This window comes from Pseudomonas tehranensis (assembly GCF_014268615.1).
Classification (GTDB): domain Bacteria; phylum Pseudomonadota; class Gammaproteobacteria; order Pseudomonadales; family Pseudomonadaceae; genus Aquipseudomonas; species Aquipseudomonas tehranensis.
In genome coordinates this window covers 1-57671 of record NZ_JABWQV010000005.1, presented here as the reverse complement: position 1 = coordinate 57671, position 57671 = coordinate 1, and the positions used below count along the sequence as shown (strand labels likewise).

The 57671-nt window shown below is 59.4% G+C and carries 52 protein-coding genes and 5 pseudogenes (1 of these 57 running past the window's edge); 20 read left to right on the top strand and 37 right to left on the bottom strand.

Annotated elements, in window-relative coordinates; all coding sequences use genetic code 11:
- The 8 genes and pseudogenes from HU811_RS02905 to HU811_RS02880 form a co-directional block, all read right to left on the bottom strand.
- A protein-coding gene (locus tag HU811_RS02905) for a hypothetical protein (RefSeq protein ID WP_186653829.1) crosses the window boundary here: on the bottom strand, positions 1-5 show its beginning. 460 nt of this gene lie to the left of the window's left edge; 5 of the gene's 465 nt are visible here — the first part of the coding sequence; the start codon lies at positions 3-5; its stop codon lies off the left edge, out of view.
- 171 nt (positions 6-176) lie between these two features.
- Positions 177-515: pseudogene (locus HU811_RS27715) on the bottom strand (ATP-binding protein); the annotation flags it as partial.
- A gap of 519 nt (positions 516-1034) precedes the next feature.
- A pseudogene (locus HU811_RS27710) lies at positions 1035-1370 on the bottom strand (response regulator transcription factor); the annotation flags it as partial.
- A gap of 213 nt (positions 1371-1583) precedes the next feature.
- Positions 1584-2633: pseudogene (locus tag HU811_RS27705) on the bottom strand (sensor histidine kinase); the annotation flags it as partial.
- Between the two features lie 1288 nt (positions 2634-3921).
- Positions 3922-5022 carry an ABC transporter substrate-binding protein gene (locus HU811_RS02895; protein ID WP_092396263.1) on the bottom strand — a complete coding sequence of 367 codons (1101 nt, stop codon included), beginning with the start codon at positions 5020-5022 and terminating at the stop codon, positions 3922-3924.
- 218 nt (positions 5023-5240) lie between these two features.
- A complete protein-coding gene (locus HU811_RS02890) occupies positions 5241-5615 on the bottom strand; it encodes a MerR family transcriptional regulator (RefSeq protein ID WP_186653827.1) in 375 nt (124 codons plus the stop codon).
- A 46-nt stretch (positions 5616-5661) separates the two neighbouring features.
- Complete coding sequence (locus tag HU811_RS02885; RefSeq protein WP_092396259.1) at positions 5662-6135, bottom strand: carboxymuconolactone decarboxylase family protein; 474 nt, start codon at positions 6133-6135, stop codon at positions 5662-5664.
- 272 nt (positions 6136-6407) lie between these two features.
- The gene (locus HU811_RS02880) at positions 6408-7574 is read right to left on the bottom strand and encodes an MFS transporter (RefSeq protein WP_092396257.1); all 1167 of its coding nucleotides are present in this window, start codon (positions 7572-7574) and stop codon (positions 6408-6410) included.
- A gap of 94 nt (positions 7575-7668) precedes the next feature.
- Between HU811_RS02880 and HU811_RS02875 the strand changes: the two genes are divergently transcribed.
- Complete coding sequence (locus HU811_RS02875; RefSeq protein ID WP_092396255.1) at positions 7669-8562, top strand: LysR family transcriptional regulator; 894 nt, start codon at positions 7669-7671, stop codon at positions 8560-8562.
- Here the strand turns inward: HU811_RS02875 and HU811_RS02870 are convergent, their stop codons facing one another.
- From HU811_RS02870 to HU811_RS02840, 7 genes are all read right to left on the bottom strand, one after another.
- Complete coding sequence (locus HU811_RS02870; protein WP_186653826.1) at positions 8563-8859, bottom strand: antibiotic biosynthesis monooxygenase family protein; 297 nt, start codon at positions 8857-8859, stop codon at positions 8563-8565.
- 37 nt (positions 8860-8896) lie between these two features.
- The gene (locus HU811_RS02865) at positions 8897-9871 is read right to left on the bottom strand and encodes a zinc-dependent alcohol dehydrogenase family protein (protein WP_186653825.1); all 975 of its coding nucleotides are present in this window, start codon (positions 9869-9871) and stop codon (positions 8897-8899) included.
- A 62-nt stretch (positions 9872-9933) separates the two neighbouring features.
- Positions 9934-10236 (bottom strand): ArsR/SmtB family transcription factor, encoded by a 303-nt coding sequence (locus tag HU811_RS02860; protein WP_092396249.1) that lies wholly within the window; start codon positions 10234-10236, stop codon positions 9934-9936.
- A 228-nt stretch (positions 10237-10464) separates the two neighbouring features.
- Positions 10465-12864: a TonB-dependent receptor gene (locus tag HU811_RS02855; RefSeq protein WP_186653823.1), complete on the bottom strand. Its 2400-nt coding sequence runs from the start codon at positions 12862-12864 to the stop codon at positions 10465-10467.
- 131 nt (positions 12865-12995) lie between these two features.
- Entirely contained in the window at positions 12996-13922 is a 927-nt protein-coding gene (locus tag HU811_RS02850; RefSeq protein ID WP_186653821.1) for a FecR family protein, read from the bottom strand.
- On the bottom strand, positions 13919-14425 hold the full coding sequence (locus tag HU811_RS02845) for an RNA polymerase sigma factor (RefSeq protein WP_092396243.1): 507 nt from the start codon (positions 14423-14425) through the stop codon (positions 13919-13921). Before HU811_RS02845 ends, HU811_RS02850 begins: the two co-directional genes overlap by 4 nt.
- An 84-nt stretch (positions 14426-14509) precedes the next feature.
- A complete protein-coding gene (locus HU811_RS02840; RefSeq protein WP_186653819.1) occupies positions 14510-15286 on the bottom strand; it encodes an SDR family oxidoreductase in 777 nt (258 codons plus the stop codon).
- A gap of 159 nt (positions 15287-15445) precedes the next feature.
- Between HU811_RS02840 and HU811_RS02835 the strand changes: the two genes are divergently transcribed.
- Positions 15446-16363 (top strand): LysR family transcriptional regulator, encoded by a 918-nt coding sequence (locus HU811_RS02835; protein WP_186653816.1) that lies wholly within the window; start codon positions 15446-15448, stop codon positions 16361-16363.
- 23 nt (positions 16364-16386) lie between these two features.
- Here HU811_RS02835 and HU811_RS02830 read toward each other — a convergent pair whose 3' ends face one another.
- A complete protein-coding gene (locus HU811_RS02830; protein ID WP_186653813.1) occupies positions 16387-17826 on the bottom strand; it encodes an HD domain-containing phosphohydrolase in 1440 nt (479 codons plus the stop codon).
- Between the two features lie 88 nt (positions 17827-17914).
- Between HU811_RS02830 and HU811_RS02825 the strand changes: the two genes are divergently transcribed.
- Both HU811_RS02825 and HU811_RS02820 read left to right on the top strand, forming a co-directional pair.
- On the top strand, positions 17915-18688 hold the full coding sequence (locus tag HU811_RS02825; RefSeq protein WP_186653811.1) for an alpha/beta hydrolase: 774 nt from the start codon (positions 17915-17917) through the stop codon (positions 18686-18688).
- 65 nt (positions 18689-18753) lie between these two features.
- Positions 18754-20331 carry a GMC family oxidoreductase gene (locus HU811_RS02820; RefSeq protein WP_186653808.1) on the top strand — a complete coding sequence of 526 codons (1578 nt, stop codon included), beginning with the start codon at positions 18754-18756 and terminating at the stop codon, positions 20329-20331.
- Position 20332: 1 nt separating this feature from the next.
- On the opposite strand, the gene HU811_RS02815 is transcribed toward HU811_RS02820, so the two are convergent.
- The gene (locus tag HU811_RS02815; protein WP_225248368.1) at positions 20333-21358 is read right to left on the bottom strand and encodes an AraC family transcriptional regulator; all 1026 of its coding nucleotides are present in this window, start codon (positions 21356-21358) and stop codon (positions 20333-20335) included.
- Positions 21359-21422: 64 nt separating this feature from the next.
- Here HU811_RS02815 and HU811_RS02810 point away from each other — a divergent pair, with 64 nt between their 5' ends.
- Both HU811_RS02810 and HU811_RS02805 read left to right on the top strand, forming a co-directional pair.
- The gene (locus HU811_RS02810) at positions 21423-22661 is read left to right on the top strand and encodes an MFS transporter (protein ID WP_186653801.1); all 1239 of its coding nucleotides are present in this window, start codon (positions 21423-21425) and stop codon (positions 22659-22661) included.
- A 194-nt stretch (positions 22662-22855) separates the two neighbouring features.
- Positions 22856-23665 (top strand): isocitrate lyase/PEP mutase family protein, encoded by an 810-nt coding sequence (locus HU811_RS02805; RefSeq protein WP_186653798.1) that lies wholly within the window; start codon positions 22856-22858, stop codon positions 23663-23665.
- A gap of 354 nt (positions 23666-24019) precedes the next feature.
- Here HU811_RS02805 and HU811_RS02800 read toward each other — a convergent pair whose 3' ends face one another.
- From HU811_RS02800 to HU811_RS02790, 3 genes are all read right to left on the bottom strand, one after another.
- A complete protein-coding gene (locus HU811_RS02800) occupies positions 24020-27217 on the bottom strand; it encodes a hypothetical protein (RefSeq protein WP_186653796.1) in 3198 nt (1065 codons plus the stop codon).
- A gap of 61 nt (positions 27218-27278) precedes the next feature.
- Complete coding sequence (locus tag HU811_RS02795) at positions 27279-29087, bottom strand: pentapeptide repeat-containing protein (protein ID WP_186653793.1); 1809 nt, start codon at positions 29085-29087, stop codon at positions 27279-27281.
- A 203-nt stretch (positions 29088-29290) separates the two neighbouring features.
- Positions 29291-30280, bottom strand: a complete 990-nt coding sequence (locus HU811_RS02790) for a lipase family protein (protein ID WP_186653790.1) — start codon at positions 30278-30280, stop codon at positions 29291-29293.
- A gap of 131 nt (positions 30281-30411) precedes the next feature.
- On the opposite strand from HU811_RS02790, the pseudogene HU811_RS02785 reads away from it, so the two are divergent.
- A pseudogene (locus tag HU811_RS02785) lies at positions 30412-30717 on the top strand (class I SAM-dependent methyltransferase); the annotation flags it as partial.
- A gap of 9 nt (positions 30718-30726) precedes the next feature.
- Here HU811_RS02785 and HU811_RS02780 read toward each other — a convergent pair.
- The 11 genes from HU811_RS02780 to HU811_RS02730 all read right to left on the bottom strand — a co-directional run bounded on the left by HU811_RS02780 (position 30727) and on the right by HU811_RS02730 (position 39603).
- Positions 30727-31425, bottom strand: a complete 699-nt coding sequence (locus HU811_RS02780; protein ID WP_092396220.1) for a lysophospholipid acyltransferase family protein — start codon at positions 31423-31425, stop codon at positions 30727-30729.
- Positions 31426-31428: 3 nt separating this feature from the next.
- On the bottom strand, positions 31429-32460 hold the full coding sequence (locus HU811_RS02775) for a beta-ketoacyl synthase N-terminal-like domain-containing protein (RefSeq protein WP_186653788.1): 1032 nt from the start codon (positions 32458-32460) through the stop codon (positions 31429-31431).
- On the bottom strand, positions 32457-33668 hold the full coding sequence (locus HU811_RS02770; protein WP_186653785.1) for a beta-ketoacyl-[acyl-carrier-protein] synthase family protein: 1212 nt from the start codon (positions 33666-33668) through the stop codon (positions 32457-32459). The genes HU811_RS02775 and HU811_RS02770 overlap by 4 nt, the downstream gene beginning before the upstream one ends.
- Positions 33665-33916 carry an acyl carrier protein gene (locus HU811_RS02765; RefSeq protein ID WP_092396214.1) on the bottom strand — a complete coding sequence of 84 codons (252 nt, stop codon included), beginning with the start codon at positions 33914-33916 and terminating at the stop codon, positions 33665-33667. Before HU811_RS02765 ends, HU811_RS02770 begins: the two co-directional genes overlap by 4 nt.
- Positions 33917-33938: 22 nt before the next feature.
- On the bottom strand, positions 33939-34445 hold the full coding sequence (locus HU811_RS02760) for a methyltransferase family protein (RefSeq protein WP_186653783.1): 507 nt from the start codon (positions 34443-34445) through the stop codon (positions 33939-33941).
- A gap of 88 nt (positions 34446-34533) precedes the next feature.
- Positions 34534-35439: an NAD-dependent epimerase/dehydratase family protein gene (locus HU811_RS02755; protein WP_092396210.1), complete on the bottom strand. Its 906-nt coding sequence runs from the start codon at positions 35437-35439 to the stop codon at positions 34534-34536.
- A 7-nt stretch (positions 35440-35446) separates the two neighbouring features.
- Positions 35447-36028 (bottom strand): histidine phosphatase family protein, encoded by a 582-nt coding sequence (locus HU811_RS02750; protein WP_092396208.1) that lies wholly within the window; start codon positions 36026-36028, stop codon positions 35447-35449.
- Positions 36025-36762 carry a diacylglycerol/polyprenol kinase family protein gene (locus HU811_RS02745; protein WP_143071617.1) on the bottom strand — a complete coding sequence of 246 codons (738 nt, stop codon included), beginning with the start codon at positions 36760-36762 and terminating at the stop codon, positions 36025-36027. Before HU811_RS02745 ends, HU811_RS02750 begins: the two co-directional genes overlap by 4 nt.
- Before the next feature lie 16 nt (positions 36763-36778).
- Positions 36779-37933 (bottom strand): aminotransferase class I/II-fold pyridoxal phosphate-dependent enzyme, encoded by a 1155-nt coding sequence (locus tag HU811_RS02740; RefSeq protein ID WP_177193315.1) that lies wholly within the window; start codon positions 37931-37933, stop codon positions 36779-36781.
- A 7-nt stretch (positions 37934-37940) separates the two neighbouring features.
- A complete protein-coding gene (locus tag HU811_RS02735) occupies positions 37941-38987 on the bottom strand; it encodes a GNAT family N-acetyltransferase (RefSeq protein ID WP_186653781.1) in 1047 nt (348 codons plus the stop codon).
- Between the two features lie 31 nt (positions 38988-39018).
- Positions 39019-39603, bottom strand: a complete 585-nt coding sequence (locus HU811_RS02730; protein ID WP_202883606.1) for an acyl-homoserine-lactone synthase — start codon at positions 39601-39603, stop codon at positions 39019-39021.
- Positions 39604-39989: 386 nt separating this feature from the next.
- Between HU811_RS02730 and HU811_RS02725 the strand changes: the two genes are divergently transcribed.
- The 3 genes from HU811_RS02725 to HU811_RS02715 are packed head-to-tail and all read left to right on the top strand — an operon-like array spanning position 39990 to position 41265.
- On the top strand, positions 39990-40703 hold the full coding sequence (locus tag HU811_RS02725) for a LuxR family transcriptional regulator (protein ID WP_186653779.1): 714 nt from the start codon (positions 39990-39992) through the stop codon (positions 40701-40703).
- A 23-nt stretch (positions 40704-40726) separates the two neighbouring features.
- Positions 40727-40960, top strand: a complete 234-nt coding sequence (locus tag HU811_RS02720) for a ribbon-helix-helix domain-containing protein (protein ID WP_186653777.1) — start codon at positions 40727-40729, stop codon at positions 40958-40960.
- Between the two features lie 2 nt (positions 40961-40962).
- On the top strand, positions 40963-41265 hold the full coding sequence (locus tag HU811_RS02715) for a type II toxin-antitoxin system RelE/ParE family toxin (RefSeq protein ID WP_186653775.1): 303 nt from the start codon (positions 40963-40965) through the stop codon (positions 41263-41265).
- Positions 41266-41650: 385 nt separating this feature from the next.
- On the opposite strand, the gene HU811_RS02710 is transcribed toward HU811_RS02715, so the two are convergent.
- The 4 genes from HU811_RS02710 to HU811_RS02695 are packed head-to-tail and all read right to left on the bottom strand — an operon-like array spanning position 41651 to position 45185.
- On the bottom strand, positions 41651-42487 hold the full coding sequence (locus HU811_RS02710; protein ID WP_186653773.1) for a sugar phosphate isomerase/epimerase family protein: 837 nt from the start codon (positions 42485-42487) through the stop codon (positions 41651-41653).
- Position 42488: 1 nt separating this feature from the next.
- Positions 42489-43730: an NAD(P)/FAD-dependent oxidoreductase gene (locus HU811_RS02705; protein ID WP_186653772.1), complete on the bottom strand. Its 1242-nt coding sequence runs from the start codon at positions 43728-43730 to the stop codon at positions 42489-42491.
- A 9-nt stretch (positions 43731-43739) separates the two neighbouring features.
- On the bottom strand, positions 43740-44060 hold the full coding sequence (locus HU811_RS02700; RefSeq protein WP_186653771.1) for a MocE family 2Fe-2S type ferredoxin: 321 nt from the start codon (positions 44058-44060) through the stop codon (positions 43740-43742).
- 36 nt (positions 44061-44096) lie between these two features.
- Entirely contained in the window at positions 44097-45185 is a 1089-nt protein-coding gene (locus HU811_RS02695) for a fatty acid desaturase family protein (protein ID WP_186653769.1), read from the bottom strand.
- A gap of 162 nt (positions 45186-45347) precedes the next feature.
- Between HU811_RS02695 and HU811_RS02690 the strand changes: the two genes are divergently transcribed.
- The 9 genes and pseudogenes from HU811_RS02690 to HU811_RS02650 all read left to right on the top strand — a co-directional run.
- Positions 45348-46397 carry a LacI family DNA-binding transcriptional regulator gene (locus HU811_RS02690; RefSeq protein WP_123413410.1) on the top strand — a complete coding sequence of 350 codons (1050 nt, stop codon included), beginning with the start codon at positions 45348-45350 and terminating at the stop codon, positions 46395-46397.
- Between the two features lie 505 nt (positions 46398-46902).
- Positions 46903-47640 carry a FadR/GntR family transcriptional regulator gene (locus HU811_RS02685; RefSeq protein ID WP_092396186.1) on the top strand — a complete coding sequence of 246 codons (738 nt, stop codon included), beginning with the start codon at positions 46903-46905 and terminating at the stop codon, positions 47638-47640.
- A complete protein-coding gene (locus HU811_RS02680) occupies positions 47637-48641 on the top strand; it encodes an ABC transporter ATP-binding protein (protein ID WP_186653767.1) in 1005 nt (334 codons plus the stop codon). Before HU811_RS02685 ends, HU811_RS02680 begins: the two co-directional genes overlap by 4 nt.
- A complete protein-coding gene (locus tag HU811_RS02675; RefSeq protein ID WP_367616224.1) occupies positions 48638-49756 on the top strand; it encodes an ABC transporter ATP-binding protein in 1119 nt (372 codons plus the stop codon). Before HU811_RS02680 ends, HU811_RS02675 begins: the two co-directional genes overlap by 4 nt.
- On the top strand, positions 49753-51255 hold the full coding sequence (locus HU811_RS02670; protein ID WP_092454904.1) for an ABC transporter substrate-binding protein: 1503 nt from the start codon (positions 49753-49755) through the stop codon (positions 51253-51255). Before HU811_RS02675 ends, HU811_RS02670 begins: the two co-directional genes overlap by 4 nt.
- 34 nt (positions 51256-51289) lie before the next feature.
- Complete coding sequence (locus HU811_RS02665) at positions 51290-52237, top strand: ABC transporter permease (RefSeq protein WP_186653766.1); 948 nt, start codon at positions 51290-51292, stop codon at positions 52235-52237.
- Positions 52234-53106, top strand: a complete 873-nt coding sequence (locus HU811_RS02660) for an ABC transporter permease (protein WP_092396176.1) — start codon at positions 52234-52236, stop codon at positions 53104-53106. The genes HU811_RS02665 and HU811_RS02660 overlap by 4 nt, the downstream gene beginning before the upstream one ends.
- A gap of 25 nt (positions 53107-53131) precedes the next feature.
- Positions 53132-54727 (top strand): gamma-glutamyltransferase family protein, encoded by a 1596-nt coding sequence (locus tag HU811_RS02655; RefSeq protein ID WP_177193314.1) that lies wholly within the window; start codon positions 53132-53134, stop codon positions 54725-54727.
- 315 nt (positions 54728-55042) lie between these two features.
- Positions 55043-55237 (top strand): annotated as a pseudogene (locus HU811_RS02650) (IS4 family transposase); the annotation flags it as partial.
- Positions 55238-55300: 63 nt separating this feature from the next.
- Here HU811_RS02650 and HU811_RS02645 read toward each other — a convergent pair.
- Positions 55301-56101, bottom strand: a complete 801-nt coding sequence (locus HU811_RS02645) for a hypothetical protein (protein ID WP_225248366.1) — start codon at positions 56099-56101, stop codon at positions 55301-55303.
- A 181-nt stretch (positions 56102-56282) separates the two neighbouring features.
- Between HU811_RS02645 and HU811_RS02640 the strand changes: the two genes are divergently transcribed.
- Entirely contained in the window at positions 56283-56459 is a 177-nt protein-coding gene (locus tag HU811_RS02640) for a hypothetical protein (RefSeq protein WP_225248365.1), read from the top strand.
- Between the two features lie 571 nt (positions 56460-57030).
- Here HU811_RS02640 and HU811_RS02635 read toward each other — a convergent pair.
- Positions 57031-57477, bottom strand: a complete 447-nt coding sequence (locus HU811_RS02635) for a hypothetical protein (RefSeq protein WP_186653765.1) — start codon at positions 57475-57477, stop codon at positions 57031-57033.
- Between the last annotated feature and the right edge of the window lie 194 nt (positions 57478-57671).

Genomic DNA, 57671 nt, shown 5'->3' with positions numbered 1-57671 from the left:
GTCATGGAAAGGCTCCTTGGCAGTGATTCAGGTATTCAATAGTTGCTTAATGCCATGACATTCATATTAACGGCTTGGAACAACATGCGACTTCAAGCCATCAGTCACCCAGGTCTTACGAAAGCCGTTAGCCAACCTCGGCCGCTCGGCCCTGACAAGAGCCGGTTCGGTATTCATCACTTAATCTGCGGACCATCGAGGGGAACATCGAGGATGAAGGTTGCCCCCTGTCCCGCCCCGTCGCTGTGCACGGTCAAGCTGCCCCCCATTTCCTGCGCGGCCAGCGCGCAGCTGTGCAGGCCGAAACCGTGACCGTCTTTGCGAGTAGTGAAGCCATGGGAAAAGAGCCGCGCCAGGTGCTCCGGCGCGATCCCATTGCCGTTGTCGGTCACCTTGATACGCAACGCTGGCCCGTCAGCCAGGAAGGCGCTGAACGTGATGCACGGGCGGCGATCGGTCACGCCGTTCATTGCTTGCTTGGCATTGCGGATCAGGTTCACCAGAATCAGCAGCACCCGATGCCGGTCCAGCGACAGCAAGGGCAAGTCGGCAATGTCCTTGACCACCGTCACCTCCTGACGCGCCAGTGATCCAGCACTCATGCGCAAGGCATCATCGATCAATTCCGGGACCGGTACTGTCTCGACGATACTGACGGCAACGGCATAGGATTGCTGGGCAGCGACAATAGTCTTGATGTGGTCAATGCCCTTGGTGAGTTGCCCGAGTTCTTCGATGATGCCTTGTTGCTCTGTCGCCACCACCTCCGCCAGCTTGAGCAGATAGCCGGGCAGCAACTTTCCTTTGTGGTCTGTGGTGAGGAAATCGCTCAAGTCATGGACGTGTTCGTTCATCATCTGAGCCACCTTGCCCAGCCCTTGGGCTTTGGAGGTGCGCATCAGGCTGCTGACCAGTTCTGCCGATACGTTCACGCTGTTGAGGACGTTGCCGACGTTGTGCAGCACAGTCGTAGCGATTTCGGCCATGCCCGCCTGACGGGATTTTGCATGCAGTTCGGTTTGCACTTGGCTCATGCGTAGCGCCGCGCGTACGCGAGCCATGAGTTCCAGCGGTGAGAAGGGTTTGGCGATATAGTCATCGGCGCCACTCTCCAGCCCGGAGACGCAGGCCTCGCTACCGCCACGGGCGGTCACCAGAATCACCGGTAAGTGGGCAAAACCGGCGCTGGCTTTGATTCTGGCGGTCAGGCCAAAGCCATCGAGTTTCGGCATCATTACATCCGAAACGACCACATCGATGGGGCGACGCTGCAGGAGTGCCCAGGCCTGCTCTCCATCAACTGCGGTGGCGACGATGTAATCGTTTTGCAAAAGTTCTCTGAGATAGCTGAGCATTTCCGGGCTGTCGTCGACCACCAGCACTCTGGATCGCAAGGCGTGTTCCGGGTGCTGCTCGTCGCCCGCGCCTTGCGTCGCGACTTGGTCGATGCGACTGCCTTGGTGGCCGTCGTCGAAACGCAGGAGGCGCTGCTCAATAGTGCTTGTTGTGCTCGATGACGATCGCTCCTGCATATTGCTGGCTTCGGTCAGCACGGTGTTTGGCTCGGCCCCCAGCGGAAGTCGAACAAAGAAGCACGAACCCCGTCCAGGCTCACTGTTGACGCCGACTTCGCCCCCCATCAGTTCGGCTAGATCCTTGACCAGGGCCAGACCGATGCCTGTACCGCTGTAGTGGCGCGTAGCGGAATTGTCGATCTGGGAAAAACGCTGGAACAGCAACGGCAGCTTGTCAGGCGCAATGCCGATCCCCGAGTCTTGCACCGCGAGTTCAAAACGCTCGCCATCAATCAGCGTCACTGCCAGGTGCACGGTGCCGCCAGCGGGCGTGAACTTGATGGCATTGCTCACCAGGTTGAGAAGAATTTTCTCGAAGTGTCGGGGGTCCAGGAACACCGTGCCGAGCGCAGGATCGATGCTGCTGGTTAAGGTGCAGCCTTTGCCCTCGGCCACCATGGCGGCATCCTCGGCCAGCACTCCCACCATCTTGTTCAAATCAACTGGCGAGGCACACAACTCGAACTTGCCCGCCTCGGCCTTGGAAAAATCGAGGATGTCGTTCACCCGGTTCATCAAGCGCAGCGCATTGCGTTGGGCGCGGTCGATTTGCACATGCCAGTCCGCCGGCGGGATGGTCGCTGCCGAGAGCTGCTCCAGGGGGGCGAGAATGAGGGTCAGGGGGGTGCGCAGTTCGTGGCTGACCGTGGCGACGAAATCGCTCTTTGCCTGGTTAGCCGTCTCGGCCTGGTTGCGCGCCAGAATGAGCTCGACGGCCTGTGCCTCCAGCACCTCGGTCTGTTGGTGCAGTGTGTCGGTCCGTTCGGCGACCATTCTCTCCAAGGACGCCTGGACTTGCTGTCGTTCGGCTTCGGCCTCAGCCTCCAGCACCCGGATGCGCAGGGCATTCTCCTGGAACACCCGTACGGCGCGGGTCATGATTCCAATCTCGTCACCGCGTCCGGCGCTGGCGATCTCGGCGTTCAGGTCGCCGGCCGCAAGCCTGCGCATGACCGAGGCCAGGGCCACGATGGGCTGTGCGACAAATCGCGACGTGCTCCAGGCGATGGCGCCGGCTAGCAGGATGGCGATGGTACCGGCAACTATCGTTGCAAGCATGCCGCGATCATTGTGGACCAAGGCGTCGGAACGCGCTTGACCCGCGAAGCGCGCAACCAACTGGCCGGCGCTGCGTGCCTCGTCGCGAACCTGGTCGCGCGCGTCGCTCAAGGCGTTGCTCGCCAGATGGAACCTGGCGAATGCCGCCCGGTAGCCGGCAATCTGTTCGCTGACCGTCAGGGGCGTAGCCTTGGCTTGTAGCCCCACGGACGAAGGGAGAACGCGCGCGAGACGGGAGAGTTCATCAAGGATGTGGCCGACAGAGCTGGCGACCTCGGCTGACGGTGAGAGGCGAAACGACAAGGTCTGCGCCTCAAGGGTGGCTACACGCTCGGCGAAACGCTTGGACAACGCGGCGGCATTGTTCAGCAAACCGGTGGCTGCCTGAATGTCGCTTGCGTCATGAGCAACGCGTCCATCCACCTCACTCAACATTGCCTCGAGGTGCTCGACCACATCCCCGACGACGGCGAGCTGCCGCAACGCCTCGCCTTCCCGCACCTTGGGCGCCTCACCAAGGTGCTCCACCGTCACACAGGTAGCAACGACCGCCGTCGCCAACTGGTCCAGGGTCTCTCTTTCCTGCGGTTCCCCCATCACCTCGCGCAATTGCTCGACCACGGGCGGGAGTGCCGCGCAGGCGTTGCGCGCCGCGGCCGCCCCATCACCGGTCACCAGCATCTTGGCCACATTGGCGATGATGATCCGTTCGCCGTTGCGTAGGATATCCAGGATGCGATGGGCGCTTTCAATGTTGCTCACCTGCGCCTGGTGCTCAGCGGTGCGGGCGTCAAGCCCCTTCAGCCCATCGGCAATGCCCTGTTCGACCAGGATCGTCGCTTCTCGCATCCGGCCGTAGTGGGCTGTCATGTTCTCCGTTTCGCCATCCATGGTCAGGGTCGCCGCCCGCAAAGCGGCGATCGCCGCGGCGAGCCTGTCCAGTCCACCCTTGAGCGATTGCGCCTCTGCCACGGCAATGGCGGTAAGGCCAGCGATAGCCGTCGCCACCATGCCTTCGGCCTGGGAGAGGCTTTCCTGGTCGCGGGTGGCGATGAAGTTTTCCACCCGCTCGGTGGCCCCGTTGACCGAGGCCAGTATTTCTGCGGAATGGCTGGCCGAATCCACCGAACGAACCATGCCTCGCAGGCCATAAAGGTTCACTAGCGATACCGCCAGCATCAGAAACACCAGTGCGGCGACCGCCAGCCCGATCCTGACGGCAATAGGCCTGTCCGTGGTGGGCCTGAATGTCAGCACGTCGCCTCGCCTCCTCGCTCCCCGCCCACCACTACTGCTTCGTCACCTCCGGCAAAGGCGCCGGCGGCGCCGTATGGTTGACCGCCGCGTCGATCATCGCCGCAACGGAAGCCTGGCTGTAGAAAGGATTGGCGGCGCCGCCCACCGGCATAGTGGCGAGCCAGGCGTCCAGGTCTTTCGCATCGATGCGTACCAGCGGCACCTCGACGAACTTCGGCACCTGCTTGCCCGCCAGAATCTGCTGGGCCACCCAGAAGCCCACCTGGGAGACGCTTGGGGAGGCCGAGACCGAGACGGTCTCGTAGCCATTGGCATCGCGCTCCTGTTTCCACAGGGCAAGTTCGTCCTGACGGTTCCCCATCACAATGATCGGCAAAGGGCGCCCCGCCGCCTTGAACGCCATGGCCGCGCCATAACCGTCGCCCCCCTGAGTCGCGACGGCATCAATGTTGGGCAGCGACGGCAAGGCCAGCGCCACCTCTTTGCGTGCGACGGACGCTGTCCAGTTCCCGTACACGGTCTTGGCGAATTTCAGGCCCGGATAGTCGCTGGCGGCCTTGCGAATGCCGTCGCTGATGTTCTTGTCGGTGGCATCACCGGCAATGCCGCGGATCTCCAGCAGCGTGCCGTTCCCCTTGAGGCGCTCGGCGATGTAATCCATTTCCACGCGGCCCATGGCGGACCAGTCGTAATCCACGGTATAGACGCAGCCTTCGCTGACCAGGCTGGCCATGACGACCACCACGATGCCGGCGTTGCACGCATCGCGGATCACCCCGTTGAGTGCGGTGTCGGACGCGGCCAGGATGACGATGGCGTTCACGCCTTTGACGATCAGGTCCTGGATATGGGCCGCCTGTTCCGCCGCCGAGTTATTGGCGCTGACCACCGAAGCCTCGCGGATCAAGCCATCCTTTTGTGCTTGGGCCGCAACCTCCTGCCAGTTGCGCACCATCACTTTGCGGAAATCACTGCCAGCGTAGGAGTTACTGAAAGCAATGCTATAGCTTGAGGTAGGGCCGCCGGCGATGCCGCCGTCGGCAGCTTGGGCTGGATTGGCAGCAACCATCGCCAGCCCGGTCACGCAGCCGGCGAGTCGCCACAAGACTTTGTGGATCCGTTTAGTGCTCATACTGCTCTCCACGTCCTTGGGATGTACCAAAAGTCATCCACCTGCCCCGCCGACAGCCTGGATCGACTGTTCTATCTGATTGCAGAAACCGGTGTGCAGATTGGAGATCGTCGTCAGGCTTCCTCTAGCGGCCCAATCGAGTGTCTCGCGCAAATGCTAATGAAGTGGCTATCAGCATAGTCTCAACATGCCCGTTGCGCTCACACCATGGTGTTGGCTCAACTGTTCCCTGCCTCAAGCGCACGGTAATGGTCAATCTTGACTTGTAGTGCAGCAACGGCCTTTTGCATGGCAGCAACTTCGGCCTGTACATCCTGTAAATGGCTCTCCAGCATCTGGCGGCGTTCGGCGATCGTTGAATCCCCGGCGCTGCGCAGTTTGGCGAATGTTTGCATTTTGCCGATGGTCATGTGAGTGGTGCGTAAACGCAGCAGAAACTCCAGCCACGCCATATCAGTCGGCGCATAAAGCCGTTTCCCGCCGGCCGCACGGGCGACTGGTGCCAACAGGCCGATGCGTTCGTAGTAGCGCAGGGTATAGGCCGTGAGGCCAGTGCGCTTGGCGACTTGGTCAATCGTCTGGTAGGCGTTCATAAGCACAATCCTTGACCATCGGTGTTCGGTAATGCACCAGTCCCGCTCACTCAGGAGATGCGGCAACCATTTTGATGCCTCGTTTGGCAAACACTTCCCGCGCTGCGCTGATGCCATTCAACGCGCTTGGAAAACCAGCATACACCGCCATCTGGATGATGATTTCAACGATTTCCTCAGGTTTGCAACCCACATTCAGCGCCCCTTCTATATGCACTTTGAGTTGAGGTTGCGCATTCCCCAATGCGGTGAGGGCCGCGATGGTTGCCAGCTCGCGTGTGCACAGAGCAACACCAGGTCTGGAAAACACATCACCATAGGCGAAATCGACTATCCATTCACCCAACTCGGGCGAGATATCGCTAAGCGATTTGACCACGTTGTTGCCGGCGGTCCCGGTGATTCTTTCCAGGGTTTCGGCCCCTTTCACTCGTCGACTATCCGGTTCAGCTGCCGACGCCGGAATTGCGATTGCTGAAAGCACGAGCCCGGTTACAGCGCTCAGTTTTTTTAATGTCATGACCTGTCTCCTTGTTTAAGCCGCGCAACGGACCTGGCCGTTTTGGCGGTGCAACAAGGAGGCTATTGGTTAGAGCGCGCTCTAAGTCAAGCGCCAGTTGCTTTCAGCTAAAGGGGCCCGCAGTTAAAGGGGGACAAGCCTGTTTTCTGTACGCCAACCCCTGCTTCTGGCCGTTTCGCGGATTGGGGGAGCATGTTGAGCATTCGCGAATGGCTGCGATGGGCGCTAGCCGTCACTGATCAATGGACACTCACAGCCCCCTCACTTCATCGTCACACCACCGCAGTTGCAATCGTTCTGGAACGCCAGGCAAAAGCCAACACCATCAACAGCCCCAGACCCGCCATTGCCGCTCCAGCCAGGGAAATCGCCGGATAACCCAGCCCGGCATTGATCACCGCTCCGCCCAGCGCCGCACCAATGGCGTTGCCGAGGTTGAAGGCGCCGATATTCACCGCCGAGGCCAGATTGGGTGCGTCCTTGGCAGCTTCCATGACGCGCATCTGTAGCGGCGGCACCAGGGCGAAGCTGGCGATACCCCATATCAGGATGGCAACGGCGGCCGGCAGCGGCCAACGCATCAGTACGGTGAACGCCAGCAAGACGAGAATCAGCACGCTCAGCGAAACGATCAGGGTGCGATCTATCGAGCGGTCGGCGGCCTTGCCGCCCCACATGTTGCCCAGCGTCAACCCCACACCGAACAGCACCAGCATGGCGGTAATGTAGGCGGTGGACGCATGGGTCTCACTGCTGAGGATCGGCGCAATGTAGGTGAAGACGGTAAACATTGCACCCGAGCCGACTACGGTCAGGGCCAATGCCCCCAGCACCGGTCCACGACCCAGCACCCGAATTTCGGCCAGTACACCGACGCCTTTCGGCGCCTGCAGGTTGGGCAGGGCGAACCACAACGCGATCATGGTCGCCACGCCGAGGCCGGTGATCCCCCAGAATGCCGTGCGCCAGCCGAACAGTTCGCCAAACCAGGTGGCCAGCGGCACACCGCCGATGGTCGCCAGGGTCAGGCCCATGAACATGGCTGCAACCGCCCCGGCCCGCTTCTCTGGGGCGACCACGCTGGCGGCGACGATGGAGCCGACGCCAAAGAATGCACCGTGGTTCAGCGAGGTCACTACCCTGGCGACCATGAGGCTGTAGTAATCGGTGGCCAAGGCTGACATCAGATTACCCAGGGTGAAAATCGCCATGAGTCCGATCAGCAGGTAGCGCCGGGGAATCCTGCCGGTGGTCAGGGTCATCAGTGGCGCGCCGAGCAGTACGCCCAGGGCGTAGGCACTGACCAACAAACCGGCGGCGGGGATGGAAACGCCGAGATCCGCAGCGATGCCCGGCAACATGCCCATGGGGGCGAACTCGGTAACGCCGATGCCAAAGGCACCTATGGCGAGTGCGACAAGCGGTGGATTGATACGCATGGAAGGCTCCTTATCTATGCCGCCAATGCTACGATCCGGTCTTTTCAGGCGGTAGATAGTATTTTTGGCAATCACCTTTGCGTAAGAGGCACAAATGGATTTCAACGGCAGGTCGGGTGAAATGAGTGTGTTCGCCACCGTGGCGCAGGAAGGCAGCCTGTCAGCCGCCGCGCGTGCATTGGGGCTGACACCCTCGGCGGTCAGTCGGATCATCGCGCGTACCGAACAACGTCTTGGCACTCGCCTGTTGTTGCGCACCACCCGAGCGATCACCTTCACCGCCGAGGGCGAGGCTTTCCTGCGCGGCGCCCGGCGTATCCTGGCCGACATGGACGAGGTCGAAGAAGCCATCGCCGACCAGGGCGTGCCCAGGGGCCGCTTGCGGGTGAGCGCCGCCCTCGGCCATGGGCGGCAGACCATCGTTCCCTTGGTGGCAGCATTCAGCGCCCGCTACCCGAACATCGTCGTCGACCTCACCCTCGGCGACGAAGTGGTCGACATTCTCGGCGGCCAGGCCGACGTGGCGGTACGCTTTGGCCATCTGCCCGACAGCCCGCTGACCGCACGAAGGATCGGCGACACCGGCCAGGTCGTGGTGGCATCGCCCGAGTATCTGCAGCGCCACGGCATCCCCCAGGAACCGGAAGACCTGCTACGCCACAACTGCCTGCGCTTCAACTTCCGGCGTGCCGAACCCAACTGGCCGTTCATCCGCGACGCCAGGGAGTTTTCCCTGAAGGTCAGCGGCAACATCGAATGCAGCAGTGGTGAAGCATTGGCACAACTCGCGCGAGTCGGTGCCGGCATTGCGCGTATCGGCGAATTCACCGTGAGCGAAGATCTGCAACGCGGTGACCTGATACCGCTGCTGGAAGCCTGGAACCCAGGCGACCGAGAACCCATCCATGCGGTGTTCGCAGGGGGTTCGGCAATGCCGGCGCGGGTGCGGTTGTTCGTGGACTTCCTGCTGGAACATCACCGGATGTAGTCAGTTCGCAAAGCTGCCCCCCTCAATATGATAGACCGTCGGTTCTTCCGAAAAATATTCCTCTAAACCTGTCATGAACACCTGATGGTCTTCACTCGCTTCGAAGCCCTTGTGGTCTTCGAGCGAGCGCCAGCGCACGATGAGGTTAAGTACCTGGGGCGTTTCGATGCCTTGCGCAAGCATGTGGCCGCCGTAACCCGTTGCGCGTTTGAGCAACGGTTCGACATCAGCAAATGCACGTTTGAAACGCTCAATGCGTTCTTTGTGAACGGGGAGCAAAGCGATTTCATAGATCATGACGTCCTCCAAAAAAGACTTAAACGGTTAAGGACTGTTACGGGATGAGCGATGGCTCGACTGCAATCGCAATTTTCCCTTGAAGGCCGTTGTTGGGGCTCTCCAACCGGGCATGGGCGAGTGCAAGGTCGGCCAGCGAATAGACCGCGCCAACGTGCGGGCGCAGTTGACCGCGCTCTACCAATGCGCTCAGCTCATCCAGTTTGCCGCGGTTTTGTCGGGTAAAAACGAAGTGATAACTGGCGTTCTTGCCCCAGGCTTGAACAAGGTTTTGCGGCTTTGCAATGTCCACAATCGAGACCACGCGACCGAGTTGGGCGAGCACGTCGGGGCTACGCGTCAGGGTGTCGCCGCCGATGGTGTCGAACACCACATCCACGCCGTGGCCGTCGGTTTCCCGCAGGATGGCGTCGACGTAATCCTCCTTTTCGTAGTCGATGAGCACATCAGCACCCATGCGGCGTGCGAACTCAAAGTTTGCTTCGCGCACGGTCGTGAAGACCCGCGCTCCAATGGCTTTTGCCACCTGGATCGCGACATGCCCTACGCCTCCCGCGCCGCCGTGGATCAGAATGCTCTCCCCCACTCTGAGCGCCGCTCGCACGGTCAGTGCTTCCCACACCGTCCCGCCAACCAGGGTCAGACTGGCTGCCTCAAGGTGGCTCAGTGATTTCGGCTTACGCCCGATGATGCTTTCGGCCGCCACGTGGTACTCGGCATAACTGCCTGGGCCGTCGAAAATTTGCGGGGTGTACCAGACTTCGTCTCCTGGAGCGAAGCTCGTCACACCCGGCCCGACTTCTTCGACAACGCCCGATACGTCGTGGCCGGTAATGGCCGGCAGTGGCACCAGGTCGGCATAGTCGCCACGTCGAACCTGATAATCCAACGGGTTGATAGAGGTGGCGTGTACACGCACCAGGACCTGTCCCGCACCCGGCACGGGCTTGGGCACGTCGCTGAGTTCGAACGACTCCGGGCCGCCAAATGATTTCAGTATCATCGCTTTCATGGTAAATCCTCGCATCGACAAAAAGGGATATCGAGATATTTCGATATCTTACGGTAAAAAAATTACAGATCTTTCCCTATGATCTCGGCCAGCGCACTGATGGTCGCTTCATTGCGCTTGTAGTAGGTCCACTGACCGATGCGCCTGACTTCAACCAGGCCCACTCGTTGCAACGTAGCAAGATAACCGGACACCGTAGACTGCGACAGCCCGATGCCTTCTTGAATGCTACTGACGCAGACGCCGACCGTGAGAACGTCACCTTCATCCTGCGGAGGGAAGTTCTTTGCCGGATCCTTCAAACCTTTCAGGATTGCAAGACGCGTAGGGTTTGAGAGTGCTTTGAATATTTCGATCAGTTCCATGCGCCTAGAATATCGAGATTTACCGATATGTCAATACAAGAGATTAAAGTAATTTTTGGGATCTGAATTGCCAACGGTTTCGTCGGCCAGACCGAGCGGCGGGTTCTGGCGCAATAATCGCAGCATCGACGACAGAGGCCGCGAATGCAGCCTCTCAGAGCATCTGGTGAGATCGCCTTTAGCGTGTTCACACGGCTTGCAACGGCGCCCTCTTTATCCTGGGTAACTTCAGAAATCTACGGTGGCCGACACTTTTAGCGTGCGCGGCGCACCTTGGGTCAGATAGCCACCGTTGGCAGAGGCCCAGTAGTTCTCGTCGGCGACGTTCTCCAGCATCGCGTTGAAGGTCAGCCCGCGGCCCTCCAGTTGCGTCCGATAGCGCGCGCCGAGGTCGACACGGGTCCAGGCGGGGATGCTGTATTCGTTAGCGCTGTCAACGAACTGACCGCCGGTGCGCAGTAGCAGGCCGTTCAGGCTCACTCCGGGCAAGCCGGGCACATCCCAGTCGGCACCCAGATTGAACTGGAATTTCGGCACACCCACCGCCTGGTTGCCATCGTCGCGACCGCCGGCGGTGCCGCTAAGTTCGGCTTTGGTCCAGGTGGCGCCACTCAGCAGACGCAGGCCGTCCAGCGGCTCGCCGAACAGGCTCAGCTCTACGCCGCGATTGCGCTGCTCGGCATCCACCCGGTAGTAGCCATCGCCGCCGAGCACGCCCTGCGGCTGCTCGATGCGGAACAGGCTGAGGCTGCCGCCGAAGGTACCCCAATCGAGCTTGGCGCCCACCTCGGTCTGCTTGGAGCGATAGGGCGCGAACATCTCGCCGTTGTTGAGCGCGGCGACTGGTGCGGTCGGCCCCTGCTGCAGAGACTCGACGCGGTTGGCATAGAGCGACAGAAACTCGGTGGGCTTGATCACAAGGCCATAGGCCGGCGTGGTGATACTTTCTTGATAGTTGGAGGTGCGGGCACCGCTGGCCGCGCTCCAGGCATCGGAGCTGATGGACTGGCGACGCACGCCCAGGGTCAACAGCACGCGGTCGTCGAGCAAGCCCAGGGTGTCGGACAGCGCCAGGCTGCGGTTCTGCACTTTGGCGGTGGTGTCCGGGTCGTGAATATCGCCGGAGATGCTGGTGGCCGGCGGCTCGGCGATGGGTTGGCCCTGATACAGATTGCCGAAGCCGCGACTGCCCGCCGCAGTGGACTCGAACGCGTTGCGCTTTTCCTGCCAGATGCCGTTGGCGGCCAGGTTGAGGCGGTGGCTGACCGGCCCGGTGGTGAGTTCACCGCGCAGCCCCGTGACGGCGCTCAGGGTCTCCTGGTCCAGCGGCGAATAGAGGCGGCCGATGCGGGCGTCGCCGTTCGCGGCGTAGACGTAGTTGGAGGCGTAGACACCGTTCTCCCGCGTGTATTTGCCGCCTGCGCTCAGGTAGGCGGTCCACGTGGGCGACAGGTCGTACTCGGCGCTGAACATGCCATAGGTGTCTTCGAGCTGCGACCAGCTCCACGGTTGTGCATAGTTGTGGTCGGAGTCTGGTGCCGACGGCGTCTTGCCGTTGAGTGTGCTGGTCGGCCCCGTCGTGGTCAGATAGACCACCGTGCGCCCCTCATTGACCCGTTGCTTCTGGTAACCGAGGTCCGCAGACAGGCGTAGACGGTCGCCGCGGTAGTCCAGGCCGAGGGTGGCCAGACTGAAGCGCGAGTGCTCATCGTCCACCGCGGTCTCGCCCTCGCGCTGGGCCAGGTTCACCCGCACGCCGAAGCGGTTGTCCTCGCCGAAGCGCTGGCCCAGGTCGAGGTGCCCTCCTACTCGGCTGTCGCTGGCATAGTCCAGGGTGGCGCTGCGCGTGGGGGTGTCCTCGCCACGCTTGGAGACCACGTTGATCGCCCCGCCGACACCGCTGCCCGACGGCGATACGCCATTGACAAAGGCGTTGGCCCCCTTGAACACCTCGACCCGCTCGACCGACTCGGTGGAGATGATCTGTCGCGGCAAAATGCCGTACAGCCCGTTGAAGGCAATATCGTCGCTGAACAGTTGGAACCCGCGCACGACGAACACCTGGGAGAAGTTGCCGAAGCCGAACGACTGACGCACGCCCGGATCGCTGGCCAGCACATCGGCCAGGGTCTGCGCCTGGCGCTTCTCAATCAGCTCGGAGGTGTAGCTGGAGAAGGCGAAGGGCACATCTTGCATGTCCTGATTGCCCAGCACGCCGATGCGGGCACCTCGCGCCGCCTCCCCACCGGCGTACTCGGCCGGCAGGTCGACACGGCCTTCGGCGAGCCCGCTGATGGTGGTCGAGCCCAGCTCCAACACGCCCTGTTCGGGCAGCGGCACCAGCGTGATGGTGCCGTCGTCGCCGGTCTGGAATGACAGGCCACTGCCCTCCAACAACCGCTGCAGGCCGTCGACCACCGAATAGTCGCCCTTGAGCGCCTGCACCACGCCGCTGCCACGGGTCAGGCCGGCGTCATAGAGCAGACGCACGTCGGCCTGCTCGGCGAAATCCACGAGCGCCGCGTCAAGCCGCTGGGCGGGCACGTCGAGCTCGACGGCTTGCGCCTGTGCGGCAGCCATGGCCAGGGGGAAAGCGGCTAGCGCCGCAAGGAAGGGGGTCGACCGCATGCTGATGTCCTTGGCTGTCAATACGAAGAAGTCGCATTTGCAGGAACAGAAGACGAAGGCGCCGATGATTTCTGAACCATCGCCGCCTAAATATTTTCTGTTTTCTTGAAGACCCAGGCGCGGTGCGAGTCTCAGCGGCGTGACGCAACCAGAATCAATCCCGGCAGACGCACCAGACGCACAGGCAAAGTGGTTTCGACAGCACTTAACACCGCCTGCGGGTCGTCAAGGGCGAACACGCCGGTCACCTGTAGCCTGCGAGCGGCTTCGTCGACAAACAGCACGCGCGCAGACTGGCTGCGTTCGAGCTCGGCAAACACTTGCTCCAGTGGCCGGTCGCGGAATATCAGCTTGCCGCGCTGCCAGCCCAAGCGCTGGCGCGCATCCAAAGCCTGCGGCGCCTGCAGCTCCCCGTCCCGCCACTGCACCTGCTGCCCGCCGACCACCGGCAGCGGTTCATGCCCCTCGCTGGAGGCCAACACTCGGCCCTCGCTGACCGCGAGGTCGACACCGCCCTCCTCCAGACGCACATCAAAGCGCGTGCCGGTGACGCGTATGCGCGCCTCGCCGGCACTGACAATGAACGGCCGAGCCGGGTCATGGGCTACCTGGAAATCCGCCTCGCCGCGGTACAACCTCACCTCGCGGCGACCGTCGACAAACTGCCAGTCCAGCGCCGAATCACCGTTGAGGGTCAACAGCGAACCATCTGCCAGACGCAACTCGCGCACCTCGCCCGGCTGGGTGCTGATATCGGCATACAGGCCAATCCAGGTGCCGCGCGGTAGCCACAGGGCAAGCAACAGCATCGCGGCGCAGGCCAGCGGAGGCGCCCAACGTCGATGGCGCCGCATCACGCGCACCTGAGGCTGCTCGGCCGGACGTTCTATCTGGCCGAGCAACGACCACAGCTCTTCCACCTCTCGCAATGCTTGCTCGTGCTCGGGCGCCGCCTGGCGCCAGGCCTGCGCGGCATCGCGATCGGCAGCGGTGGCGCGACCAGAATGCAGCAGCACCTGCCATTGCCGGGCCTGATCGAGAAGCGAAGGATGAGTCACGGCTGCGGGTCCATCTGCTGCTGGCAGTGTTCGAGGGCCTTCAGGATATAGCGTCCGGCCATGCTTTCCGAGACCCCCAGGCGCTCGCCGATCTCACGCTGGGTCAGCCCGTCCAGGCGATTCCACAACAACGCCTGACGCAGATGCGGTGGCAAACCCTGGACTGCGCGCTGCAGTAGCTCCAGGCGCTGGGCGTCGCTTGCCGCTCGCTCCGGACCCGGCTGGGCACTGACCAATTCGATGGATATCTCCTCCTCCACAGGGCGCGACTTTTGCTGACGGCGGTAGTCAATGATCAGGTTGCGCGCGATGCGGTAGAGGAAAGCGCGAAGATTGCCGATCTCCTTTCCGGACTCGCGCCGGCGAAAGCGCAACCACGTCTCCTGGCGCAGGTCGGCCGCCAGTTCTGCGCACTTCACCTGCCGTGTGAGGAAGCGCAGGAGCTCGCTCGAATGGCTCTCGAACTCGCCGTCAGCAGAATGAGGATCGGGTGGCCAGGACACGCAAAACGACTCAAGCGAGGAGGAATCGCGAGAGTATATCAAATGATAATGACTTTCAATTAGTGCGACACCTGCAACATTTCGCTAAACCGTTGGCACTGTTCCGCCGTCGATCACAAACTCACTTCCCGTGATAGATGCCGCTCGCGGCGAAGCCAGAAAACCGATCAGGTCAGCAACTTCAGAAGGCGTCGATGGGCGGCCGAGCGGGATACCTCCAAGTGCTTTCATGATGATCTCTTTACCACCTTGATAGTCAGTACCGGCCTCCTGCGCGAGTCGCTCGGCTAATGCCACCGACGCTTCGGTTTCAACCCAGCCCGGCGAAACCCGAACCACGCGGATGCCTCTGGGCGAAACCTCTTTCGATAAACTTTTACTGTACGTCGACAGCGCGGCCTTGGCCGCCGCGTAAGCGGTTGTAGCTTCCGGCAGTGGCAGCCGACTCTGGATGGAGGTGACGTGGATGACGACCCCTTCCTTGCGCTCCAGCATACCCGGGAGCAAGGCGCGATCGAGACGCACCGCCGGCAACAGGTTCAGGCTGAGCTCTCGTTGCCACTGTTCCTCATCCAGCGCAGCAAAACCGCCGCCGGGTGCCGACGAACCACCCAGGACGTGGATCATTATGTCCACGCCACCCAGCCGCTGTTGGATCGCGGCGATCAGCACGTCACAACCTTCCCGGGTGGAAAGATCAGCCGCAATCAGAAGAGCGCCCGGCATTTCCACGTCCACCTGCCTGGCCGAGGTAATGACCTTCGCGCCCTCGGCCAGTAACAACTCGACGACAGCCTTGCCGATGCCTTTGGTGCCTCCGGTGACGAGGACCCGCTTGCCAGTCAAACCTAGATTCAGCATGGCGTGCTGACCGCAAAGTACGTCTGCACGACGTCGGGAAGCTGAAGGTTCATTCGCTAATCTCCTGGATGGATTTCCTGAAGCAATCTTGCTGCCTGACAGATAGTTTGTTCAACTGGGACAAACCTTTATGACCAATCCCGTAATTCAGGACAATCCATGCATCAAGATCGTTTCGCCCTCAGTGAGCTGGACGCTGTTATAGCGGTCGCACGCAGGGGTTCGTTTCGGCAAGCCGCCATCGATCTCGACATCTCCACCACCGCGTTGAGCAACACCATTGCCCAACTGGAAGCCCGCCTCGAATCGCGGCTGTTCAATCGCACGACCCGTAGCGTGGCCATCACTGAAGCGGGCAGGATATTTCTGGAGCAGGTGGGGCCAGCCTTGCAGGATTTGCGTGCGGCACTCGATGCCGTGCGATCGCATAACGCCGGGCCCTCGGGCACGCTGCGTATCAATGCGTTCGCCAGCGCTGCCCGATCGGCGCTCCTGCCACTGGTGATGGAGTTCCTGCAGCAGCATCCGAAAGTACACATCGACCTCGTCACCGAAGGCCGTCTGGTGGATATCGTGGCTGACGGCTTCGATTTCGGCGTGCGCTCAGCAAGCCTCGTTCCGAACGACGCGATTGTGATCCCTCTCGGGCAGCCGCAACGCTACGCGGTGGTCGGTTCGCCGGCCTACTTCGAAAAACACGGCAAACCGCGAACGCCAGCCGAGCTGCTCCAGCATCAATGCATCCGCGTTCGACTACCCAATGGGGCGATTTTCCCGTGGCATTTCGAGCGGGACGGGGAAGTGACGCGTCTCGATGTGAACGGGCCGCTTACGCTGGATGAATCCAGCGTGGTCAAGGTGGTGGTGCAGGAAGGCATGGGGCTCGGCTTTTTCATGGAGCAGGACGTTCAAGACGAAATCCGCGCCGGTCGGTTCGTGCGGATTCTCGAAGACTGGACACCGCCCAGAGACAAGCTGTGCCTGTACTACCCGAACCGCCGCAACCCCAGCGCGGCAGCCAAGGCATTCATCGACCTGGCACGCGCCAGTCAAGCCGATCAGGATGGGCTCGCCTGATTCAGGCTTAACCCAGGCCTGGCTCAGGCAATCAATCCCAGTGTCAGCCCCTTCAAGGTAGCGGCTGCCCGGGTCGAGCATTCCAGTTTGCGAAAGATGCTTTCCATGTGCGTGCGAACTGTGCTCGGACTGATGTCCAGCAGCCGCGCCACCTGCTTGTTGCTGGCGCCACGGCTGATTTCCAGCAGGATGCGGCACTCGCGAGTCGTGAGCAACGAAGCCTTCGGTTGCCGCATTCGACGCTCGCCACCTGCGGCGGCAATGACTGCGTCGCAAACATCGTTGTCGAACAAGCCATTGCCAGCATCCTGTTTGAGCAGCCTGGCGGCATCCGCTTCGCCGTGGGCCGATCGCCATGGCCTGGCTTCCCTTAGCGCGACCCAGGCTACCGAGGCGGCGAACAGGCGATGCTCGGCACACAGCGCATCACCCGCCACGCCTCGAAAATAGCCACTGCCATTGAGCCGCTCATAGGCATGGGCTGCAATCGTTGCGGGCACGGCCAGTTCAGTGATAGGCCTAAGCGCCTGTTGCGTCCAGTAAGGGACAAGGCGCACCCGCTCCGCAGCGCCATATGGCAGCGTCCCTGCGGTATTCCAAAGGTGGTTCGAAACGGCTGCCCGGCCGAGACCGTAGATGAGCGCGGACTTGCCAATGTTTGTCAAGGTGGGTTCACGCAGCCCCCACAGGCGTGCAGCTTCCACGGCGACATGCGCCACCTGCCGCGAATGCCCTGCCAACCACGGGAGCTTCAAGTCGATGATGTCTCCCACCAACGTCAGTGAGACGCAACGTTGCTCATGCCCGTGCTCAACGGTTTTCGAAAGCGTTTCCAGATCCGCCAGCCAGTCCTTTGCGTTGCCCAGAAGCAACGATACCAGCGACGCTGGATAGCGCCGATCCGACTGCTCCCCGATCCAGCGTAGCGCCGCGTCCAGGCCGTGTGCACGACTGAGAATATCCAGATCACCCGCAAGCACTACCTGATAGGCGACCTCCGGAATGTGCTCATGGGTCAGGCCCAGCGGCCGGCCAGTGCCGTCGTAGGTTTCGAACACGCGACACAAGCCCGCCTCGACGGCGGCACCGAGCTGGAGAGTTTTGGCGATGGCTCCAGACACCTCACAGTGCACGACGGCAAGCGGGGTGGCCTGATGCACCGCGTTCATTTGCTCATTGCCCAGCGTCAAATCGAGCATCGCGCGGCGGCCATCGACGTCGTCGCCCAGCAGATCCGCAAAGCCTTCGGCATTGGCGGTGCAACCGGACCAGCGCAGCAAGGCAACCTGTTCCGCTACCCTCAGGTGCTCACCGTCGCCGTGCTGGGCCTGCGCCAACATCCGCGCCAGTGCGGCAACGCGCCGGGAATGACCGAGGGGTTGTCCCATGCTGAGGTCACCAACCTGGGCGATCGTCGCCAGTGCCCCATCCAGGGAGATGTCCAGTTGCAACGCACTATCCATGAAAAATATCCCGGGGTCGGATAATTGACCGATGCCCACATCGCAGGCCAGTCCGCAGAATTTGAACTCCCGAACAGGAGCTCATCCAATGAAAACATTCAAATCGAAAATCGCTACCGTCGCCTTTGCCCTGGCCGGTGCCTTCATCGCAAGCGCCAGTCACGCGCAGGATACAACGCCCTCCGTGGTGATCGTACACGGCGCGTTCGCCGACGGCTCCGATTGGGCCAAAGTGGTGCCGCTGCTCCAAGCCCAAGGGGTGGCCGTTACGGTTGTGCAGAACCCGCTCACCTCGCTTGCCGACGATGTTGCCGCGACGCGCCGCGCGTTGAACAACCAGCAGGGCAAAGTGGTTCTCGTCGGGCATTCTTGGGGCGGCACCGTGATTACCGAAGCCGGTAGCGACCCGAAGGTCAGCGCGCTGGTGTATGTCGCCGCCTTCGCGCCAGAGGCCGGGCAAACCAGCGGCGAACAAGGTAAAGGCGCCCCCACGCCCCCTGGCATCAGTCAGATCAAGGCCGACGGCAACGGTTTCCTCTATTTGACGCCAGAAGGCATGGCCAAGGACTTCGCCCAGGATCTCCCGGCAGCGCAGACCGCCGTCATGACCGCCACGCAAGGTCCCATCAAGGCATCTGCCTTCGAAGATAAAACGACCGTGTCGGCCTGGAAGACCAAACCATCCTGGTATCTGCTCGCCACAGAAGACCGGATGATCCACCCCGACGTCCAGCGCTCTGCCGCCAAGCGTATCGGTGCCACCCTTGCAGAGGTGCACACCAGCCATGTTCCTCAGCAGTCAAAGCCGGCCGAGGTCGCCTCAGTGATCCTTAAGGCAGTGCACAGCGTTGGCGAGCAGTGATTGCAGGGAAACACCGCCACTGGTCACCGCAAACTCAATCGCTGCATCGATACGGAGCGTCCTGCATGAATCATCTGCGTGATCAACACTATGACTTCATTGTGTGCGGAGCAGGTACGGCGGGCTGCGTGGTCGCTGCCCGTCTTGCCGATCAGAGCAGCGCACGCGTCTTGCTGATTGAGGCTGGCGAGGGGTACTCGGGCCCCGAGGTTACCGAACCGGCGCAATGGCCGATGAACCTTGGTTCAACGCGCGACTGGGCATTCGAGGGGCAACCCAATCCACACCTCAATGGTCGACGGCTATCCCTGAACATGGGTAAGGGCCTCGGCGGTGGCTCCAGCATCAATGTGATGGTCTGGTCGCGCGGGCACCGTTCCGATTGGGACCATTTCGCTGCCGAGTCCGGCGACCCGGCCTGGGGCTACGATTCGGTACTCGATTACTACCGCAGGATCGAGAACTGGCAAGGCAGCCCTGATGCCACGCGGCGTGGTTCAGGTGGCCCCGTGCATGTCGAACAGCCGGCCACGCCTCAACCCCTCGCGTGGGCCACGTTGGAGGCGGCCAGCCGGTTGGGTATCCCCCGATTCGACAGTCCCAATGGCGCGATGATGGAAGGCCCGGGCGGGGTCGCTATTACCGATCTGCGCATTAATCAGGGCAAGCGCGAATCCGTTTACGACTCCTACATCCGGCCACGGTTGCACTATCCGAACTTGACGGTTCTGCCAGGGGCATTGGTGACTCGCGTATTGCTTGTCGGTACACGAGCTATCGGTGTCGAAGTGGTGATCGCAGGCGAACGTCAGTGCTTCTATGCCGCAGCCGAGGTCATCCTGTCCATGGGCGCGGTGCAAACACCCAAGGTGCTCATGCAATCGGGAATCGGCCCGGAAGATGAACTGCGACACCACGGCATCGCCCCGATCAATCACCTTCCTGGCGTAGGCGAGAACCTTCAGGATCACCTCGCCTTTGGCTGCACATGGGAGTACCTGCAACCCCAGGCAGTCGGTGGCAGCGGGTGCGAAACCACCTTGTACTGGAAAAGCGACAGTCGCCTGGATGTCCCGGACCTGTTGCAGTGTCAGCTGGCGTTTGCGGTACCCTCTCCGCCCGAAGTCGCGATTGAGCCGCCACAGCATGGCTGGACGATGTTCGCAGGGCTGGCCAGGCCTGCCAGTCGAGGACGCTTGCGCCTGTCGGGTGCCGGGCCACTGGATGCCCCACTGATTGAGCCGAACTCGCTGAGCGCGCCCGAGGATATGACTGCGGCGTATGCGTCGATCGACCTGTGCAGGGCGCTAGGTAACAGCGACGCCTTCAACGGGCTGGTCAAACGCGAAGTTGTGCCCGGGCCGAAAGAACATCGCGCTATGGAGCAGTTCATCCGCCGCTCTGCCGTGACTTACTGGCACCAGTCCTGCACCGCGAAAATGGGCCGAGATACGATGTCGGTGGTCGACCATCAACTGCGCGTATATGGCATCGATAAACTGCGCATCGCTGATGCTTCCATCATGCCGCGAATTACCGTTGGCAACACGATGGCGCCGTGTGTCGTCATCGGCGAACGAGCAGCCGATCTTGTCCTCGCTGCGCAGGGTGGGACAGCTGCGGCTACAGCGCTGCACCGGTAATTCATAAGAAAACTGATTGCACAGGCTCACTGCTTCGACGTGTCTGTCTACTCGCCCCTGGCGGCTGGCCAATGATGCGCTTGAATGCACGGCTGAACGCTGCTTGCGAGGTATAGCCCAAGCGTTGTGCGACGGCATCGATCGACAGGTTGTCCTGCGTCAGCCATTGGCTTGCGATCCGCATCCGCAACTCGGTGGCGTATCGCAAGGGAGGCACGCCAATGGTGGCTTGGAACCGCTGCGCGAACACGGAGCGTGACACGTGAGATTCGGCTGCCAGTTCGGCAACCGTCCACTCGCGCCCGGGTTGGCGATGCAGGGCGAGGATAGAACGCGCCAGGCGGGGATCTCGCAGCGCCGCCATGAGACCTTGCGCGCTTTCAGAGCCACACTCGACCCAACCCCGTACGAATAAGGATGCAGCGACCTCCGCAAGCCGAGCCATGATCCCGGCATACCCTATACGTCCGGCGCAGATCTCATATTTGATTGAATCGAGTATCGACCCCAACCCTGGATAACTCTGACCACCGGTGTCCGCCACCATGACATTCGGCATCAGCTTGCCTAACGCCCGCATGCCCCCAAGATCGAACTCCATGCAGCCATAGAACAGGATCGCACTTGGCGTAGAAAGTGTGCTGGGACAGGTGTTCACACCACTGACGGCCTCGCCTAAGGGGGCTGCATCAAGTTGGTCGATATTCTGAACGGTGGCATCCAGCGCTGATAGCAATTCGTGCCCATGACCTTGCGGCACCAATACCGCGTCACCTGCCGAGAGATGATGTATCGCGCCATCTCCCGTACGCAGGATGGCCGTACCCACCGCCAGATAATGAAAGTAGGCATGCGCCGATCTGTGTTCAAAACCCAAGCCAAAGCTCGGCCCCGTTTGAACGCGGCGGTACTGAACACCGCGCAGCCGCATACCCGTTAACAGTTCGCTAATCAGTTCAGAAGACAGCGCAAATTGTCCTGACTCAGTCATATTAGGCGTTTTGATCAAAACAATAGGGGTTTGCATCATAGATCATCCTGACACTCAACTCTAGACTGCCGATCACGATCACTTCCCAAGGATTCTTGAGATGAGTAGCAATGTGCTTGATGCTGCACCTGGCAGCGCTGCTGGAGTAGAGCCGGCAACCCCGGCCTGGACGGCGGTTTTCTCTCTGGCCATGGGTGTCTTTGGCCTACTGACGGCTGAATACCTTCCGGCGAGTCTGCTAACGCCGATGGCCTCGGACTTGAGCGTGTCCGAAGCGATGGCCGGTCAGGCCGTGACCGTCACCGCCGTGGTTGCGTTGTTTGCTGGACTCTTGGTGCCAGGGCTTACCCGCAAGCTTGACCGCCGTACCGTCTTGCTGGGTTTCTCCTTGCTGATGATTGCATCCAACTTGCTCGTTGCCATGTCATCGAATCTGACGGTCCTGTTGTTGATGCGAGTGCTTCTTGGCATTGCGTTGGGTGGATTCTGGAGCATGGCGGCTGCCGTGGCCATGCGCCTGGTACCGGCGAAATGGGTGCCACGCGCGCTGTCCATCATCTTCAGCGGCATCGCCGTTGGAACCGTGGTCTCCGTTCCGCTGGGCAGCTACTTGGGCGGCCTCTTCGGCTGGCGCAGCGCCTTTTATGCGGCAGCGGCGGTCGGCGTGCTGACGTTGCTCTTCCAGTGGTTCACGCTACCCAGCATGGCGCCTCGGAAAATGGCACGCACAGCAACCGTGCTGGAATTGCTCCGGCGCCCTGGCATTGCCATCGGCATGGTCGGATGCGTGCTCGCACACACAGGTCAATACGCACTTTTCACCTACATCCGTCCCGCACTTGAAAGCGTCGTGCACATCGACATCGATGGCCTGGCTTTAATGCTATTGGGCTTCGGCGCCGCCAATTTCGTCGGCACACTCGTGGCGGGTTGGCTGATGGAGCGTAGCTTGCGCCTGACATTGATCCTTATGCCTGCCTTGGTAGCCGTGGCCGCGTTTGCCATGATCTCGCTGCCTCTCCAGGAGCCGGGGCTGGCACTCGTAGTCGCGCTATGGGGCCTGGCTTTCGGCGGGGTACCGGTTGCCTGGTCAAATTGGGTGGCACGCACGGTTCCGGATCAAGCCGAAACCGCAGGCGGGATGGTCGTCGCCGCGGTGCAATCGTCAATCGCCGCGGGAGCTGCACTCGGTGGGTTGGTCTTCGGCTTTGGCGGTGTAGAGGGAGTCTTCATCATCGCGGGCGCAGTGATGCTGCTGGCGGCGCTGATGATTGCTCTTCGTGTTCGGGTGGAATTGCCGAAGCAGGGTGACGCGTTAGATCAGGCTGTACATATCTGAACAGACCGACCAGACCAGTTTGGTTCAGGGTGGCTCCGGCCTTCTGGAGATCTTTGCGGTATTGAACGCAGTGATTTATGGTCAGAGTTGGAACCGAAGCCTGGCAACAGCGTACCCGAACATTATATGACCGACACCTTTGGACGCCGCCCCTTGCCATCAAAAACATAACCCTCAAAAGGAATTGAATTGTCATGACCGCACTGGATAACGCATTTCACAATCTGCATCAGAACGGACTACTGGTCTTGGCCAATGTGGCCGATGCGGGCGGTGCGCGTATCGTCGAACGCTTGGGCGGCAAGGCGGTAGCGACCAGCAGCGCGGCCATGGCCTGGTCCCATGGTTATCAGGATGGCAACAAGCTGCCTCTCGACCTGCTGAACACCACCGTCAAGTCGATGGCACGGGTGCTCAGCGTACCGCTCACGGTGGACATCGAAGGCGGCTACTCGGATGACTTGGAGCAGGTCGGCCAGGTGATCAACGCCGTCCTTGCCGCCGGGGCGGTCGGGATCAACATCGAAGACGGCGTGGGCTCTCCAGAGTTACTGGTTCGCAAGATTGACGTCGCGAGAAAAGTGGCGAACCAGGCGGGCGTCAAACTGTTCATCAACGTACGGACCGACGTCTACCTGAAAAACCTGTTCCCTGCCGAACAACGCCTAGAGGAACTCCTCAAACGCGCCGCACTGTATGCCAGCGCCGGGGCGGATGGTCTGTTTGCCGCTGGCGTGGTCGATTCGAACGACATTGCCACCGTCTGCCGGGACACCAAACTGCCAGTCAACCTGCTGTCCCGGGACGGACTGCCCTCCCCCGACGAATTGAAGCGTCTGGGCGTTAGACGACTCAGTGCGGGCTCCAGCATCGCCGAGTTTCTGCACGGTGCCATGGGAGCAATGGTTCGCAGCTTCTTGGACAACGGCCAACTCGACACCCACGCCTTGAAAGCCCATACATACGGCGAATTGAATGCCTTGATGGCGGTGAAGACCGAGTAATGCCTGATCCCGGACGAGACCAAGCGCCACGTTGAACAGAAGGTGTCTAGTTCTGAAACAGGTTGACTCCAGTTTCAGGAATTGCCTGTCGGGAGATTGAAGCGCGGTGCTCCTCTCCAGGAACATAAGATCGTAATTTTACCGATCGATGACACAACACCAATATGTCTGGAACGAGGTTCACAGCCGCTTCAGACTCGGAACAGCAATACGTTCGGGTACGGGTTACCCAGAAGCGGGTCGATGCTGGCTTCTGCCTTACTTCAACCTGGATGAAGTCCCTGTGCAGACTATTGAACGCGCCCCAAGCGGCCACGCAGGACGTAGCCGTTCCTGCGCCTAGGCCGATATCGTTTACACCGGTGGCGCCGGCGGCATCCAGTGGCTGATCGATGGCTCGGGCCTGCCGTCCGCGCCGTGGATCAGCTCGTAGTTGAGGGCATATACGTTCCGGTCCAGGCTCACCGTGAGCTTGCCGGCTGCAACGCCTTGCGTTGACACCAGGAGGTCACCCTTAGGTGTGTAGATATCCATGTAGTAGTGGTCCGGCGAGCTGCCGTCGCCAGTATAGGAAAGCACATAGACATACCCCTTGGCCTCCACGTCCAGATCGAGGTACGTCGACTGGTCGCGGGTTTTTATCGTCAGCGGCAGCATCGACGAAGTCTTGTTCTGGAAGTACTTGACCGGATTACCGTGGATGTCGAACGCCTGCACCCGTGCGTTATCGGATTCGAGCACCATCACCACCCCATCCAGGCCAATCGCGATCGCCACCGGCCCCGACACCAGCCCCTCCCGCAAGCCCGCGCCGGAAAACAAGCAGGCGTCGGGGGCCTCCCCCTCCGCGACGGGGACGCTCGACAGCTCGCATCGGAGCAGTTTGCTTCGCCCGGTGCTGATGGCAAACACGTAACCTTGCGGATGCAGGACGAAATCGTCCAGCGGGACATCCGCCGGGAACCGACCATAGCTCTGTCCCGTCCCGGAGTGGAGGGGAGCGCATTTCGATCCGTTGTCGTAGCTCAGCTCCACCTTGCGAAGATGAACGTACGACGGTGCGTCATAGTCGCTGCTGGTTGCAACTGGGTAGCTGTCGAGGAAGAAGTTGCGCGCGGAGCCGTCCGACCGGCTCATCAAGTCGTAGCAAATACCTGATTTACTGCTATAGCCGACGTCGAGCGGCTGGTAAGCCTGCTCCGGTGGTACGAGAAGCGACACGTTCTGCAGCGTGTACATGGGGTCGATGGACCGCGGGTTGGTCGAGATGTTCTCCGGAATGTTCAGGTTGGAGGCCTGCCAGCTGTAGCCGATCGACGCCGGCCCCTGCGCCAGGGTGATGCTCGTCAGACTAATGAGGTCCGAGCTTGACGTACCGAGCGTAACCGCTGGGGGCGGCGCTGCCTTGTCCCACACGTGCGCACCGCCCTGGTAGACCAGCTTCTCCACGTGCTCGTAGACCGAGCTCGTAGTGAGCGGAGGCAGATTGTTTTTGATCTCGAGGCTCGGAATCTCAAGCGTACTGCCGTTCGTGCCCAGCGCAGGCGTCCAGTCGGTGGACCCCTTCCCCGCGACCCATCCATTGTCGGCATAAAAGATCGCGGTCACCTTCAGCTTCCCCCCACCCGGGACACCCTTGAAGCTGATCTGAATGGGAGTGGTGTCCGTCCCCTTTGGCAGCGCAAACTCCTTGGAAGGCACCGTCACTTGGCTGTCGTACGTCACGGTAACCACGTAGTGCGTCGCCTGCATCGGAAAATAATGGTACTGCGAGTCAGGGACGAGTTTTATATCCAGATCGATCGTCCTCGTCACCGTCGACGTGTAAATCGGCGGCGCCTCGAACACCTCGACCGTCGTCTGACTGAGCTGTGCGAAGGTGACAACCGCGTTGGTCGCCTCCAGGGCGATGTCCACGAACGGGATTGCCTCCTCCAGAGCCCCTTGCGCGATGAACTCCAGCAACACCGTCTTCAAGCCCGTCTTCCATAGCAAGGGGGCGATGATGTTGGCCAGCTTGAGGAGGACCTCCTTGATTCCGCCCGTCAATGCATAGTCGAGGATCGCGGCGTCGATCGTCGCCAGGACGGCCAGAATGCCGACGTACACCTTGTTATCCTTCAGGAGGTTGGTGACGAACTCGGTCTTCATGAGGGCCGCGCCCACGGCGAGGGCGATAACCGGAATCGCATACTCGAAGGTTGCCGTCATGAAGATGCCGAGCAGGCAGATGTGCCTGTCGGTGTGCCCCGGGCCGAAAACGCCGAGCCCTGCTAGATGGATGTTCACCGCACTGGCCGTATCAGGTACCGGGAACGTCAGCGTCATGTCCGTGACGTCGATGGGGATGCCGGCGATCTCATCAATGGGCCCGACCCGGTCGAGGTATTTCGAAGTGGCGGTGCCGTTGAACATGCTCGGGATCGAAGCCGCCGGCCATGAATCCGGCGGCGCGACGGGGGTGCCGCTGGCATCCAGAAACTCGATGTAGGCCCCCAGGTGCCTGAGCCACTGGTTCTCCACCGTCACGGACATGTTGTTCCCTTCGCATGTCACGCTGGCGGGGTCGACCACGACGCCCTTGCCCGGAGTGAGATTTTTCAATTGCCACTGAGCGTTCTGGTCTCGCTGCTGGGCGCGCGGCTCCACGGCTTTGGAGCCCGCCGTCCCCTGGTATTCGCTCGATACGACGCCATCGAGCACTTTCCACAGCGCGCCGCGCAGGTACTCGTCCTGCCTCGAGAGCTGGATCGCCAGGGGCAAGGTGCTCGTCATGGCCATATTCACGCCCTCTTCGAGCTTGGCCGTATAGATGGGCTTTTTGTTGTCGTCGTATACCTTGTCGTTGTTCCAGTCGAGGAGGAGTACCTTTTTTTGCCATCCATCGCCTACGTCGTTGATCGCGTCCACCAGGGTGCCACTATCGTTCTGGATCGCGGCTGTTATGCAGTTCTCCTTGATGTATGCAGGGATGGCACCGCCTTTATCTCCACTCAGGTTCAGGAGGCTCGGATGGTGGAAAAGTATAGCGACCGCTATCTCCATGGGGTCGTTGTAATCGTCCACGTGATCCGGGAAATCGGAGTCCAGGACCAGGGGCTTGAGATCGTCCGACGTGATGCCGTATCTCGCGAGCTTGTAGTGAGCCGAGGCGAACACATCCTTGCCGCGTTTCTTCATCTCTTCGCGCGCGGCGGCTCTGCCGGCCTTGGGGACGTGCAAGTGCATGGCGATGGTGTTGCCAGGCGCCCCGTCACCCGTCCCGGTGGACACGGTGATCAGTGCCGGGCGGTTCGAGGGAACGGGGAGGTCCTCGATGTAATGAGTGACGTGTTCCTGCGGGAGCAGCTTCAAGAACGGCGTGTTCTGGCTCGCGCGTGCGAGGGTCTGCGGCGTATGACGCTTGAGCCGATATTTCCTCAAGTTCGCGTGCAGAAGCACGTCGTCCGGGTTCTTGCAATGCTTCAGGTTGAAGTGCAGCGTGCGTGTCTCGGTCGGTCCGGGCAGCTTGTTCGAACGCTGGTTGGTCACCCCATCATTCCGTTGATTCATCGCTCTCTTCCTGTGAGTGGTTGTACTGATTGAGCTTGTTTACGCGGGAGCGGGCCGCGCCTCACGGCCCGTAGTGCCAGTCGGTCATGGGCGCGTCGTCGGCGTTCCACATCGTGCCGGTGCAAGGCCCGGTCTGGCCGCTCGGGCACGTTGCGCCAGCGGTGTTCGTCGGCTTGTGCGTGACAAGGTACTGGACCTTGTGCTTGTCCTCCCGGCCGCCATGGACGATCAACGTACCGTTGTCCGTGCTGACGGCCGCTCCTGTGAAATTGACCCCACCCACACTCGCACCGGAGAAATTGGCGCCTTGGAGGCAAGCCTTCGCGAATGAGGTCGCGCGCTCCGAATTCACCAGCGACAACACGGTGCCGGTGAAATTGGCGTTGATCAGGCAAGCGCCGTCGAAGTTGACGCCCGCCGCGTTTTTATCCTTGATGCCAGAGAAATCAGCTGCGACGAGATACGCACCGCTGAAATCCGCCTGCATGATGTTCGCGCCGACCAGCGCCGCGCCGTTGCCGTACAGGTAGCAAAACGGCATCTGGGCGTACGACATGTCTGCCTTGACGAACGTGGCCCCCATCAGGTTCGCCTCGCTCAGGTTGCAACGGAGCAGACCGTCTGACGTCGAGAGGGTGGCGTTGTCAAACGTGGCGTACGCCAGGTCCGCTTGCGCCAGGGCGGCGCCCCCGAGCTCGGCGTAGGACAGATCGGCGTAGCGAAGGCTCGGTTTTTCCACGGCGGAGAACTGCACCCCGGTCAGAACGGCGTACTGTGCGACCAGATGATTGAGCGTCCCATCGAGGATCGCCTTCCCCGGGTTTTTGGGATCAGGCGTCATAAATTTAACGCCGTCCATCTGTGCGTAGCTCCAGATGTAGATGTCGTTATCCTTGTCGTCGATCGCGTGCGTGAGGATCTTGTTCACGCGGGCATTCGAAAAAATGGTGCGTTTTTTTTTGTCTCGGGTGATGCGGATGGGCTTGGCAAGATCCGAGAGGGTCGCCAGGGCCAGATCGGCGCTTTCCAGATCAGCGCTTTCGAAGTTGCAGTTGTCGAGCACCGCGCCCGTGAAGTCGCTCCCTTTCAGGCTGGCGTTGCTAAGGTCGACGTCCTTCAGCGATGCATTGCGAAAGTTCGCGCCATCCAACATGCAACCGGAGAGGTTGCTGCCATCGAGCACTGTGCCCGAGAAATTCGCGATGCCCGAGAACGTCACATTGCTCAGATTGCTGTTCGTCACCCGAGTGCCGGAGAAATCCACGTTGTGCAGGAACAGATACCAGAAATCGGCCTGGTCGTACGATTGCTTGTTCAGCTCCGACGCCCCGGGGAGCAACTGTTGCGTAGTGACAGGCACGGATGGGTTGGCAGAGACCAGGGCGAGTTCAACATCTTTCCAGGTGACCGTATCGGCGATGATATCGATATCGAGCACGGATATAACCGACCGGCCTCGAATGAGCTCCATCCAGATGGCATTGTCTGCCGGCGGGATGCCATACGGAGCATGGGTCGCCAGAGCAAGCGTCGCTGGTGTGTCCGGAGAGGTGAGTGCGACAAAGAAATCATGACAGTCGCCGCCCGTCATCGGGCTGCCACAGTCCAACCAAACCCCGTCACGTACTGATTGAACCTGAAGCCAGTTGTGGGTGTCCTGGTTGACAGCGTTGTCGGGGGTGAATGTATCTCCCAGATAGAAGGCGAACAAGGTAGAGTCTTTCTCGGTGTCGTCGTCCAATAATTCGCATGCCAGTGAATCACCGTTGCGGTATGCGAACCAGGTATTGGAACCTATCCCCCCATAATTGACGGTTATGGTGAGGTAATAGCAGCCGATGTAAGTTTTCACGGCATTCGGGTCAGTCATAGGGGCTCCCTGGGATTGAATAGCCGATTGATGAGCGCGAAAAAACTGCGATTCCTGGCAAAGATGAACTCACCGCCCCCATCGCGTCAGCCTAAGTACTACTGGGCAAAAGGCTTCCGGATAAGTGAATTGCAGCTGCGTCGACTTCTCCAAGGAAACCTCGGCAACTGCAACTCAAACATCTGGACGGCGAGACTGCCCCGCTAGCTGCCGAACGGCGGCATCGGTATATCGGCGGGCTGCAGGCCCAACAGTGTCATGTACTCATAGATGTGCTGATAGCCGGATTGAGACCTGTAGTTTGCGCAGTCGGATTGAGGTTTCCCGCAGAGCCGCAACTCCATGTTCACGCTGCCCATTCCCCATTGCGTATAGTTCAGGTTGTTATTCACAACCTTGTCTATGCTGGACCAAACCGCGTTCCTCGTGTCTTCATCGATGGGATCATCCTCATACACGGTCAGGGAGTAATCGAGAGACGTTGCGCACCACGCCATCGGAACAATATCCAGGGTGTTGTAGATGCGAAGCGCATTACCGGCCATTTGCTTATTGAAATAACTGGCGAAAAAACCATCTCCCGCCGTGGGCGCAGCGAAGGTTTCGCAAAAGAAGTTAAAGCCCGGGAACCTGTCTTTCAGATAAAGCGCGAGCACCGACATGAGCGCACCGCCAAGGCTATGTCCAACCAGTCGGATCGTCGCCCCACTTTGCTGCCTCCCAAGAAAATCGCACAGTGTGCCCGTGGCACCGATAGTCGAGGCTGTGGTCAGTATCGCGTTCACACCATCGGCCGTTCCCTGGGCGATACTCGCCGATCCCTGGTAACCCGGAATAACGCTCTGCAACGGCACCATTGGAAAAATATCAAGATCGTCCAACTGATCCTTTAAGGAATACTGGAGTGTCCCACTCGTCACCACGACGATGTCGTTCCCACTTCTCCCGCCGATCAGCACCACGGTGATGTGCGCCGTGAACTCGCCATCCGGTACCAGCGCGGGGCCCCAGGCTACGGCATAGCCGCCACCTACCTTCGAGCCATTGAGACGCGTAAGAATATTGTCTTTGACCTGGCTCGGCGTGGGGTTCTTGATGTTTTCCCAGGACTGTGAATACAACGTCGCGTTATTGACCACGAACGCGTGGGTGAGGCTGATTTGTCTTTGCACAAGTGTGTCTGGGGTAGTCATGACTGCTCCTTGTCTCGAAGAAAGTTTTCAAAGGATCCACGAAAACCTGTGGCAGCCGTCGATCCTTCTTGGGCCTGCAAGACCGAGTGTAGTCGCAGTTTTGGAAGCGACAACTGTGCTGAACCACCAACATTCCCTTGCTCAGCGCCATGGGCGCCTTGGTGATCCAGACGCTGCATCCATGGAGCGTGGCGGCGGGTGACGATCAGGATGGCTGGCGAGAAGAGACGTTCAACGGGGTCCAGGGTCACGGGCATCCCATGCCCTGGTATTTTCGAACCTTGTCCAGCTGGCTTAACGCGTTGGACAGGGCCGGTTTTCAACTGGCGTGCCTGCAGGAACCGCAACATCCGCAGAGCCCCGCGCCGCAGTCGTTGCTGCTGGTGGCCGAGCGACGGAACGACCCGCACACCGCGCCTGGAGAGGATGCCGTGTGAGCTTCTGGCTCAAACGATTGGGATCATGTTGCTGATGATCTCGCGCGTGTGGCTCGCCAGGTCCTTGCTATTCATGCTTGCCACGACATCCGCCTCGATGGGCGGGTGGGCGACGATGCTGACGTCAGTGGCGCGCAATGAATTGTAGGCAACGTCCCTGACAGCGGAGCAGATCGTCACGGGAACGATCCCCACCCCCATGTCCTTGGCGAGCCGGAACGCGCCGCTCTTGAAAGGCAACATGTTCCCGCCGTTGTTCCGGGTGCCTTCAGGGAAAATCCAGAGGGACGTATTGTTGGCCACGACATTCTTGGCCACCTTGCGCATGCTCTGGATCGAGGCCCGCGGATTGCTTCGGTCAATGAACAGGCTGCCGGTCAGCCAATACAGTTGCCCCACCAGGGGCAACCACTTGAGCGATTCCTTCCCGACAATGACCGTGCCTGGCTTGAGCGCCTCGGCAACGATCATCACGTCATAGTTGCATTGATGGTTGGCCACGTAGATATATGACTTACCCTCGGCAATCGTGTTGAAGCCCCTGACAGCGACACGAACCGAAAATATTCGATTGATCACCGAATAGGCGCGGCAGGCGACGTGCAGGTTCCGGTTCTTCTTCGGATTGACCAACATGAACACACATAAAAATGGGAAGCTCAGGACGATGAACAGCCCGACCAACAGCCATCTCACTACCAGAATCATACGTCACCCCACCTTGCCTGAATCACTTGAACCCTTGGCAGCACCGGCCTGGACTTCGCTACCCCCCACCAATGCGATGCCATAGAAGCCTTCCTCATCGACACACGCCATTACCCCAACATCGCCGGCCTTGACCGACTGCGCCAAGTCGGCGAGTTGGTAGGCACCGACCAGGGACAGGCTCAATGCTTTTGTCCGTTGCAGGACAGCGAGTTTCTCCCCGAATGCCTGGCCGAGATCGTCCAGGGCGGCCCGCCACGAATCCGCTACCGACACGCTGACCCGACCCAGTCTGTCAGGCTCCACCCCATTACCTGCCGCGAACGTGAGTAGCAGGTCGCCCAGGCTGGCCCCGCTCGCGGGGAACAAGCGCCCGGTCACGCAGGACCTGACCACCGGCCCCGGCGTTTGCGGATCGGAACAGGTTCGGAAACTGAAAATCGCGGCGGTATCGATTCGTTCTGCCGCGTCCAGCCCATGGCTGTCGGCATAAAGAGTGCCGAATTCGCCGCTGAAGGTTTCCATGGCTGTCGCGTAGATCCGCTCGCAGTCCCCGCGCCTGGCGAATCTGAGCCCTTGCACCATCGCGCTGTAGAAGCTCAGCTCCTTGGCGCAGAGCGAAACGTTGGCACCCTTGATGCCGTACTTGATCGCCAACTGCCCCACCGAGGAGTTTATGACGGTATTGGGGATCTGCGCCGGATTGACCTGGAATGCAAAACGACTTTCGTTCGACTCCTTGATCAACTGGATGACGGTATCGATCGAACCGTTGGACGTGCCACCAATGACGGCCGCGCGCGCCAGGGATTCCCCCTGGTTGGCATCCTCGATCAACGACATCGCCGCCAACAGCAACAGGGACTGTCGATCGAAGTTCTTCAACTCCCGGCTAGGCACCAGTTCGCCCGCCGTCAGATCCCACCGGGGCGTTAGCCCATGATGCAACTCCGTGCCCCCTTGCTCAAATGCGCCGGGCATCCGCAACATGACCCAATCGTTTACGGCCAGTGCAACGATAGCGTCATTGCTCATTTGAGATTACCGAATACCAGGATTGAATTATTTCCGCCAAAAGCGAAGGCATTGTTGATGACCACGTCGACTTTTCCGGCCCTGAAACCCTCGCAAACCACGTCGATGGGTATTTCAGGATCCTGCTCGCTCACGTTGATCGTCGGCGGCAACCCTTCGCTGAGGGCAAGCATGCAGGCGATGGCACCGAAACCCGCCGCCGCGCCCATGCTATGCCCCATCATGGACTTGATCGAACTGACCGGTGGCGGTGAGTGGCCAAAGACCGCCTCGATGGCCTTGTACTCGTTACTGTCATTGGCTGCCGTACCGGTGCCGTGGGCACAGATATAACCCACCGTCCCGGGCGGGACGCAGGCGTTTGCAAGTGCCGCCTTCATGCAGTCGCCAACGCTGTGGTGATTGAGCCTCACCATGTGGTCCGCATCGCAATTCATCGCGAAGCCCAGCACTTCTGCATAAATGTGTGCTCCACGGCGAATGGCCCGTTCGTAACTTTCGAGCACCAGCGCGCTGCCGCCTTCGGAGGTCAGGACACCCTTGCGACCGGCGTTGAACGGCGTGCAGTCCTTGTCGGTCATGCTGCCCAGGCGATGGAAGGTCGCGAAGGTCGCCTTGTACACTGCATCGCTTCCACCGCAGATGGCCAGCTCGCAGTCACCCGCCTGAATGGCCTCGTAGCCGAAGATCAACGCGGCATTACTGGCCGAGCAGGCATTGCCAATCGTCACGGCCTCGCCGGTGGAACCTATCGATCTCGCCACGTCTCGACTGATCTCGGAGGCAAACGTGCGCCCCAGCGACGCATGCCGGCCTGGCTGGGACTGCGCCATGGCCGTGACCATGTCGTCGATCAGGTTGGATTCACCATAAGTCGTGCCGAAGTAACAATTGACCCGCTTGCCAGCAATCGCTGCCCGCTCGATCCCGGCATCGGCAAGGGCGAGCCCGGTGGCGGCCAGGGCAAAATGACTCGGCGTACCCGATTCGGCGAACGCATCGAAATCAGCGACCCATTCAGCGATGGTGCCTTTCACCTCGCAGCCGTACTTTCTTTCGAAGCGCTGTGTGTCGATTTTCGACAGCGGCACGGTGCCGTTCACCCCTGTTTTCAAGGCATGGAAAAAGGCCTCTTTTCCGATCCCGATCGGGCTGACCGGCCCCAGGCCCGTCACCACCACCCTTGTGCCCTTACCGGAGCTGTTCATGCACACTCAGCCTCAAGGGTCTTGTCGATAAACGAGAGTATCGAATCCACACTGGTGATCCTGGGGATATAGGCTTCATCGACCCGCACCTGGAACGCACCTTCGATGCCGGCGAGAATTTCTATTCCCGACATCGAGTCGGCGCCATAAGCTTCGATGAAGTCCTTGTGGTTCTGAATTTCTTCGGCGTTGACCCCCAAGACCCGGGAAACGATTTCCTTGATTTTTGCTTCGTGAACGTGAGTCATGAGACCTCCTGGAATGACGCAATCAAATAATGAAAGGAATGACCTTGAAGCTGTCGGCCTGATAACGGACGTAGGATTCGCCAAAAAAACCGACCAACATTTTTTCTTCGCCGTCGACCCGTTTAAGAATCAATGCCAGTGCAACGGCGAAGATGATCGCCGCCGCGTATACGCTGGCGTACAAACTGAATCCGGTCACAATGAGCAGCGTGCCGAAATAGGCCGGGTGGCGGATGTAGCGGAAGGCGCCCGCGCGGATCAATTCATGGTCATCCAGCACCCGCAGCGAATGGGAAAAGTGCCGTCCCAATATGATCTTTCCATGGGCTCGAAGGCCGATGCCGCACAGGATCAGCAGCGATCCGCCCAATTGCAGCATCGCATCGCTGCGCGTCAGTAACTGCAGCAGCATGACGATCGCGATGGCGCACGACACCATGAAGCCGCTTTTCAGGCCTTTGTCGAATTGGCTGCCGCTGTCGGTTTCGCGCAGGAAATAAAACTCTGCGGCGAGCAGGATGGCGGCCATGACGACTGACTGGAACAACGCAAACCCCGTGCAGACATACAGCACCCAAGAGGCGCATGCGACCGGCACCAGCAAACTGGCGGCGACATCAATCCTGAACGTTTTCAAAATATGCCCCCACCAATACCGATAACGTTGAACGAGTCATGATCACCCTGACATCCTTTTCGACCCGCCAGGGGTACACGAACAAGTCATTGAAGCGCGCCCAAGGAAACAACTTGCGCTGGCGCCTAAAGGCATCGACGAAAGACAGCACCTTGTAGATCCTGAACAGTGTGCGCACCCTTACTGTGCGTAACCTCGCCCGGCCTTCGGCGCCCTGGAGCCGGCGGTACACCTCGTCGACCAGATCGTTATAGGTAACCGTGTCGTCGCTCAGCAGATAGCAGGTCTGCAAAGTCCGTTCGGGAGGACGTGAGAGCCATTGGAGGATGGATCGGGCAATGCTCTCCACGCCAATGACGTGCAAGGCTGGAAGTTCGCTGGTGACTAATGGCAATAACTTCAATTTGCACATCGAAATCATCGGCAGCAGGTTTTTATCGTGGCGACCCAGTACCGTCGGCACCCGTAGGATCACGCCCTGCACTTTGTGGTCATTGGCACGAATAACCTGCTCGGCCGCCCATTTGTCGTCCGCGTACGCATCCCGCCTTTTCTCCGGGTTATAGGCCTTGACGCTGCTCAGGTGGAACAGGTTTTTCTTATCGAGCGCGCCGACTCGGATGGACGCCATTATCTGTTGGGTCAGTGTCTCGTTATTGGCACGGCTCGTCCCCAGGCGACTGAGGCCGATGCCCGTGCAATTGACAATGAAATCGTGATCTTTGACCAGTTCGATAAACGCTGTAGAGCCGACCTCGCAAACCGCAAAACCCGCCTTTGGCGAACGCGAGTGGCGGGTAACCCGCAGGTCTTGTTCCTGCCTGAGGATTTCGTAGACACCCTGCCCGATAAAACCACTGGCGCCTAAAAGCAGTACCTTCTTCACCTGTCAGTCATCCTTTTCCTGGCGCTAAAGCCTCAACCGTAAAACACCCCGAGCGATACACCGTACGGCACTCCATGCCCTGTCTTTGCAGCGTCTTGCGCACGGTCCTCAGGAACATGCCGTGGGAGACCACGACCGTGGTCTCCCCGGTCGTGGTGCACGCGGTATAAAGCTCATCGGCCACCCCCACGGCACGCAGGTGTTCCGATCTTCGGGATGCGGCCCCCAACGAAATACCCATCAGCCAAAGCACGCGATGCAAGGCGAACCATTGCCTCAAGCCCATCTTCAACAAAGGCACGCGACCCAGCCGCAGGTCGAATTCCTTCAATCGGTTGTCTTGTCGGATACGTTCGGCATCGAACAGCCGGCAGGCCGTGGCATAGGCTCGATTGATCGGCGATGAAATGATGTTCAGCCCTGGCGTCATCAGCGGCCCGGACAACTCCGCACGGCTCAGGAAGTCGGCAATTTCGGCCTCGTCGATCGACGAAGTCTGGTTGTACTCATCCAGCAGCGCTTTGGCCGAGACAGCACCGCAGCGTCCGTAGTCGATCAGGGGGGTGGCGTGGCGTATCAAATAAATCACAGTAAATAGACACCGGTGACAATGGCATTGCCGACCATGAACAAGAACGGCGTATCCCACGTGTGAGGGGACTTCGCTTCGGTCAGGGTCAGCGCGAGAGGAAAAACGGCACACAACAATACGAACTGATGCCCTGCGAAGTAATCCTTGAACAACACGCAAAACAGCATCGACATCACAAACACAGTGGCCGAGCCTTCCAGGGTCCTTTTGAATGTCTTGTCGACAAAAAAACCTTTGGTCGTATATTCATGTTTTCCAAACCTGATACCGACAGGCTCCGCCAGGCCGTCACCAAACGTCGTCGCCAGGATCGTGATGTAGAGCAGTTCCAGCGGGACGCCGATGGCCAGCCAGATATATTGCGTCACCCACAACACCAACAAGCCCGCGACCGTCTGGCTCACCAACCAGGACAGCGTGTTCGGTGCGTCTTCTGGCCGGTCAATACTGGCGAACATGTGTTGCGCGGTCAGCGACCGACGGCGTGACCAGCCACACATGGCAAAGAACAGGATGGCGGTGGACAGCGCCGAGAGCAGCAGCCGCTCATGGGTGTCCTGGATATTGAACAACGCAAAAAACAGACTGGGCAGCATGAACATCGCAAAGTGCCCGACCTTCCTTGTGTAATTGACGCGCACCCCTCGGTTGATGACTAGCAGTCCCAATCCCTTGCACAACATGAAGTAGAAAAGAACGATACCTAACAGCGCCGAACCCACTTGAATCATTTCGTTTTTCGTCCGTTCAAATGATCTGGCGCAGCGCATCGATGCAATAGTCCACATCGCTCTGGGTGTGGTTGTAAGTCAGGCACAACCTGATCCTGGACTGGTGTTTCGGCACGAACGGCGGCACAAACAACGACCCCATGATCCCTTTCTCAACCAACCCGGCGTTGACCCGTGCAGCTTCCATCGGGTCCTTGAACACCACCGGAATCACCGCTGTTTTCGAATAAAGCTTGTCGACCCCGAGCGCGTCGATTTGCTCATGGGTGTAGCGAGTGAGTTCAGCGAGCCCGGCCCGGCGCATGCTTCCTTCCGTGGCATTGATCTCCAACGCGGTGCAGGACGCCGAGGCAACGCCTGGCGAAACCGAGCGCGAAGCATTGTAGGTCGGGCATCGGAACCTGACTTCTTCCGCGAACACCTCGTCTTTGAACACCACGAAGCCGCCCGATGAGCCGAACGCCTTGCTCATGGTGCCGACAATGTAGTCGATGTCCGAGAGCACCCCGGCCGCTTCGCAGGCCCCTTGGCCGCTGTTGCCCAGCATGCCAACGCCGTGCGCGTCGTCGATGTAGATTTCCAGCGCCGGATGGAGCTGCTTCAAGCGGGTGATCTTCTCGAGATCGGCGACATCGCCGTCCGCCGAGAACACCCCGTCGGTCACGATCAGGATTTTCTTGTCCAGGTTCAGCAGGACCAATTGCTCCAACATTTCGACGTTGGCATGACTGTAGGCCCTGAAGGGGCTGCCCGATAACTTCACCCCGTCCCAGATGGAAACGTGGGACAGCTTGTCAAGCAGGATCAAGTCGGCGCGTTCAGCCACCAACGGAATAACGCCGAAGTTCGCCTGGTAAGAGGTGGTGAACATCAACGCGGTACGCCCGGTGTACAGCTCGCTGTAGCGCTGCTGCAAACGCTCGTGGTACTCGGTGAAGCCACTGAAAATCATTGGTCCGCCAATGTTCGAGCCGTACTTCTGGATGGCGGAAATGGCCGACTCTTTCATGCGTGGGTGATTGGAAAGCCCCAGATAGTCGCACGATGCAAAATTCAGCATCGTCCGGCCGTCCAGCAGCGTCATGTCCCGGCCGCACGCCGAGCGCACTTGAGGGAAGTACGTGTAGAAACCCAACTCTTTCGATTTGAACGCGACATCATCAATACGCATAAAACTCTCACTCAACCGATGCGGTGTATCTGAAAATGCGATAGGCCCTTTCGGTGCATATGCCATCGCGGGTGAGGTGGCGCATCGTTCGAAGCACCATGACGTTATCCTCGAGCATCCAGGACAAACTGATTTTGCTGCGGCCTATCTGCTGCAAGGCGATGGCGGACAATTTCAATGTCAGCACAACCGACAGGCCTTTTTTCTGATATTCCGGTGCCACCCCGGTAAAGAACGCGCGGCCATACAACCCCTGCTCGTTCATCGCCGGAGCAAACATGGTGAAGCCAAGGATTTCGCCGTCCTGTTCGGCAATCAGTGCCGACATGTCCTTGATGTTGCGAGCCGCCACTTCAAACTGCTCGGCGGAAGAAGGACTGAAACCCCAGTTCCGTTGCCAGGCGCGGTTGTAGCAGTCAGCCAGCGCTTGACTCTTGGCAACCAACTCGTCCTGGCCATAACGATGGAACTGAATACCCGTCAAGCGGCGGGTCAGTTTTTCTTCCAGGTCGTGCTGCTGGTAGCCCTCGGCTGGGGGCTGGAACACAATCTCAATCAGGTCCTTTGCCTTTTCGCAGCCGGCCTCGATAAAGGCGTCGGTTAGCTCAGGGCTGTTGGACGGCAACGAAAACACATTGAAGTCCGACTCGAATGTGCGCAAACCGCGCTCAACCAGGAACGAGCTGTGGAGAGGGCCCACCAGCTCCGTCACCTGTCTGGGCAACAACCCCGTGTTGTTTATGTACTCGACACAGCTGCACAACAGCTGTTTCAGCATGCTCGCCACCGGCAAGGCCATCAGCGTGGAGAAATACGCATTGCCCACGCCATTGACCGTATCCTGCTGATCGAAATGCACGATGCAGAACGCGACGACCTCGCCCTCTTCATCCCTCCACGCCACCGGCACATTGTGCTCGGTCGCAGAGTAGGTGCAGGCCGTGGTGACCCGCTGCTCAAGTTGTTGCCGGGAGCGCCCCACGGCCGAAATACGTTCATCCAGCCGTACCAGGGCATCCCAGTCGCACGCCGCCAAGCCCGAGACTCTACTCATCGATTATTCCAACTATGATTCGCTATGATGACTAGGCGGCCAGAGACAAAGCGCTGGTGGTTTCGTCGTCGATTTCGATCCAGAAAGGCACGACACTTTTATTGTCGATAAGCTGTGGCGCCGAAATCCTACGGGTGTTCACGCCCATTCGCTTCAACAGACGCTCGTTGCCCACGGCTGTAAAGGCAATCAGCCGAAACGCGCCTTTCGAACGTGCGACGTCGATGACTTCCTTGACCAATTTCACTGTATTCCGCCAAGCTTGCTCAGCCGTCAGTACTTGCCCTTTCGGCTTGCTGATGGCGAACCGGGAAAGTTCCCATATCTGCGGCGACGACGGCAGCGGATTGCTTCCCATCAAATACGGGAAAACATCCCCCAGCAGATAAGGCCGATGCGTGGGAATCAATCGAGCACAACCGAAAATCTCCTGATTATCATCACAGGCCAGGACATACACTGTGTCGGAACGATCAAAGGCGTCTAATTCAATTCCTTGTTCACAAGGCAAAGGCCAGCCTAACTCTTTAACGAATACCTGATATCTATATTTAGCCAGCGCAGTTTCCATTCCTGGCAAAAGATCGCTAACAGTCCCTGTTACCGCGGTCAGCATAACTACCTCCTGACGAAAGTTATTCCGCCAGTACAACAAACCGGGCTCTTTGTGGGTAGCTGCCCGAATGGGCAGGTCAGGTAAATCAGCGAGTCGCCAAAAGGTACTTCTTGAAAATACAGAATTGTATCTACGACAAAATAATAATGCCGTCTCTTGCCAGCTCTTCTAGCACTTTCGTACTAAAAAGTGCGCCATTAGCTCTGACCGCTATTACTCTGTCTAGACGCATTGGCGATGCCTAATGCTTGGAAGCGTCGGGCTGCTGGCCTATCGGCTGAAGAATTGCCAGCGGAAGGCCGCTACCTCTCCCGGCAGCGTTTCAATCCTGTATGATGAGCCCCGCTCTTGTCACGAAAGAGCGCTGACCACGGAAGGTAATATTGGTGATTGATTGGCGTGAAGACTTTATAGCGCTTGTGGCTGACTGTACTTACGAAAACGAGCTATTTAACGAGCTCGTCAAACTTACAACAGACTTAGGCTTCGAGTTTTGCTCTTATGGGTTAAGACTTAGTTCGCCGTTAGCTCCGGCGCAATATTTTCTGCTTTCAAATTACCCGGACGCCTGGGAAAAAAAGTACATTGCCGGCGATTATTTCTCCCAAGACCCCACCGTTGAACATGGACTGACCCGTTCGATTCCATTGCGCTGGTCTGCGCAACAGCAAAATCCGGGACGCGAGTTCTGGGAAGAAGCGCAGTATTACAACCTCAACCATGGCTGGTGCCTTTCTTCGCGGCGCGAACATAACTCGATCGGCCTGCTCTCCGTCTCCCGCTCAAGCGAACGCATTTCAATGCAGGAAATGGAAAGCAAAGAGACCAAGCTGATTTGGCTGACTCATCTGGTACATGAGGCCATGGCGCAGTTTTTCTCCGCAAAAACCATGATCGATACTTACAAGCCACTGACCGCCCGGGAGAAGGAAATCCTCAGGTGGACGGCATCGGGAAAAACCTATGTCGAAATCGGGATCATCCTGAACATCGACATACGAACGGTGAAGTTCCATCTGGTGAATGCGATGCGCAAGTTGCGGGCGTCGAACAAGACTGAAGCGGCGGTCAAGGCGTCGTTATCTGGTTTGTTGTCCTGAGACGCAAATGTTCTGAAGCTCGAATGCAGTCCGGCCGTTATCAGAATGCCAGCGAAGTGATGCGCGAAGGTTTGCGACTATTGGAACAGCGCGTCGCCGAAGACACCGCTAAAATTGAGGCCCTGCGTCAGGCGACCTCGATCGGAATCATGGATCTTGAGCACGGGCGCTTTACTCAGTTGAACGAAGGGAATCTGGAGCATTTCCTTGAGGGATTGAGCCAGGAGGCCACCCTCCCCGCGCGTGAGAAACACTGAGCATGCCGCAATATCGGATTTCCAACGCGGCGCGCGCCGACATTGTCGACATCCTCAGGCTCTCGCAAACGCAGTTCGGTGATCAAGCACGCCAGCGCTACCAGACGCTGATCCTCTGCGTATTACAAGCTATCGCCGACACGCCCTATCGCATTGGCAGCCACGACCGCGAAGAGCTTGCACCGGGCCTTCTCAGCTATCACCTCATCTATTCACGCCAGCAGGCCAAACAAACCCATGGAACGGTCCCACATTCAGTAGAACCAGCAATCATCAAGCTATCGAGCTCAACCGCACAGAATTAGAGGGAGATGCCCCACCAGAAAAACGTCTCAACCTACCTCTCCCACCAGTCAGCTCACTACCAACAGATATCGGGGACCACGGGCGGCTCTTCAGGCTGGTATGTCGGACGCTGGGCCGTATGTACACCGCATCAGTCTCAACGTGTGACTCAGCGCTGCGTTCCAAGTCAGAGTCAACATTGACCAACCCGAGAAAGCCATAAGGCCGCTATCGTTACTGTTCTGTAACTCGCCAATAAAAGGTATCTGTGATCCCTGCCCGGGCAAAAACGCAATACAATTGAGATAAGCATGACAATTGATACACCGCAACAGCGGTATTCCAATCTGGACCTCACCCGTTTTATCCACTGATACAGACCATCACCACCAATCCTGCCTAAGATCAGCGCCCCGCCTGACATTCATCCCAAACACCACGCATCAGTTCCTTCAGCATCAACGCCTCGCCCCAGCGATCCGTTATATCGCGCCCATCACTCCCCGTGATCGCATAAGGTGGCGGGCCAAGCTCGCAGGTGAAGGACAGGCTCGCGGGTGTGTTCGGTCGCGCCAGCCAATCCTTGATTCCGTAACGCCACCAGCCTAGAAACCGGTCCAACCAGGGGCGATGCTGGGCAAAGGTCAAGGACACCTGGACCTGCTCACTATTAGCGACTCGCCCGTGAAAACCCCAACTGTGTCGTAGGATGGTGTGAATCTGTTCGTCGTCTTCGGCTGCGGCTGACTCAGGCAATTCGCGGCCCACGACGTAATGGGACAAGTCAGCCAACAACTTGAGGTCGGGCATCTGCACGAGCAAGTCGAGGGTGAACAACAGGTCACTGGTGAGACGATAGCGGTGGGTTTCCAGCAGGATCGGAAAGTCCACCTGCTCGGCCAGACGCTGCCAGCCTTCGATCAGAGTGATCGCTTGTGCCAGCGTGCGCGGCCGGACGTCGGCTTGCAGCGTGAGGTGGTGGCAGCCGTAACGGGAGGCAACCTCAAGTGCTTGCGCCAAGTCATTCACGGTGCGGGGAAACAGTTGACCTTCGATTTGCAGGCCTTGCGCCTTGGCAGCGGCATGCAGACGTTCGGCCTGTGGCGCGATCCAGAAATGGTCGGTGATCCCATCGAAGCCAGCAGCGGCAATCTTCTCCACCTGCGCCTCCAGGGAAAGATCGCATTGACCACGGTGATCTTGCATGGCCCACAGGGACTGAAATACCAGGAACTCACGCATGTCAGAGCCTTAGTAGATGTTTGAGAGGCACATCGGCGTCGGCCAATGCGTCCACAGAGAGCGGGGTCAAGTTGGCAATCAGCCGTTCACACAACTTGATGTCCTTGGCAACGCTGTTGCCCTGCCCCCAACCGCAGGCGCCTTGCAAACGCTGGTCGGTATCCAGGTAGAACAGCAGCAGACCACCGTCTGCCAGGGTGCGAACGGCCGAAGGTGGCGTCGATGAAATCACGCCCACCGTCTGCAAGCCCCAGTCGTACTGATCAGACCAGAAGCCGGGAACCCCCTCGAATGGCAACTCGCCGCCTAACAGATTCAATGCCGCGTGACGGCCCTGGGTCTCGGCATTGCGCCAGGTCTCCTGGCGCTGGAATAACGCGTCGGCGTGCAGGCGAAACTCACACACATCGCCGGCGGCAAAGATGTCTGGCGCGCTGGTGCGCAACTGGGCATCGACTCGAATTCCCTGGCCCACCTCAAGCCCCGCCGCCGCGGCCAATTCGATGTTGGGTTGCATGCCGATACCGACCACCACCCAGTCACAGGGCAGCACCTGGCCGTCCACCAGTTGCACCGCCTCAGCGCGTTCGATGCCTTGTACCATTTCAAGCGCTACGTTCAGCCGCACGTCAACGCCCTGTTGCCGATGCAATTCCAACAAGGCCTGGGACACAGCTTCTGGCAATACTCGCCCGGCCAGTCGTGGCCCGGCTTCCAGCAACGTCACCTGACAGCCTAAGGTCCGGGCCGTTGCCGCGACTTCGAGGCCGATAAAGCCACCGCCGATGATCACCAGGCGCGTGCCGGGCATCAATGCGCTGCGCAGGGCCAGGGCTTCGTCATGGGTGCGCAGGTAAAGCACGTTGGCCAAAGGTTCAGGCACCAGGGACAAGCGACGCGCTCTGCCCCCGGTCGCCAACAGTAATCGGCTGTAGGGCAACCAAAGTCCGTCGGTCAATTGCAGGCGGTGGTGCTGCGGATCCAGGCTTTTTACCGGCTTGCCCGCCAGGTGTTCGATGTTCAGCTCAGTGAGCCGGCTATCGCTCCACAGGCTGCAATCGTCCAGGTCCATCGTGCCCTGCAGCAAGCCCTTGGACAGCGGAGGACGCTCGTACGGCAAATGGAGTTCATCGCCGATCAGGATCAGCCGACCGGTATAACCCTGCTCGCGCAAGGTCAGCGCCGCGCGGCCACCGGCATGGCCGGCGCCAACGATAATCAGTGGAGCATTCATGGCGTGCACTCCTGGTGGTCAAACCGAAATGGCGAGCAGAACCCGCCCCGCGTCGACCCGTACCGGATAGGTCTTGAGATTGACGCACACTGGCGCTCCCAAGGCTTTGCCGGTGCGATAGTCAAAGCGCCCGTTGTGCTTGGGGCACTCGATGACGTGGTCCATCACCAGGCCGTCAGCCAGGTGGATCGACTCGTGAGTACACAGGCCAGCAGTGGCAAAAAACTCGTTGTCAGCAGAGCGGTAGATGGCATAGGTGTACGGACCGTGGTCGAAGCGAATGACGTCTTCTTCATTGATTTCGCCCACGGCGCATACATCGATCCATTGATCGTTCATGGCGTTTTCTCTTGTTCGGGATACAGCCGGAAGGTGTCAGCTCAGGGTGGCTTCAGCCTGTGGATGAGCGTCGGTGGCAGGCCTTGAGCTACCGACGGGGCGTCGCACGAAATACGACGGGTCCTTGCGCTGCTTCAAAAGGGTCGGAATGATTTCCTTGAAGGCCTCACCTATGTTGGCGTAAGGCGGCGGGCAGTCGTGGCGGATCTCTTCATGGAGTTGCGCCAGGGCGTGGTACGGCACCATCGGGTACATGTGGTGCTCAAGGTGATAATTCATGTTCATGTACAGAAAGCGCAGTACCCGGTTCATATAGATGGTGCGGCAGTTGCTACGGTGGTCCAGCACATCTTCCGCCAAGCCTACATGTTGGGTGAGGCCAAACAGGTAGGACAACCAGCCGCCATACAGGATGGGCAGGCCGATATACATCAGTGGCAACCAGCTGTGCAGGTAAAGCGCCGCGCCAAAGACAACGGCATAAATCACGAGCCAGATACGGGCCGCCAGGAACACCTTGGACCATTCGGACTCAGGGATGAACGTCTGTTCCTGGGCATCCATTTTGCCAACCGCGTGCCGGCACACGCCTCCCATCGTCTTCAGCAGCAATGGGATCTGGAACAGGCTCAGCAGCATCATGAACAAGCTCGGTGGACGCGGTTCGACGATTTCCGGATCGCGGCCGACGACGATGGTGTCGGTATGGTGCCGGGCATGGCTCCAGCGCCACACATGGGGCTCGAACATGCACATGAAGCTCGCCACCTGGTAGAGCGCATCATTCATCCAGCGGGTCTTGAAGGCGGTGCCGTGACCGGTTTCATGCCAGCGCGGGTTGGAGGCGGTGGCGTACAAAACCCCATACGCAAGGAAAAACGGCACACAAGCCCAAGTGCCCCAGAACCAGTAGCCGCCGAAGCCGGTGATCAGCAGGGCCAGCAGCCAGATGGCGGTGTCGAGCAAGGCCGGGCCGTCGCGGCGCTGCATCAGTTGCTTCATACGTTGACGGGAGATGGGCGACTGGTACCAACTGGCCGATACAAGGCCTCTTTCAGCCGCGCGGGCGGCCTCAGGGCCGGTCAGGCGATAGTCCCGAGTAGAGGCGGTGTTGTCTTGAGACATTGTTATTGTTCTCCGCAAGCGTGAGATGTCAGGTGCTTTGCGTAAGAAAATATAGAGAGCGTGGAAGACCCCCTCAAGGGCTTGAATACATTCCCTATCAAGCTATCATCCAGCTCCTGCAGGGCTTGATAGTTTTCTATCAAGACGCTTTGAAGGTTCATCATGAATAACAATAAACGCCCCACCATCGCCACGGTCGCCAAACACGCAGGCTTAAGTGTCGCCACCGTCGACCGCGTGCTCAACGCTCGCGCCCCGGTTAATCCAGCCACTGCCGAACAGGTGCTTCAGGCCGCAGAAGCCGTGGGCTATTTTGCCGCCCGGCTGATCGGCCAACGCATTCTCGAACGTCGCCCCACGTACCGTTTCGGCATCCTGCTGCTGGGCACCGCCCAGGCGTTCTACGCCAACCTGGCCCAAGCCATCACCGAGGCCGCGCAACGCCAGGTCGGGGCCAACCTGACCTGCCAATTCGAATACGTTTTTGATCGCACCCCCAGCGCCATCATCGCCCAGATCGAACAGTTGGCGGTGCAGTGCGACGGCCTGGCGGTGGTCAGCTTCGCTCACCCGCAGATCAACGCCGCCCTTGCCCAGATTCGCGAGGCCGGCGTGCCCGTGGTGGCACTGCTGTCGGGCATTCATGAGGCGGCGACCGAGCCCTATGTCGGCCAAGACAATCAGGTAGTCGGGCGCACGATGGGGTGGCTGCTGGCCCGCACCTGTGGCGCGCGCAAAGGCAGCATCGGCATTCTGCTCGGAGGTCATCGCTTTCTTGGCCACCAGGCGCGGGTCGAAGGCTTGCACAGTTACTTGGCCGAACACGCACCTGGGCTGCGCCCGCTGGAGCCGCTGATCAATCTGGACAACTGCGACATTACCGAAGAAGCAACCCTCGACCTGCTGGTCCGGCATGACGATTTGCGCGGGCTATGCGTGGTAGGCGGCGGTGGCGACGGGATTATCAACGCGTTGGCGCAACTGCCCAAGCGCCCGACGCTGTGCTGCATTTTGCAGGAGTCCACCGAGCTGTCACGCCAAGCCCTGGCCCAGGGTTTGGTCGACGTGGTGATCGACTCTCAGCCGCGCCAGACTGCAACGGCGCTGGTGGATCTACTGGTGGAATTGCAGACTGCGGAGCAGTTCGATCCTGTGCGTCACCGGGTGCATATTCCGCTGCAGATTGTGACATCGGAGAATTCCCAAAGCTGATGGGCTGGCGGCACAACCTTAATGGTTGCAGGCACGCTCATTGTACTCGGGCAGGTCCAGCAACGTGTTGATACAGCCCCCCCGATGATCACGACCTCAGCCTCGATATCGCCTTCAAGGTCCCGATAGTGCAGGTCGTATTTACGAGTTTTGGTTGGCATACATGCACCTCTTCAGCATGTTATGCCCGAATACAAAATTTCCCAGATCAATACCAAGCACCACCCCGGCGCACTACGCACGAATCGATGCACAATCTGCATAAGCAGCGGAAATTGGTCCAATTATCCGCGAACCAATCCTCTTTAATCCCCTGAACCAACCCGACGAACCCTGACTTATTGGCCCCCGCCGCCGCCGCTCCTGAGTAATGGCTAAGCACATAGCGCTAATCCTGAGGTGAACCAATTTCAATTGGCATCGCGCTTGCACTTACCCTTTTGCCTCGATCTCCTGCCTACAGTCAGCTCGGAGCCTTTTTTTATACTCTGGCGCGAGCACCACGATGCAAAGGTTCGACCCTGATACACCCATCGACAACACTTCGAAACTAGCGCTGGATGCCTTGCGGCAGATGGTCGCGCAACATGCGGCCTTCCCGCACCGGCCATTGCCGACCGAGCGAGACCTGGCCGCCGATTTTGGCCTCAGTCGCCGGGCCATCCGGCGAGCGCTGTCGGTGCTGGAAGCCGAAGGGCAGATCTGGCGGCGTCAGGGCAAAGGAACCTTCGTCGGCCCTACTCCACCCAGTGCGGCCATGAGCTTTGCCCGGTTGTCCGGGCGGACTAACTTCAGCGAGGTTATGGAAGCGCGCCTGCATCTGGAGCCGGCACTGGCGTCCCTGGCGGCGGTTCGAGCCAACGGCGACCAGATAGCAATTTTGCGCCGCCTCGCCGAACGCACCAGACACCAACAGGCCGCCGAGCCTGCCGATGCCGAGGGCATTGAGCTGTGGGACAGCGCCCTGCATCGCGGGATCGCCGAGGCCGCAGGTAACCGCCTGATGCTGGATATCTTTGAAATGCTCGATGCGATCCGGCTCGACCCGGTCTGGCGTGACCTGCGTCAACGGGCTCGCAACGCCGACCGCCTCGACACCTACAGCCACGACCACAACGACATTGTCGACGCTATCGAAAACCGTGATCCGATCAAGGCCGCCACGGCCATGCGTGGCCATTTGCGCGCGCTGCAACAGGCGCTGGACAACGTCATCAATCAAGATCTGGAGGCAAGTTTATGAGCACCACAACTCAGGCCACCGACACGGTATTGAGTGTCAGCAACTTGACCGTGTGCTTTGCAGGCGCACCCGCCAATGTCGTGGACGGCGTCTCGTTCTCGGTCCAGCGCGGCAAGACCCTTGCCATCGTCGGAGAGTCCGGATGTGGTAAAAGCGTTACGTCCATGGCGCTGATGGGCTTGCTGCCCGACACCGCCAAGATCGCCGCCCGTACGTCCGCCCTGCTCGATGAAGCCTTGCTGGGCATGCCCGACGAGCGCTTGCTGGATGTGCGCGGCAACCGCATGGCGATGATTTTCCAGGAGCCCATGACCTCCTTGAACCCGGTCTTCACCATTGGCGAGCAGATCGCCGAAAGCGTGATCCGCCATCAGGGTCTGTCGGCCAAGGACGCCCGTCAGCGCGCCCTGCAAATGCTCGAAAAGGTCCGCGTGCCTGACGCCGCGCAACGCCTGGACGCCTACCCCCATGAACTGTCCGGCGGCATGCGGCAGCGGGCAATGATTGCCATGGCCCTGGCCAACGATCCGGCGCTGATCATTGCCGACGAACCCACCACCGCTCTGGACGTAACCATTCAGGCGCAGATCCTGTCGCTGATCGCCAATCTGCAGGCTGAAACCGGCACGGCCATGATCCTGATCACCCATGATCTGGGCGTGGTCGCCGAAGTCGCTGACGACGTGATGGTGATGTACGCCGGGCGAGTGGTGGAAAGCGGCTCGGTAAAAACCCTGTTCGATGACCCGCAGCACCCGTACACCATCGGCCTGATGGGTTCGATGCCATCGATTGGCCCGCGTGAAGGTCGTCTGGCAACCATCAATGGTCGCGTCCCGACGCCTGCGCAAATGCCCACCGGCTGCCGATTCGCCGGGCGCTGCCCTTTTGTGATTCAGGCATGTCGCGAGGCGCGCCCGCCGCTGCTCGAGCTTTCCCCCGGACATTTCGCCGCGTGCATTCGTGCGCCACTGGAACAGCATACGGGAGCCAGCGCGTGAGCCTTTCTGAACGCCAAATAATTGAGCGTGCAAGCCCTGAGATCATTCTCGAAAGCATCGACCTGAGCAAACACTTCGGGGTGGAAAGCGGCTTGTTCCAGCGCAAGAAGCCACCGGTGCAAGCGGTCAATCAGGTCAATCTGTCGGTGCGCAAAGGGGAGACCCTGGCGCTGGTGGGCGAGTCCGGCTCGGGCAAATCAACCCTCGGCCGCCTGCTGCTCAACCTGCTCAGACCTACGGCGGGCGACGTCATTTATGAAGGCCGTAACCTGGCCAATCTGACCCCGGAAAAGCTGCGCCAGGTGCGGCGTGATTTGCAGATCATCTTTCAGGATCCGTTTGCCTCGCTCAATCCGCGCATGACTGTGGAATCCATCGTCGGTGAGCCTATCTGGCTGCACAGCGATGCCAGCCGCAGCGACCGCCAGGCCAAAGTCGCCGAGTTGCTGCGCACCGTGGGCCTGGCGCCCGAGCACGGCGGCCGCCACCCTCACGAGTTCTCCGGTGGCCAGCGTCAGCGCATCGGCATTGCGAGGGCCCTGGCGTCTGACCCGCGTTTGATTCTGGGTGACGAACCCGTGTCCGCGCTGGACGTTTCGGTGCAGGCGCAAGTCGTCAACCTGCTGGAAGACCTCAAGCATCAATTCGGTCTGACCCTGGTGATTGTCGCCCACGGCCTGGCCGTGATCCGCCACATGAGCGACCGGGTAGCCGTGATGTACCTGGGGGAAATCGTCGAACTGGCGCCGGTCAACGGCCTGTTTGAAACCCCTCTGCACCCTTACACCCAGGCGCTTATGGCCGCCGTGCCGGTCAGCCACCCGGACCTGCGCCGGCCGCGCCCATTGCTGGGCGGCGACATGCCGAGCCCGAGTCGCCCGCCATCGGGTTGCCGCTTCCATACCCGCTGCCCGCACGCCCGGGCGCTGTGCAAAGAAGTGGTGCCGGTGATGGAAACCGTCGAGGCCGAGCGTCAGGTGGCGTGCCACTTCTGGCGTGAAATCGCCAATGCCGGTGCAGGCACCCTGATTTTGCCGACACCCAGCGCTGCCTACACCCAGCGCCTGAATCTGTTCAAGAACCATCAATCCCTTGCAGTGGAGAGCCAGCCATGAAAATTGCACGCGTCATGACAGGAACCTTGTTATTGCTGGCCGCCAACGCCGCCTTTGCCGAATCCACCCTGCGCATCGGCATTCAGGACGATCCTGATGGGCTCGACCCGCATCGTTCGCGTACCTATTCGGGCCGTCTGGTCTATACCGCACTGTGCGACAAGCTGGTGGATGTGAACCCGGACCTGACCTACGCCCCACAACTGGCCACTGCCTGGAACTGGAGCGAAGGCGGCAAGACCCTGACCATGACTCTGCGCGAAGGCGTGACTTACCACGACGGCGAAGCGTTCGATGCTGCCTCGGTGAAGTTCAACCTGGACCGCGCTCGCACCCTGCCCGACTCCCTGCGCAAGAGCGAGCTGGCCTCGGTGGACAGCGTTGAAGTGATCGACGCCAAAACCGTTGCCATCAAACTCAAGCAAGCGGACGCCACCCTGGTCTCCCAACTCTCGGACCGCGCCGGAATGATGCTTGCGCCGAAGGCCGCCCAGGGTGAGTTCGCCTCCAAACCGGTGTGCTCCGGCCCTTACAAATTCGTCCAGCGCGTGCAGCAGGACCGCATTGTGCTGGAGCGCTTCGACAACTACTGGAACAAGCAGGCTTATCACTTCGACAAGGTGATTTTCCTGCCGATTCCGGACACCTCGGTGCGTCTGGCCAACCTGCGTTCCGGCGACCTGGACATCATCGAACGGGTTGCTCCCACCGACGTGAAAACCGCCAAGGCGGACAGCAAGCTGGCGATCTATAACACGCCAGGGCTTGGCTACATGCAGTTGATGTTCAACATTAACAACGGCGAAAAGGCCAACTCGCCGATGGGCAAAGACAAGCGCGTGCGCAAGGCATTCGAGCTGTCCATCGACCGTGATGCGATCAACCAGGTGGTGTTCGAGGGCCTGTATGCGCCGAGCGCCCAGCCGTTTCCGAAAAACAGCCCGTACTACGACAAGGATCTGCCGATCCCGACCCGCGATGTGGAAAAGAGCAAGGCCTTGCTGGCCGAAGCAGGCGTGAAGCTGCCACTGGCAGTGGACCTGAAAGTCGCCAACAACCCTATCGCACAACAGGTCGGGCAGATCATTCAGGCCATGGCTGAAGAAGCGGGTTTCAAGGTCAATCTGATTGCCACTGAATACGCCACCATGCTAAGCGAACAGCAAAGCGGCAACTTCCAGATCGGCATGAGCGCCTGGTCGGGCCGTCCTGATCCGGATGGCGACATTCACCAGTTCGTGACCTGCAAGGGCGGCCAGAACGACGGCAAATACTGCAACGCCAAACTCGACGAGCTGTTGAACAAGGCCCGCACTGTCAACGATGTTGCCCAGCGCCAGGCCCTGTACAACGAAGCCCTGCGTTTGCTGGCTGACGAAGTGCCGACCGCGTACCTGTATTTCGATCCGCGAATCATGGCCATGCGTAACAACGTGACTGGTTTCGTGCCAAACCCGGATGGCCTGATTCGTCTGAACAACGTCGCGTTCAAGCCATGACTGTGAATGATCGCCGCAAAAACGAGGGGCCGGTATGCTGATGTTTATCCTGCGACGCCTGCTTAGTGCGATCCCGACACTGATCCTGGTTTCGCTCTTCGTCTTCACCCTGCAGAAACTGTTGCCGGGCGACCCGGTACTGGCCATGGCTGGTGAAGAGCGCGATCCGGCGGTGATGGAATACCTGCGCGACAAGTATCGACTCAACGACCCGATCCCCGTGCAGTACCTGAACTGGTTCGGCAATGTGCTGACCGGCGACTTCGGTACTTCGCTGCGCACCGAACAACCGGTGACCACACTGTTGGCGTCCAAGTTGCCGGTGACCCTGGAGCTGGCAGTGCTGGCCTTGTTGATCGCACTGCTGATCGGCATTCCCACTGGAATTATCTCGTCCGTACGCAAAGGCACCGTCGTGGATTACGGGGCCAATGTCATCGCGCTGTCGGGGATCTCGATTCCGCACTTCTGGCTGGGGATCCTGCTGATCATGGTCTTCGCCGTGAAACTGCAATGGCTGCCGGCCTCGGGTTTCGTGCCCATGGGCGAGGACTTCGGGCAAAACCTGAAGACCTTGATCCTGCCGGCCTTCGTGCTCGGTGCAGGGTTGTCGGGGATTCTCATGCGCCATACCCGCAGCGCCATGCTTGAAGTGTTGCGCACCGACTACGTGCGCACCGCTCGGGCCAAGGGCCTGCGCCCGCGCACGGTGATCCTCAAGCATGCCCTGCGCAATGCATTGATGCCTATTGTGACCCTGACAACCCTGCTGTTTGGTGAACTGCTCGGCGGCGCAGTGCTGACCGAGCAAGTCTTCAGCATCCCCGGCTTCGGCAAGATGATTGTCGACGCCGTGTTCAATCGTGATTACGCCGTGGTGCAAGGCGTGGTGCTGTGCATCGCAATTGGCTTCCTGCTGCTGAACCTGCTCGCCGACGTGCTGTACCGGATGATTAATCCGCGTCTGAGGACTGCTTCATGACCGCTATTTTCAGCCTCCCTCATAGCGCGATCGCCCCCCGCAGCCGCTCGCCGTTCGTGAAGAAATTCCTCGCCAACAAAGGCGCGGTACTCGGCGCGGCGGTGTTGCTGCTGTTTATCCTGGCGGCCTTGCTGGCGCCCTGGATTGCGCCCCATGACCCACTGAAAGCCAACTTTCTCGCGGTCCGCAAGGCACCATCGCTGATCTACTGGATGGGCACTGACGAACTGGGTCGCGATCTGTTTTCCCGTCTGCTCTGGGGCGCACGCAGTTCGTTGCTGGCCGGTGGTGTTTCGGTGGTCATCGCCATGGCCATCGGTGTGCCTTTGGGCCTGTTGGGCGGCTATTTCGGCGGCAAACTCGAAGCGGTGATATCCCGTGTCATGGAAGCGCTGTTGTCCTGCCCGTTTCTGGTATTGGCGATTGCGCTGGGCGCCTTCCTCGGCCCGAGCCTGACCAACGCAATGATTGCTATCGGCCTGTCAGCCATGCCGATCTTTGCCCGACTGACCCGTGGTCAGGTGCTGACCATCAAACACGAAGATTACCTGGAAGGTGCTCGTGCCATTGGCTTGCCGGATCGCTGGATCATCCTGCGCTACGTGCTGCCCAACGTGATGTCGCCATTGGTTGTGCAAGCCACCTTGACCATCGCCTCGGCGATTCTGGCTGAAGCCAGTCTGTCGTTCCTCGGTCTGGGCCAGCAACCGCCCTCGCCTTCCTGGGGATCGATGCTCAACACCGCGAAAAACTTTATGGAGCAGGCACCCTGGATGTCGATTGCGCCTGGCGTGGCGATCTACATCACGGTCCTGTGTTTCAACCTGCTGGGGGATGGTTTGCGTGATGCGCTGGACCCCAAGGGCTAACTTTTTCTGCCAAAGAGAAACGCTAATGTTTGATGATCTGGATTACAGCCAACCCTACGCTTCGGCACGCTCGCCAGTGATGGGCAGTAACATGGTCGCCTGCTCCCAGCCATTGGCCGCCCAGGCCGGGCTGGACATGCTGCGCAAAGGCGGCAACGCCGTCGACGCGGCCATCGCAGCCGCCATGGTCCTGACCGTGGTCGAGCCCACCGGTTGCGGGATCGGCAGCGACGCTTTCGCTATCGTCTGGGACGGCAGCAAGTTGCAGGGCCTGAATGCTTCCGGTCGCGCACCGCAAGCCTGGACCCCTGAGTTTTTCGCCGGGCAGAGCAAAATGCCCCAGCGCGGCTGGCCAGCGGTGACGGTGCCGGGCGCGGTTTCGGCCTGGGTCGAGCTGTCCGAGCGTTACGGAAAACTGCCTTTCGCCACCCTGGCTGAACCGGCCATCGGCTATGCTCGGGATGGCTACCAAGTCACCCCGATCATAGCCCAGCTGTGGAAGCTCGGCGCTGAACTGCTCAAGGATCAGCCGGGTTTTGCCGAGTGCTTCCTGCCCGACGGCCAAGCACCACAGGCCGGGGAGAAAATCCGGCTCAAGGATCACGCCCGCACCCTGGAGCTGATCGCCCAAACCAAAGGCGAAGCGTTCTATCGCGGCGAACTGGCCCAAGCCATCATCGCCCATGCCAACGCCAATGGCAGCGTCATGAGCCTCGACGATCTGGCGACCCACACTGTGGACTGGATCGACACCCTGTCGGTGCCCTACGCCGGCGCCGTGGTTCATGAATTGCCACCTAATGGCCAGGGCATCGCTACCTTGTCCGGCCTGACTATGCTCGAAGCATTGGGCGTCGGCGAGCATCCAGTGGACAGCCTGGAAACCGTACACCCAGTGTTGGAAGCCATGAAGCTGGCCCTTGCCGACCTGAACGAACACGTGGCGGATAACGACCACATGCGCGTGCCTTCCGAGCATCTGCTGGACAAAACCTACCTGATGGAGCGCGCCGGTCTCGTCACCAACAAGGCCGCCAATCCGGGGCATGGTTCGCCTAAACCGGGCGGCACCGTTTACCTGTCGGCGGCAGATGAAAGCGGCATGATGATCTCGTTCATCCAGTCCAATTATATGGGCTTCGGCTCAGGTGTCGTGGTGCCTGGCACCGGCATCAGCCTGCAAAACCGTGGCGCGGCCTTCTCCTTGGATCCGCAGCACGTCAACTACGTTACACCGCGCAAACGTCCGTTCCACACCATCATCCCCGGCTTTGTGATGAACGCCGACGGCACGCCGTTGATGTCCTTCGGCCTGATGGGGGGCCCGATGCAGGCACAGGGTCACTTGCAGATGATGATGCGCATCCTGCGCTACAAACAGAACCCACAAGCCGCCGCAAACGCACCGCGCTGGAGGCTCGAATCTGGCCTGAAAGTCGCAGTGGAACGTGCATTCGACCCACAGGTGGTCGAAGCCTTACGTGCCAAAGGCCACGACATAGACGTAGAAGAACCTAACGGCGTATTCGCCTTTGGCGGCGCGCAGATTATCCAGCGCACCACTCATGGTTATGTGGGTGGCACTGATCCCCGGAAGGATGGTCTGGTAGCCGCGTACTGAAAGTCCGAAGATCCTACGCGTAACTTAGTTGCGCGTAGGATCATTCTCTTAAAACCGCTAACTCTCATCCCACCGCAAGCTGTTGCCAACATGCTTTCTCGCCTGGGACTCAGAACTGTGGCGAGCTTGCATTGGGTCTTGCAGCTAACCCTTCTAAGGCACAAAAAAAAGCCACTCATCTGAGTGGCTTTTTTCTGAATCTTGGACCGGGAAACGAGACTCGTATCTGTGTCCGGCTCATTGAAATCTAAGGGGTTTCTTTTCTTACCCAAGCAGGAAAAGACTTAATTCTGGACTTGTTTTTTGAAGGTATCAAGGTACATCGCCGCTCAGTTAATCGTCATGGCAGCGGCGAACCCGACATCAACGACGGGCAGACGATGGGCGGAGTTAAGATCGAGGATTGGAGGGATATTTCTGGGTCACCGTCCAAGGCCTTAGGGGCCAAAGACGGTGAAGTTTTCAAAGACCCGGTTTCCGGCGGATCATAAGGCTGCTCCGCTTAAGTGACCAGCCTTACGCCGATGCGGGGCTTTTTGTTTGGACAGGCTCAATCTTGGGTGAGTGCCGCACTCAAGCCGTATCTGCCCCAGCGTCATCAAACAGCTGCTTGTCGAGATTCAAGACCTTGTCCATCACCTCCTGAGGACTGCCCTTACCCTCAACGGTATGGGTCTTGTAGTTGAAATCGAGTGCTATCCAACCCTGCAGCTTCGCCTCATAACTATTAGGATATTGTGCCTGCTCAATAGCGGGCAAATCCTTGTAATGTTCAAGGGCTGCAGTAAAGAATTTCGTCAGTTTCCCGGTTCCGTTATATTCCGCCATCGCATTGGCAACAACCTTCTGCCGCCAAGCAGATTCCTGATCGAATGACTCTTTCCACGCCGCGCGGCGTTCATTAGTCGTAAAACTTCCACTGTCATCATAGATAATCAATGAGAGCTGATCGCTCGACATACCCGCAAATGGATTTTTACCACTGCCATTGACAAACTGCGTTGCATTGGCCGCACGAGCCAATAACACAGGGTCCTGAGTGTCAGGCACTTCAGCATCATTGGCTTTTTTGTTGGCAAAATAACCGTCACCGGAAATCTGGCTCAAAAGCTCATTCGCTTTAGCACCAAGCTCTTTCCTGCTCAAACTCGAATCCCTTGCCGCCGCACGCGCGGCACTCTCACTCAACTGCAGAGAGAGTGAAGAAAGGCGACTGGTATCTTTCTGACTGCCACCAGCAGAGTTTTCAGTTGTCACCTGACTTTTCGCCGGTGATCCATTTTGGCTGGCCGTCGCATTGGAAACCTGCAAGCCAGAGAATGCATTTGAGTTAATCAAAACGACCAAGATAATGTCTTCCCTGTTATCAGCCATTCCTGAATACGTGGCCAGTCAGTTATTGTCGGCAGCACTCAAAAAAACTGTAATGCTCCACGATGAATGGACAAACAGGACCGGTGCAGGCCAGGTAGGTTCTGCGCAAACAGCGCACCGCTAGGCCCTGCTTTGGCCTTACTTCATGGTGAACTCAACAGCCCAAGCGTAAGTGGAGATATTGCTGCAATCACTCAAGCTTGGGATCGTTGCAGCTACCGGCATCTCGACGGATGTTTTGCATATCTGTGTAGGTCTGGCATTGCTGATCGCTGCCAGCTACATCACCCGAAAAACCCTGGGCTCCTTCAGCAGTTTGCTGGTGGTGTTGGCGGGGGGCGAATCTCGAGCTGTCTGATCTGATGGATGATAAGGCAAGCCTGGGACACCGGCGTGGGCCGGGAGTCTCCATGACATTGCTAATAGCCCCTGAACATTGTCCGCTACAGTGAACCGGCGCATGTCCAAGCGCTCGCAGAGTTGAGCCATAGAGTTTCCATCAGTCGCGTCCCTTTGAGAAATTTGTACGGATTTTGTCGTTGCGAGTAGAAAAATTTCTAATAGGCAGAAGCAAGGCAGGCTCGCAAGACGGTCGTATGGGGTGCCTTAGCCTCGGTCGAGCGGGAGAGCCTTAACCCTTCCTCCGAATCGATAGTCCCCGCTCTTTTCTTTAGGTCTCTCCATATCTCTCGCCTCCTCCCGGGTCCTGATCAGCGTAATGAGGAGGTGACATGAACTGGCCTAATGATTTTGGACACCTCAATCGGGCGCTATGATGCGATGGAGCACCGCCCCGTAGAGCTGAATGGACGGTCACGCTGCTTGTGTTGGAAGAGCACACCACCAGGAGCGCTTTTATCCAAGAAAAACCACAATGCATCCAAGCCCTTCGCGAGAAGCGCCGAACACTTCGTCATAACAGTCGACGTTTAGCAGGATTGGTCGCCCTTGATCCATGAACGAAGCTTGTCCAACGTAGGCGCCTTGACCCCAATCGTGCTCCAGCCCTTGAGGGTGTATAGCTTTATCTCAGCGATACCCTCAGGGGTAGGCTCGATATTGATGATCGCCAAACTGAGCCTCACGTTTTGGGCCACCATACGCTGGGTGATCTGCCCACTACCGAGGTCTGAATCGAACTCGCCTTCTGTGGTGACCGGGGTCCCCAGGGGCGAGTGTTCCAAACAGATTCTGCTTGCTTGACGGATGTTGCGGTAAGCGGATTGAGCAGTAACGTTCGCCTGGATCGAACCATCGTAACCGTCTGGATCAGACATCAGATTTGCGGGTGTATTTGTGCATCCCGCCAGCAATAAAAAGCCGATCGCCCATATAAAATTCAAAACCTTGCTCCCTTTTGTCGACAGAATGAACATGCAAGCAAGGTGTTTTAGGTGATTCAGCCCCCTATTCGCACACTCAATCGCACGACGGTGAGCGTGATGCTGATCTACCCGTATGTTTTTAGTCGTTTGTTATAACGCTCTAGTGATCAAGTATCTAGCGCAGGCTTTTAAACGCTAACTCATTTTTTCAGGCAAAAAAAAAGCCACTCATCTGAGTGGCTTTT

Coding starts and splice junctions, on each gene's coding strand:
- HU811_RS02670 (WP_092454904.1), top strand. CDS start 49,753: ATGAAAATTGCACGCGTCATGACAGGAACCTTGTTATTGCTGGCCGCC.
- HU811_RS02730 (WP_202883606.1), bottom strand. CDS start 39,603: ATGCTGACCGCGGTAACAGGGACTGTTAGCGATCTTTTGCCAGGAATG.
- HU811_RS02645 (WP_225248366.1), bottom strand. CDS start 56,101: ATGGCTGATAACAGGGAAGACATTATCTTGGTCGTTTTGATTAACTCA.
- HU811_RS02685 (WP_092396186.1), top strand. CDS start 46,903: ATGCAAAGGTTCGACCCTGATACACCCATCGACAACACTTCGAAACTA.
- HU811_RS02780 (WP_092396220.1), bottom strand. CDS start 31,425: ATGATTCTGGTAGTGAGATGGCTGTTGGTCGGGCTGTTCATCGTCCTG.
- HU811_RS02770 (WP_186653785.1), bottom strand. CDS start 33,668: ATGAACAGCTCCGGTAAGGGCACAAGGGTGGTGGTGACGGGCCTGGGG.
- HU811_RS02740 (WP_177193315.1), bottom strand. CDS start 37,933: ATGCGTATTGATGATGTCGCGTTCAAATCGAAAGAGTTGGGTTTCTAC.
- HU811_RS02635 (WP_186653765.1), bottom strand. CDS start 57,477: ATGTTCATTCTGTCGACAAAAGGGAGCAAGGTTTTGAATTTTATATGG.
- HU811_RS02745 (WP_143071617.1), bottom strand. CDS start 36,762: ATGATTCAAGTGGGTTCGGCGCTGTTAGGTATCGTTCTTTTCTACTTC.
- HU811_RS02795 (WP_186653793.1), bottom strand. CDS start 29,087: ATGACTGACCCGAATGCCGTGAAAACTTACATCGGCTGCTATTACCTC.
- HU811_RS02830 (WP_186653813.1), bottom strand. CDS start 17,826: ATGGATAGTGCGTTGCAACTGGACATCTCCCTGGATGGGGCACTGGCG.
- HU811_RS02790 (WP_186653790.1), bottom strand. CDS start 30,280: ATGACTACCCCAGACACACTTGTGCAAAGACAAATCAGCCTCACCCAC.
- HU811_RS02820 (WP_186653808.1), top strand. CDS start 18,754: ATGAATCATCTGCGTGATCAACACTATGACTTCATTGTGTGCGGAGCA.
- HU811_RS02765 (WP_092396214.1), bottom strand. CDS start 33,916: ATGACTCACGTTCACGAAGCAAAAATCAAGGAAATCGTTTCCCGGGTC.
- HU811_RS02840 (WP_186653819.1), bottom strand. CDS start 15,286: ATGCTGAATCTAGGTTTGACTGGCAAGCGGGTCCTCGTCACCGGAGGC.
- HU811_RS02855 (WP_186653823.1), bottom strand. CDS start 12,864: ATGCGGTCGACCCCCTTCCTTGCGGCGCTAGCCGCTTTCCCCCTGGCC.
- HU811_RS02720 (WP_186653777.1), top strand. CDS start 40,727: ATGCAGTCCGGCCGTTATCAGAATGCCAGCGAAGTGATGCGCGAAGGT.
- HU811_RS02815 (WP_225248368.1), bottom strand. CDS start 21,358: ATGCAAACCCCTATTGTTTTGATCAAAACGCCTAATATGACTGAGTCA.
- HU811_RS02870 (WP_186653826.1), bottom strand. CDS start 8,859: ATGATCTATGAAATCGCTTTGCTCCCCGTTCACAAAGAACGCATTGAG.
- HU811_RS02715 (WP_186653775.1), top strand. CDS start 40,963: ATGCCGCAATATCGGATTTCCAACGCGGCGCGCGCCGACATTGTCGAC.
- HU811_RS02865 (WP_186653825.1), bottom strand. CDS start 9,871: ATGAAAGCGATGATACTGAAATCATTTGGCGGCCCGGAGTCGTTCGAA.
- HU811_RS02835 (WP_186653816.1), top strand. CDS start 15,446: ATGCATCAAGATCGTTTCGCCCTCAGTGAGCTGGACGCTGTTATAGCG.
- HU811_RS02660 (WP_092396176.1), top strand. CDS start 52,234: ATGACCGCTATTTTCAGCCTCCCTCATAGCGCGATCGCCCCCCGCAGC.
- HU811_RS02775 (WP_186653788.1), bottom strand. CDS start 32,460: ATGAGCAATGACGCTATCGTTGCACTGGCCGTAAACGATTGGGTCATG.
- HU811_RS02700 (WP_186653771.1), bottom strand. CDS start 44,060: ATGAACGATCAATGGATCGATGTATGCGCCGTGGGCGAAATCAATGAA.
- HU811_RS02665 (WP_186653766.1), top strand. CDS start 51,290: ATGCTGATGTTTATCCTGCGACGCCTGCTTAGTGCGATCCCGACACTG.
- HU811_RS02710 (WP_186653773.1), bottom strand. CDS start 42,487: ATGCGTGAGTTCCTGGTATTTCAGTCCCTGTGGGCCATGCAAGATCAC.
- HU811_RS02735 (WP_186653781.1), bottom strand. CDS start 38,987: ATGAGTAGAGTCTCGGGCTTGGCGGCGTGCGACTGGGATGCCCTGGTA.
- HU811_RS02825 (WP_186653811.1), top strand. CDS start 17,915: ATGAAAACATTCAAATCGAAAATCGCTACCGTCGCCTTTGCCCTGGCC.
- HU811_RS02880 (WP_092396257.1), bottom strand. CDS start 7,574: ATGCGTATCAATCCACCGCTTGTCGCACTCGCCATAGGTGCCTTTGGC.
- HU811_RS02810 (WP_186653801.1), top strand. CDS start 21,423: ATGAGTAGCAATGTGCTTGATGCTGCACCTGGCAGCGCTGCTGGAGTA.
- HU811_RS02760 (WP_186653783.1), bottom strand. CDS start 34,445: ATGGCCGCCATCCTGCTCGCCGCAGAGTTTTATTTCCTGCGCGAAACC.
- HU811_RS02860 (WP_092396249.1), bottom strand. CDS start 10,236: ATGGAACTGATCGAAATATTCAAAGCACTCTCAAACCCTACGCGTCTT.
- HU811_RS02875 (WP_092396255.1), top strand. CDS start 7,669: ATGGATTTCAACGGCAGGTCGGGTGAAATGAGTGTGTTCGCCACCGTG.
- HU811_RS02805 (WP_186653798.1), top strand. CDS start 22,856: ATGACCGCACTGGATAACGCATTTCACAATCTGCATCAGAACGGACTA.
- HU811_RS02695 (WP_186653769.1), bottom strand. CDS start 45,185: ATGTCTCAAGACAACACCGCCTCTACTCGGGACTATCGCCTGACCGGC.
- HU811_RS02655 (WP_177193314.1), top strand. CDS start 53,132: ATGTTTGATGATCTGGATTACAGCCAACCCTACGCTTCGGCACGCTCG.
- HU811_RS02895 (WP_092396263.1), bottom strand. CDS start 5,022: ATGAGCACTAAACGGATCCACAAAGTCTTGTGGCGACTCGCCGGCTGC.
- HU811_RS02690 (WP_123413410.1), top strand. CDS start 45,348: ATGAATAACAATAAACGCCCCACCATCGCCACGGTCGCCAAACACGCA.
- HU811_RS02890 (WP_186653827.1), bottom strand. CDS start 5,615: ATGAACGCCTACCAGACGATTGACCAAGTCGCCAAGCGCACTGGCCTC.
- HU811_RS02680 (WP_186653767.1), top strand. CDS start 47,637: ATGAGCACCACAACTCAGGCCACCGACACGGTATTGAGTGTCAGCAAC.
- HU811_RS02885 (WP_092396259.1), bottom strand. CDS start 6,135: ATGACATTAAAAAAACTGAGCGCTGTAACCGGGCTCGTGCTTTCAGCA.
- HU811_RS02800 (WP_186653796.1), bottom strand. CDS start 27,217: ATGAATCAACGGAATGATGGGGTGACCAACCAGCGTTCGAACAAGCTG.